Here is a 46049-nt window from a genome sequence, read left to right as displayed (position 1 = left end):
ATCGAGCGGCTTTTGCGTCGGCAGCGTCTTCTGGATGGCGGTGGCCCATTGCAGTTCTTCCGGCGTCCAGGTCTCACCGCCCACGCTCGTCAGGTTGCGCTGCATCACCGCCGCCAGCGTGTTGCTCGCCAGCATCGAATAGACGCCGCCAGTCGCCTCGAACTCGACCGTGGTGCCAGTCGCGATCGCGGCGCCCTCGGCCGCTTTCTGCACCCGCGCCATCACCGATTTGACGATCGCCGGATCGGTGTTGCGGACGTAATAATAGCTTTCCGCGAAGTCGGGCACGACATTGGGTGCCTGGCCGCCATTGGTGACGATGTAATGGATGCGCGTCGACATCGGGATGTGCTCGCGCAGATAATTGACCGCGACATTCATCACCTCGACCCCGTCGAGCGCCGAGCGGCCCTTGTCGGGCGCGGCCGACGCATGCGCGGCAAGGCCATGGAAACGGAACTTGCCCGAGATATTCGCCTGGCTCTTGCCCACCGCAACGCCGTTCTGGTCACCGGGATGCCAGTGCAGCACCGCGTCGACATCGTTGAACAGCCCGGCACGGACCATATAGACCTTGCCCGAACCGCCCTCCTCCGCCGGTGTGCCATAGACGCGCAATTCGCCCTGAATCTTGTTGGCGACCATCCAGTCCTTGATCGCCAACGCCGCGGTGACCGATGCCGCCCCGAAGATATTGTGGCCGCATCCATGCCCCGCCGCCTTCCCGGCGATCGGCGCGCGCGCCGGCGTCGCTTCCTGCGCAAGACCGGGCAGCGCATCGAATTCGGCCAGCACGGCAATCACGGGCCCCGTGCCGTTCTTGAAGCTGGCGACGAACGCTGTCGGCATGCCGGCAACGCCCGGGGTGACGGTGAAGCCCGCCTTTTTGAGATCGGCCTGCAGCAACCCGGAGCTCTTCATTTCCTGAAAGCCGACTTCGGCATAATCCCAGATCTTCTTCGCGGTCGCCGCCAGCGCCGGGCCGCGCCCGTCGACATTGGCGAGGATCGCGCCACGCTGCGCATCTGGCAGACCCTGAGCATATGCGGTGCCGGAAAATACCAGGGCGGTCGCGGCGAGAAGCAGGCTGCGGGTCATCGTCTTTCCCTTGTTTATAAGCACCGTGAATTGAACTCTAGCGAACACCGACCGCCAATGCATCGGGGCGGCGTGTGTCGGCCGACCCGAGGAATCGGTCGCCATCGACCATGATCGACTGCACGCTGCCCATGGTGTTCGACGGCCGTACCTTGTGACCCTTCGCCTCGAGCAAGCCGACCAGATCAGGCGAAAAACCCTGTTCGAGTTCCAGCGGCGCATCGGCATCACCCTGGTTGATGCGCGGACGCTCCGCTGCCTCCGCCACGTTGAGATCGAAATCCATCACGTTGGACAACATCTGCACCATCGTCGCGATGATATAGCCGCCGCCCGGCGTGCCAGTGACCAGCCACGGCCTGTCATTCTGGAAGACGATGATCGGCGTGATGGTCGAGCCGACCCGCTTGCCCGCCACCGGCAGGGTGGCGCGGCGCTGGCCATCGGTCCCGCGGCCCCAGGCGAGATTGCCGAGCGAATTGTTGAGCAGGATGCCAGTGCCGGGCGCGACGACATGCGCGCCATAGGATGCCGACAAGGTATAGGTATTACTGACCGCCCCGCCCTGCGCATCGACGATCGAGAAGTGCGTCGTGTCCTTGCTTTCGAACGGATAGGGATTGCCCTCGGGCAGATCGGCACGGCCGAGCGACCGATCGGTGCGGATCAGCTTCGCGCGCTCGGCGGCATAGGCCTTGCTCGCCAGGCCCGAAGTCGGCGTCCGCCAGTCCGGCCCGCCGCCCACCAGACGGCGATCGGACGATACGATCTTCAACGTCTCGGCGAGCAAGTGGAGATTGGCGGTGCTGCCCCATTTGCCCTCACGCACCGGGAATGTCTCGAGGATATTCATCGCCTCGGCGACGCTCACCCCGGAGGCGGTCGGTGGCATATAGGCGATCTTGCGACCGCGATAGCTCGACCAGATCGGCGCCGAGACGATCGGGCGATACCCGGCAAGATCCTGAGCATCGATCACACCGCCGCCCGCCTTGATCCCGGCGGCAAGCGTCGCCGCGAGCGGCCCGGCATAAAAGCCGTCGCGGCCCTTGGCGGCGATGGTCTTGAGCGTCTTCGCCAGATCGGGCTGGCGCCATGTCTCGCCCGGCGCATAGGCGCTGCCATCGCGCTTGAAATAGACCGCAAGCGCGGCGGGGTCGTCGGCCATGGCCTTTTTCTGGTTTGCATTGGCCTGCGCTTCGTCATCACTCAGCGTGACGCCTTTGGTCGCCATCGCAATCGCCGGCGCGATCAGCGTGCCCCAGGGCAAGGTGCCGAAACGCTGATGCGCTTCCCATAATCCGGCGACGGTGCCGGGAATGGCGACGCCCTTCATCGAATAGCCCTTGGCCGGATCGAACTTGCCATTGGCACCAAGCAGCAGGTCGGGTGTGGTGTTGCGCGAGGCCTGGCCATAATAATCGATCGCCAGGTCAACCGCCGGCTTCCCGCCCTTGGCCGGCATGTGGACGAGCATATAGCCGCCGCCACCGACATTGCCCGCACGCGGCAGCACCACCGCCAGCGCAAAGCCGACCGCAACCGCCGCATCGACCGCATTGCCGCCCTTGCGCAGGATGTCGGCACCGACCCGCGCGGCAATTGCGTTCTGGCTCACCACCATGCCGCCCCGGCCGATCGCCTGTTTGTGGATCTGGTCATAGGCGACGATGTCGCCGCCGGTCGCGGCGCGCGGCGTCGTCGGATCTTCCTGCGCCGACGCCATAACCGGTGCACCGGCCAGCGAAAGCAGGGCGGCGAATGCCGCGGCGCGGCCGATGCGGGACATCAGAACGACGCCCGCACGCTGGCGTACCAGTAGCGCCCATAGGGATTGTACATCGAACCGAGATAGCCGTTCGACGACAAGGGCGGCTGTTCGTTGGTCAGGTTCCTGACACCGAACCGGAGCCGGTAATTGCCCTCGCGGTCACTGCCGACCGACACCTGGGCATAGGCGTTGAAGGTCATCTGATCCTCGATCAGCCAGGCATTTCCGGCGGAATCGATCAGCCCGGTGTCATCGACGTCGCTGGTATATTGCGTGTAGCCGCCAAGCTCGAACTGCTTGTAGCTCCACGTCGCCGTGCCGGTGACCTTCCAGCGCGGCTTGCCGTTCTGGCGGATCAGGTCGCCGCCGCCAGAGATCGTGGTGCCGGCGTTGATGGTTCCCGACGCGCGCGCATCGAGCAAGGTCTGGATATTGGGCGACGGGCTGAGATAGAATTTGCTGAGATGCGCGGCATTGGCGGTGAAGTTGAACCGGCCGATGCCGAAATCGGGCAGCCGCCAGGTCAGGCCGAGATCGAAGCCCGCCGCTTCTTGTGGCAGCAAATTGACATATTTATCCCTGACGAAGAGCACGCGACCAGCCGGCGCAAGTCCCGTCCCGGCAAACAGCGTGGTGTCGTCGGCGGTCGGTGCGGCGCGGATGACGTTGGGATCCGAACTGCCCTTCGCGCGCAGCAGATAATCGTTGATCAGCGCGTTACCTTCACCGAACAGCCCGACAATTCCCTTCTGGCTGACATGCCAATAATCGGCCGTGAAAGTGATCTTGCCGATCGCGCTATCGAGAAAATAGGGCTGCAGCACGATCCCCGCCGACCATGTATTCGACGTCTCCGGCTTGAGATCCGGATTACCCGAACGCTGCGCCGAAGTCGCGAAGGCCTGGGTGCAGGCAGCGAAATTGGCGATGTGCAGCGGATTCGAGGTTACGCCATCCGGCAGCAGCGCCGGCTGGCGCAGTCCCGCCTCACACCGAACATAGTCGGTACGCGTGTTGGAGCGCGTGACCACGGTCGCATTGATCTGTTCCAGGTTTGGCGCCTTGAACCCTTGCGCATAGGAACCGCGCAAGCGCAGGCCGCGGACGACATCCCAGGCACCGGCGATCTTGGGCTTTGCCACGCTGCCGACATCGTCATAATGTTCGAACCGCCCTGCGATCTGCAATTCGATCTTGCGGACCAGCGGAATGTTCATCTCGGGACTGATCACCGGCACCGCGAGCTCGACATAAGCGGCGGCCACCGTGCGACGCCCGCTGGTGTCGGGCGACGGGCTGGTACCAATCAGGTCAGAGCCGTTGACTGCGCCATTCACCGCATCAGTGAAGGTGATCGTGCCATCGACCCGCGCATCGCGGTCGTCGCGCTGTGTTTCGCGGCGAATCTCGCCGCCGATCGCAAGGCCGACATCACCGGCGGGCAGCTTGAACAAGGATGCATTGGAACCCTTGAGGTCGATCATCGCCAGCGTTGACGTGCTGACGCGCTGAGTCTTGACCTTGATCGCATCGATCGCCGCGCGATTGCTCGGCGTAGCATCGGCGCCGCTCGGGTCGAGCAGATTGCCGCCGTTGAACGGGTTATAGGCATCGGGCGTCGACAGCGCGAGCTGGCGCTGCAGCAATGTCTGGCTGATACCGTCGGACGTGTCGCGGACGCGTGCCCGCGAATAGAGCGCGGCGCTCTCCCATTGGAAGCCGAGGAAATTCCAGCGCAGCCCGCCGAGCAGGCGGTACTGCGTGTTTTTCACATCGACGATGTTGGGGCCGACATCCGCGAAATTATAACTGCTGAGAATGACGGGCAATCCGCCGGCCGGCGCGTTGATGCCGGGGAGGCGATTGGGGTTGGCCTGGCCATTGGCGAACGTCACCGGACCAAAAGGATTCCAGTAACTCGATGCCGGGATCACCAGCGGGCCCGAGCTCAACGTGCCGGTCGAGGCCTGCACGCTTCTTGTCGTCGCCGTATAATAACCGGCCTCGCCGAAAAATTCGAGGCCGTCGGTCAGTTCATAATGACCGGTCAGGAAGACGTTCACGCGCTTCAGCGAAGGCATCACGCTGGTGTTAAAGGCATGGGGCGCGTCGAAGCGGAGATTACGGTCCCCCGTCGCAGTATTAGTGCCATCGTCGATGCAGATGCCGCCGGGCAGGCCAGTGGTCGCATTGGTGGCGCAGCCGGTATTGGCGAGCGGCTGGATGTGGAACTGACCCGATGCGTTGGTCAGATTTGTCGTGCCCTGCCTGACCACGACATTGCCGAGCGTCTGGAATGAGCCCCACGGCGTGATCGTGCTGCGTCCGTCAAGCGAGGCCGCGGCGGAGAAGCGGGTATTGGCGAACAGCGGCTGGATATTGGCCGAAGCGGTATAATCCTGGTCGCGTGCCTCCAGCGCGGTGCGGCGATTATAGCTCGCGAACAATGTGATATTGCCGCGATCGCCAAGATTCTTGCCCGTCAACAGGTTGAGGTTGCTCTCGGCCAGATTGGTGCCCTCGGCCCAGCCGGTCTGGCCCTCGATCTGGACACCGGAAAAGTCGGTCTTGAGTACGGTATTGACCACGCCGGCCACCGCGTCCGAACCGTAGATCGCCGCCGCGCCGTCACGCAGCACCTCGAGCCGTTCGAGCCCGAACACCGGGATCGCGTTGGTATTGTAGGTCTGCACCGGGACCAGATTGTCGTCCGCGCGGCTGGTCGGATGAGCGACGACGCGGCGGCCGTTAAGCAAGGTCAGCGTATTGCCGACGCCCAGATTGCGCAGATTGACCGAACCGACATCACCGCGCGCCGAATTGGAACTGTTGGGCAGATAGCTCGAATTGAAGCTGACATCGCCCATTTGCGGGATCGAACGAAACAATTCGTCGCCTGACGCAGCCCCCGTTGCCCGGATCTGCTGCTCATCGACCACCGTGACGGGCAGCGCCTCGGTCACTTTGCTGCCTTTGATCTGAGTGCCGACGACGACGATATCGCCCTGTTCCTGCTGGTCGTTGCCGTCCACGGCATTTTCGGCCTCGGCGGTGCTGGATGTAGCAGCCCCGACCTGGCCGTCAGTGGTTGGCGGCGCGGATTGGGTAAGCCCCGCCGGGCGGACCTTTGCCCCGGCCTTGACCAATGCGATCACCCGCACGCTGCGCGCGCCGGTGAAGCGATAGGTATAGCCGGTCTTCGCCAGCAATGTGTCGAGTAGCTGCCGAGCGGTATAATTGCCGGACACGCGTGCGACGCGGATTCCAGCAATGCCGGGATCAGTGAAGATCAGTTGCATGCCGGTCTGGCGCGCCACCTGGAACAAGGCCGTGTCGAGCGGACCGGCCGGCAAGTCGATGCTGTGAGACACATCCGCGGCGGCTTGCGCGGCAGCCGGCATGGCGATCATGATTGCGCTCGTGGCGAATAACAGATGGCGTGTGTTCATCGGCGGGCCCCCTTCGCTCTTTGCCCGGCCCTCCCCAGAGCCGATAATTGAATGACGCCAAAATGGATCAATGCGAACCAGGGCTCTAAATTTTTTATCGGCGGGCCGGATCGGGTTCGCTTTTGCCCCCGCTCTGCGTCATGGCTAAGGGCATAAGGCACCGAAGGAACAGGGAAAGTGCGCGGGGCAACGAATAGCGGCACGGGCTTGGCCACGGGCGAGGGCTTCGATGCCTATCGCGCGGCGCTGCGCGCATTCGTGTCACGCCGCGTCGCCAATCCCACCGAAGTCGAAGATCTGGTACAGGAAGCGTGCGCGCGGCTGATCGCCCGGGCGCAGACGCAAACGCTCGATGAGCCGCAAGCCTATCTCTTCCGCATCGCCGCCAATCTGATCGCCGATCGCCATCGCCGCACCATCTCGACCGCGCCGCTGCTCGACGAGCATGACATGCCCGTCCGGGCGGCACAGGAGGATGGGCGGCGCGTCGCCGATCTGCAGGCCGCGCTGGAAGCCGCGCTCGACGAGCTTGGATCGCGGTGCCGCACTGTGTTCGTGATGCGCCGGTTCGACGAACGCAGTACCGGCGAGATCGCGCGCGACCTCGGGATCAGCTCGCGCATGGTGCAGAAGCACCTGAACCATGCCGTCGCGCATCTCTATGCCCGGCTCGGCCATCTGATGGAGCGTGGCCAATGAGCGACCGCGATCTGGGTGGCCGCGCCGAGGCGGTGTTCGATGCGCTCCTCACCGGGCGCGGCGACGATCTGCATCCCGCGGACCGGCAGGAAGCCGCCGCATTCTGGGATTGGCTGGGCGACTTCGAGCGTCCGGTCGAGGCACTGCCCGTACCATCTATGTGGCGGACATGGCCAGCGCGGGCCGCAGCACTTGCGGCAGTGATGCTTGCCCTCATCGGTGGCGTCACCTGGTTCGTTTATCCTGCAGCTGAGCGCGATTTCGCGCAGCATTATGCGACGGGCCATGCCGAGCGCCGGCTGATCCGGCTGGCCGATGGCTCGACCGTCACGCTCGCCGCCGACAGCCGCGTCGCCATCGACTATACACCGGCCGAGCGCCGGTTGCGGCTGACCAGCGGCGAAGCCTTGTTCAAGGTCGCGCACAACACCGCGCGGCCATTCATCGTCGAGACGCCGCATGGCGAAGTCAAAGCGGTCGGCACGGCGTTCGACGTCGCGGTGGCTGCACGCGAGGCCGAAGTCACAGTGGTCGAAGGCGTGATCCGCATCGCGCTGCGCGACGGTGCGCGAGGCCTGCGCGCGAGCGAGCCGATCGAGAAGCTCGCGCGCAAGGGCGAGCGGCTGGCATTCGGGATCACTGCGCGCGACGGCGGCAGCGTCGGCTTCATCCGCCAGGCGACCGATCTCGACGCCGACAGCGCCACCGCCTGGACACGCGGCCAGCTTGTCTTTCGCGGGGAGCCGCTGCGCGACGTCATTGCCAAGATCAATCTCTATGCGCGCGACCGGGTGGTGCTGACCGATCCCAAGGCGGGGTCGATGCCGGTCTTCGGCGTGGTCGACCAGGGCGACACCGCTGCGATCCGCGACCTGATCGCCGATCCGGATGCGATCGCGATCGAGCCGCTGGCGAGTCCGGTTGCGTCTGCACCAAAAACTGCGGAACATTGAGCAGATACTGGTCGGTGTGAAATCACCCGTTCTCGTTCGGGCTGAGCCTGTCGAAGCCCTGGTCTTTTGTTCGGAAGAAGAACGGCCTTTCGACAAGCTCAGGGCGAACGGAAGGGAACAGATCAGCTCAGGAGCGGGAACGCTTCCTGTGGCGCCGAAATCACGGCTCGCGCCGCGTGACCTCGGGCGCGCCTTCCCAGCCGCCACCCAGAGCCTTGAAGAGGCTGATCTGCGCATCGGCGACCGCTGCATCCGACTGGGCACGTGCAGCGCGCGCATTCGCCCGGTCGCGTTCGGCATCGATCAGCAACAGAAAGCTGTCAGCGCCATAATCAAAGCGCAATTTCGACAGCTTGGCCGCCTCGCCGCTCGCCTGTTCGGCGCGGACCAGCGCGGCATTGGTGTCGAGCGCGCCGGCATAACGCGCGAGTGCTTGTTCCACTTCCTTCAACGCCGTCAGCACCGTGCCGTCGAAGCTCGCAAGTGATCCGTCCGACACAGCCTCGGCCTGACGCAGGCGCGCACGCGCGATCGTCTGGTTGGGGAAATTCCACGAGATCAGCGGCCCGAGCGAATAGGAGAAGCCCGATCCCTTGAACACATTGCCCGGCTTGGTTGCGCCAAAGCCGATGCTGCCGAGCAGTTGGATCGAGGGATAGAGATCAGCGGTCGCGACCCCGACCCGTGCGGTATCGGCGGCCAGCGTGCGTTCCGCCGCGCGGACGTCCGGACGGCGTGCGAGCAAGGCATTGCCATCACCTACCGGCAGGATCGCACGGACGCGCGGCGGCGTGGTGCAGCGATCGGCATCGGCATCGATCTCGGCTGGCGGACGACCGGTGAGCGTTGCCAGCGCGTAGAGCGACGCGCGGCGTTCCGCCTCGAAGCCGGGGATCTGCGCCTGGGTCTGGGCGAGCAGCACATCGGCGCGCTCGACATCGCGGCGCGTGCCGCGCCCGGCATCGAACAGACGTTTGGTGAGGTCGAGCGTCTGCTGCTGCAGCCCGACGGTTTCCTGCGCCACGGCGCGTTGCGCGGCATTCCCGCACGCGGTGGCATAGGCACGCGCCGTTTCCGCCGCGATCGACACACGCGCGGCATCGAGTTGCGCCGCCGCCGCATCGCGGTCCCCGCGCGCTGCCTGAATCGCGCGGGTCACGCCGCCGAACAGGTCGATCTCGTACGAGGCATCGAAGCCAACCGAGTAGTAATCGGTTTCGAACGCCTTCCGCGTCGGGCTTTGCCCTGCCGCCGTGCGGCTGCGCGTGGCGGAAGCGCTGAGATCGGTCGAGGGCAACCGCGCGCCCTGCTGTTCCGACAGGGCCGCGCGCGCGCGCGCCAGATTGGCGGCGGCGGCGCGAATATCGGTGTTGTGGGCGAGCGCGTCAGTGATCAGCCGATCGAGGACCGGGTCGTCGTAAAGCTTCCACCAGTCGTCGGGCAGCGCGGTCGCAGCGATCGCACCGCTCCGCTCCGTTTCGCTGAATCCGCCTGCCGCCTTGGCCGATGTGGCAGGACGCTCGTAATTGGGCCCTACCGTGCAGGCCGACAGCGCCAGGATCGACGCAAGCGCCGGGATCAACGCGAGCGCCTTCATGCCGCGCTTCCTTCCGGTGCCGGCACCGGTTCCGCCTCGGGCTTCGGCTTGCGCCGCACCTTGCTGCTGACCCAGTCACCGAATTTGCGGCTGATGACATAGAAGCTCGGCGTGAAGAGCAGGCCAAAGCTGGTCACCCCGATCATGCCGAAGAACACCGCGACGCCCAGGGCCTGACGCATCTCGGCGCCCGGCCCGGTGCCGATCACCAGCGGCAATACGCCGAGGATGAACGCAATCGAGGTCATCACGATCGGGCGCAGGCGCTGCTCGGCGGCATGTTCGGCGGCGCGGTGCATCTCCATTCCCGCTTCCTCGTTCTGGCGCGCGAATTCGACGATCAGGATCGCATTCTTCGCCGCCAGCCCGATCAGCACGACCAGCCCGATCTGGGTGAGGATATTATTGTCGCCGCCGAAGATGTTCACCCCGACGATCGCGGCGAGCAGGCACATCGGCACGATCAGGATCACCGCGAGCGGTAGCACCAGGCTTTCGTAATTCGCCGCAAGTAGCAGGAACACGAACAGCACGGCGAGCCCGAACACCAAGGCGCCGGTATTGCCGGCCTGTTGCTGTTCATAGGCGAGCTCGGTCCATTCGAACGACATGCCCTTGGGCAGGGTCTGCGACGCCAGCGTCGCCATGGTCGTGAGCGACTGGCCGGAGGAGAAGCCCGGCACGGTATCGCCCTGCAGTTCCGCCGATGGGTAGAGATTGTAGCGCACCACGCGGTACGGCCCGCTGTCGTTCTTCAGCGTCAGCACCGCATCGAGCGGCACCATCGTGCCCGCCGCCGAACGCGCCTTGAGATGCCCGACATCGGAGATCTGGTCGCGGTACGGTGCATCGGCCTGCGCCGTCACGCGGAAGGTCCGGCCGATAAAGTTGAAATCATTGATATAGGTCGAGCCGAGATAGGTGCCGAGCGTGCGGAACACACTGTCGACCGGCACGCCAAGCTGCTCCGCCCGCTCGCGATCGATATCGGCATAGAGCCGCGGCGTGCGCGTGTTGAAGGTGGTGAAGGCACTGGTGATGCCCTGGGCCTGATTGGCCTTCATCATCATCGCGAACGCTGCGCCCTCCAGCGCTTTATAGCCCTGGTTGTTGCGATCTTCGATCAGCATCTTCCAGCCGCCGCCGGTACCGATCCCGCGCACCGGCGGCGGCGGGATGACCAGGATGTTGCTGCCAGTAATCGGGCCGAATGCCTTGCGCAGCTCACCGGCGATCAGGTTCGCATTCTTGCGGTCGGCATGCGGTTTCAAGGGGACGAACATCGCGCCGGCATTAGGCGCAGTCGAGAAGGTCGCGCCGTCCAGGCCGGCAAATTCGACCGTCGCCTGCGTCGCCGGATTGGCGCGGGCGATCGCCCCGGCCTTGTTCATGATCTCGGTCGTGCGTTGCAGCGACGATCCCGGCGGCAATTGGATCACCGCAATCAGATAGCCCTGGTCCTGCGCCGGGATGAAGCCGGTCGGCGTCGCGGTGAAGCGCCAGCCGGCCAGCCCGATCAGGCAAGCATAAACGATGCCGACCAGCAGCAGCGAGCGCACCGCGCGGGCAGTGAATTTACCGAATTTCTCGCCCAGCTTGTTGAACCCGCGATTGAAGCCACGCGAGAAGCGCGCCGGATAGCCGAGCCAGCCCGCGCGTGGCTCATTCTCATGTTTGGGCTTCAGGATCATCGCAGCCAGCGCCGGCGACAGCGTCAAGGACACGAATGCGGAGATCACCGCCGCGGAAACGATGGTCAGCGCGAACTGCTGATAGAATTGCCCGGAAATGCCGGGGATGAAGCTGGTCGGGATGAACACGCCGCACAGCACCAGCGCGATCGCGATCAGCGCGCCGGACACTTCGTCCATCGTCTCATGCGCGGCCTCACGCGGGGAGAGTCCCTTCTCCTCCATTAATCGCTCGACATTCTCGACCACGACGATCGCGTCGTCGACGACGATGCCGACCGCCAGCACCATGCCGAACAAGGAGAGATTGTTGAGTGAGAAGCCGAACAGCGCGAGCATCGCCAGCGACCCGACCAGTGCAACCGGCACCGCGATCAGCGGGATGATCGTCGCGCGCCAGCTTTGCAGAAATAGCAGCACGACCAGCGCAACGAGGATAATCGCCTCGATCAGTGTGTGATACACCGCCTCGATCGACGCCTCGATATATTCAGTCGGATTATAGGGAATCGAGTAGCTCATCCCCACCGGGAAGGATTTGCTTGCCTCGGCGATTTCCGCCTTGACCGCATCCGCCGTGGTCAGCGCGTTCGATCCCGGCAGCTGAGTGATGCCGAGCGCGGTGGTCGCCTTGCCGCTCAGCTGCGCGTTGATGCCGTAATCCTGCGCGCCGAGCTCAAGCCGCGCGACATCGCGCAGCCGCGTGAGGCGCCCCTGGTCGTCGCGCTTGACGATGATCTCGCCGAACTGGTCGGTGGTCGTCAGCCGGCCTTCGGTCTGGATACCGAGCTGAAACGCGGTACCGCCCTGGTTGAACGGCGGCTGGCCGACCGATCCGACCGCGACCTGCGCGTTCTGTGCGCGGATCGACGCGACGATCTCATCCACGGTCAGGTTGCGCGACGAGGCGCGATCGGGGTCGATCCATACCCGCATATTATAGTCGCGCCCGCCGAACGAGCGCACACCGCCGACACCCTGGATGCGCGACAGCCGGTCGATCAGCTGGCTGGTCGCATAGTTGGAGATATATTGCTGCGACAGCGATCCGTCGGGTGAGGTCAGCGCGATCACCATCAGGATGTCGGGCGAATTCTTGCGCACCGTCACGCCGATCTGGCGCACCTCCTCGGGCAGGCGCGGCTCCGCGGTCGAGACGCGATTCTGCACCAACACCTGCGCCTGGTCGACATTGACGCCCTGCTTGAACGTCACGGTAATCGCGATTGCGCCATCGCCGGTCGAGGAGGAAGACATGTAGATCATGTTCTCCACGCCATTGATCGACTCCTCGAGCGGCGCGGCGACGGTCTCGGCCAGCGTCTCGGCGGTGGCGCCGGGATAGGTCGCGCTGACCACCACGGTCGGCGGCGCGATCTCGGGATATTGCGCGACCGGCAGACCGGGATAGGCGACGATTCCGAACACCACGATCAGGATCGACATGACCGCGGCGAAGATCGGCCGCTCGATGAAGAAATGGGGGAATTTCACGGGATCAACGCGCCGTGGCTTCGGACGGCGGCGGCGCCGTGTCCGGCTGCGAGGTCGGCGATGTGTTGGCGGCGCGCGGCTGCATCTTGATCAGATGTACCTTGACCGGGGCGCCCGGCTGCAGCGTGGTCAGCCCCTCGATCACTACCTGGTCAGTGGCGGCCAGCCCCTTCTTGATCACGCGGAGTCCTTCGACCTGCGGTCCGGTCTCGACCGGGCGCGGCGTCGCCTTGCCGTCCTTGCCGACGACATAGACCAGCTTGCGCGTCTGATCGGTGCTGACCGCTTCATCCGGTACCAGCATCGCCTTGTAGGTGCCCGACCCGAGCAGCCGCGCCCGGCCGAACATGCCGGGGGTCAGGAAGCCGTCGGGGTTGGCGATCACTGCGTGGGCACGGATCGTGCCGGAATTCTGGTCGATCGCATTGTCGAGAAAATCCATCCGGCCGCGCCAGCGATAGCCGCTTTCGTCGGCCAGCTGCACCTCAACCGGATTGGGCGTATTGCGCGACGAGCCGCGCTCGCCGGTACGGTCCTGGCGCAGATATTTGAGATAGAAGCTTTCCGCGCCTTCGAACGAGAACCAGATCGGGCTAACCGACACGACGCGCGTCAGGATCGTTTGCCCCTCGGTCGCGAAATTGCCGCTCGACACGCGCCGGTCCGACACGCGGCCCGAAATCGGCGAGCGCACCGTAGTGAAACTCAAATTGAGCTGCGCGTTGCTGACCGATGCCTGTGCCGCAGCGAGATCGGCGCCCGAGGTGCGCACCGCCGCCTGCTTGGTTTCGAACTCCTCCTTCGATATCGCCTGCACATCGAGCAGCTTCTGCGCCCGCGCCAGTTCCGATCGCGCATTGGCAAGCGATGCCGCCGCCTTGGCCGACGCTCCCTGTGCCTGGCCGAGCGCGGCACGATAGGGGCGCGGGTCGATGGTGAACAATGCCTGGCCCTGGCCGACATTCTGGCCGTCGGTAAACAGCACCCGGTCGATCGTGCCCGATACGCGCGGCCGCAATTCGACGTCCTGGATCGCCTCGAACCGGCCGACATATTCGTCCCAATCGACGACATCGCGTTGTAGCGGCACCGCGACGGTCACTTGCGCCACCGGGGGTCCGGGCGGCGGCTTCGCGCCTGAACAGGCGGATACCAGCAACAGTGCAAGGCTGCCTGCCATGCCGCGCAACCAGCTCTGGTTAATCATCGCTGCTCGTTCCCCCTGCCCAGTCGTTCAGGTTTCGGCTCCCGGGAATGACGGCCGGCGTCCGCGCGCCCTTGCCCGATCTCATTCCGCCGCGGATGGTGCGGCCCCTGAGAATGCTTTGCAAGTGGCGGATAGAACCAAAACGATAAGTACTGGAAACAAATCAGAATTATTTGCTGCAATGCAGCAATGCCGAATGTCGGCGCGACGATTGGCGCGGCGCGACGACGGCTTTATACCGGCGGCTTATCATGGGGGTCGGGGCGGAATGAGCGATATACCGGGAGGCAGTGCCGGCCCGTGGAAATCGGCGGCAGCGTTTGCAGCGGCATTCGGCGGCTATGCGCGCTGGCGGATCTGGCTGGCGGCGGGGCTGGTCGGGTCCGGCGCGCTGCTCGACGGGGTCAGCGTGCTGCTGCTGATCCCGATCCTCAGCGTCGTCGTCTCGCCGGGCAGCGGTGATCCGTGGCGCCTATGGATCGGCGACGCGCTGACCGTGCTCGGCGCCACCACGCCAGTCGCGCAACTTGCCGTGTTGCTGGCCGCGTTCATCTGCGTCGCGCTGATCCGGGCCGGCACACTCTACATGCGCGACCTGACGCTCGGCAAGCTGCAGACCGGCTTTGTCGAACAGCAGCGCAATCAGGTGTTGCGCACGCTCGCCGTCGCACCGTGGAGTCGGATCGTGACTCTGCGCCATGCCCGCATCACCAATCTGCTCGGCACCGAGATGCAGCGGATCGGCTCGAGCGCCCAGTTCATGATCCAGGGCGTGGTCGCGATCGTACTGCTGATCGTCCAGGGCGCACTCGCCTTTACGCTCGCGCCAGGCTTCGCGGCGGGGGCGATCATCCTGCTGGTGATCGGCGGCGGCGTGATCCTGATATCGCACGGCCGGTCGCGCGACCTGGGCAGCGATGTGGTGCGCCAAAGCCAGGCATTGATGGGCAGCGCGAGCGGTTTTCTCGGCGGGCTGAAGGCAGCGGCAGCACAAAATGGCCAGGGCCGCTTCGTCACAGAATTCGAAACGATCCAGACTCAGTTGCGCCAGCGCCAGCTGACCTTTCAGCAGCGCCAGGCGCGCAGTCGTGCCGGGTTCGCGATCGGCTCCTCACTGGCGGGCGCCGCCGTGGTGCTTGCCGGGGTTGCGCTGCACATCCAGCCGGCCGTACTGATTGCGCTGGTGCTGATCTTCGCGCGGATGAGCGGCCCCGCACAGCAGATCCAGGCCGCGGCGCAGAACTTCTTCTTCGGCCTGCCGAGCTTTGAGGCGATCCGCCAGCTGGAGGTCGATCTCGGCCGCGATGACGCGTCCGCCCCGCCGCCGATCACCCCGCCCGCCGGCGACATCGAGTTGCGCGGCGTTGCCTTCCTCCATCCCGGCGGCGGCGGCGTGAAGCAGGCGAGCCTGACGATCGCGCCGGGCAGCTTTGTCGGCATCAGCGGCCCGTCCGGTGCGGGCAAGACGACGCTGATCGATATGATGATCGGGCTGCTCGTGCCGCAATCGGGTGAGATGCTGGTCGGCGGAGAGGTTCTTGATGCTGCACGCCGCGCAGGCTGGCGCGACAGTGTTGCCTATGTCCCGCAGGATGGCTTCCTGTTCCATGACAGCGTGCGCCGCAATCTCAGCTGGGGTGACCCGGCAATCGGCGAGGAGGCAATGGCTCGTGCGCTGGAGCTGGCCGGCGCGCAGGGCCTGGTCGCGCGGCTCGAGCAGGGGCTGGACACGGTGATCGGCGAGCGCGGCACGATGCTGTCGGGCGGCGAGCGGCAGCGTCTCGCTCTGGCCCGCGCCCTGCTGCGTGCCCCACGCCTCCTGGTCCTCGACGAGGCTGCCAATGCGATCGATGCTGACGGCGAGGCAGCGCTGCTCGCGCGGCTCGCAGCACTCGATCCGCAGCCGACGATCCTGATGATCTCGCACCGCGCCGAAAGCATGGCACTGTGCGATCGGGTGGTGCGGGTGGAACTGGGAGACGTCACCGCATAGGCGCCCCGTTACAATCTGTTATTCGTTGCCGCCTTCATGCCAGCGCAGGAAGCTACCCATCTGAATGCCGCGCAAGAGCATGGGGCCGTGCTCGGCGCTGCTTTTCATCGCCGTCGCGGCATCGTCGGGAAAGGTATCGAGCAGGGTCTTCAATCGGGGAACATCGATGACCCGGGATGCGAGCGATGAGCGTCCGATCCGCTCGATCGAAGCCGCCATCGCATCACGACGCCGTTTGGCGACATGGTGCCATTCGGGACATTGCCGCCCCTGGCGATGCTCGATCAACACGTCACGCGGCACACGATCGGCAAGGACGCGACGGGCCAGCCAGCGCGTCTCGCCCTTGTGAAAGAATTGGTCGTCGGGCACGCCGAGCGTGAATTCAGCGAGGCGTCGATCGGACATCGGGTCGCGCTGCTCGAAGGAAAAAAAGTGCCGGATTCCCGCCATGACATCGCGCGACTCCTGAGTCTGAAGTAAACTCATCCGCCATGTACGGGCATCGCCCGTCATCTGGAAAGGTAACTCCTGATCAAGCGCCCACGCATATCGAAGAGAATTGAGGCTATCGAGAAAATCGCGCGAAACAGCACAGTGACGCAGAATCGCAGGTGCGCCGCCATCTCGGCGCCTCCAGCGCCAGAGACGCAAGTGCCTGGGTTCCATCACTGGCGCGAAGTCCTTACGCAAGACATCGAATAGTGATCGCTTCTGGCTCCGCCGCGTATCAAATGCGACGCGAGCAGCCGCAATCAGTCTGCCACGACGCAGATGATCGGCATAAGGCGGCTTGCCGGCCCACGATAATGTCATGTTGCCCATCCCGCCATTGAGCAGGACACGCGCGCCAGTTCGCTCGACAGCATCGAGCAATGGTCGGAACCACGCTGGGTTGAAGGCACCGGTGCGCGGCATGCACAAGATCGGCGCCTCCAGTTCCGGAGCGCGATCGCGCGGCGTTTCTACGTCGTCATCAATCGTCGTCCAATCGATATTGGGATGACAATCAACCAATTGTCGAGCCAGCGCCGCTTCATCCAGCGTGTTGTAAGGATGCGCAGCGCCTGGCACCCGCGTAAAGGCATGGATCCGCCGATCACCGAGCAATCGCGCGGCGGTGCCGACCACGCCGGTGGAATCGAATCCGCCCGACAGCATCGCGGTTACGCCCCCCTCCGGCGGAAGGCGGCTCGCGACGGCACGATCGAGCAATTCACGCGCGGCTTCGACATAGTCCTGGTCGTGAGAATATCCAATCGTCGGGATAGATTGCGGCACCCAGTAGCGATTGGCCCGCACGGATCCGCGCTCTATAACAATGGTGCCGCCGGGAGGGACGCGCTTGATATGGCTATAAAGAGTCCGCTCAACGTCGCCTTGCGTTTGAGTTAGGAAATTGCCCAGCGCGATATCGTCGAGGTCTCGCGGCACTTGCGGCAAGGCAAGCATTTTCCGCAAGGTGGTCGCGAATACGGCCATATTGCCATCAGCAAAATAATATAGCGAGCGCATGCCGAGCGCATCGCGTGCCAAGGTTAGCCGACGCGAACGCTCGTCCCAAAGTGCAAAGGCGAACTCGCCATATAACCGGGCTGCCGCATCGTCTCGCCACCGTTCACAGGCCGCGCCGAGAATCTCGAGATCATCCGGGCGGCGCAAGGGATCGATGCCCAACGCGGCGATACAATTATCGCGCTCGTCGAGCCTGGCATCCGCGACGAGCAACGCTCCCGATGCCAGTTCACCCATCTGCGGTAGTAAATGCGACGCAGCCTTAAGCGCGGGCCGCTCGGCAATCGCTCCCGCACCGCCGTGCCATAAGGTAGCCTTGAGCTGACCAACAAGTCCTCGACCCAGCCTCTCGAAAGTACCGCCGTCAATCTGCCCGCCATCGAACCGAACAATGCCGGCAAATTCACCCATCTTCGTTCAACACCCCGAACGATGTCCGCAGTCAGCTGAAAGCATTGTTTGACAAATAGTTGTCACCCCCGGGTCCGGGAGTAATGAACTCCGTTCCGTCTTTGACATCGGTGGGCATAATCAAGGCAGGCGTCTGCCACCCCTTACGCATGTCTGTCTCGCCTGCGATCGTCTTGTCGGCGTTCAATAGATTCAAATTCCGCTGTTCCATCACGTTCCCCTCACCTTGGCCGTCTACCTATGCGAGGCATCACGAACCGGCAATGGCAAAAACCAAATGACGCAGCAGTCCAGAACGGCATTCTTGTCTCGTTTGCGTACAATTCAAGTACGACAGACGGGCATAATGGGAAATTTCTTCCAAGTAGGTTGATGATAAAAATCCAAAATGGATCAAAAAATCGTCGATTGTTGCAGTGCAGCAGCAAAAATCACGCTTGACTGATCATCGACCAGCGCGCGTATATGAAGTGACCAGCGCCGTTTGCGGAATCGATCAGGCGAATATCCCTGCATTGCTACCGCGAACGTCAACGTTCCTGTTTCTTATTGATTTAATTGCGCGTCTTTCATTGCATTCTGAATCATCGATTCAGAGGAAGGCGGAGCTTACTTTCTAAAGGAGGGGTATATGTCGGATTATTTCTTGGGGGAAATCCGTATGTTCCCATGGGACTGGGCCCCGAAGAACTGGGCCTTGTGCAATGGCGCCATCATCAGCATCGCGCAGAATCAGGCATTGTTCTCGCTGCTCGGCACAACCTATGGCGGCAACGGTGTTCAGACCTTCGCTCTGCCCGACCTGCGCGGGCGCGTCGTCCTCGGCATGGGCCAGCTTCCCGGTGGGTCCTTTTATCCGGAAGGGGCATCGGGCGGAGTCGAGAATGTCACGCTCGTCACCAGCCAGCTTCCGGCGCATAATCACTTGCTCAAGGCATCGAGCAGCAATGCGAACGTCAACCCAGCTGCGAGCAATTATCTCGCCAATGCGCAGACTGCCGTCACCGGCGGCGCGAACGAGATGATCTACGCGTCGACCACCACCAATTCGGTGGCGCTCGCCGGTACGAGCATTTCGAACGCCGGCGGTGGTCAGCCGCATAACAACATACAGCCTTATCTGACGGTCAATTATTGTATCTCGATGTCGGGCATCTACCCCTCGCGCAATTGACCCTGTCGGACAACGCTCCCTCCTGGAGGATGTAAAAAATGGCGACTCCTTATCTTGGCGAAATCCGCTTGTTCGGCGGTAATTTTGCACCTGCCAACTGGCATCTCTGCAATGGTGCGCTACTTGCGATCTCAAACTATGACGCACTTTTCGCGCTGATCGGCACGACATATGGCGGCGACGGCCAGACGACATTCGCTGTGCCCGATCTGCGGGGCCGTTTCCCGGTCAACCAGGGGACAGGCCCCGGATTGTCCTCCTATGTCATCGGCCAGGCATCCGGCAGTGAGATGGTGACCCTTCTCGAGACGCAGATTCCGTCGCATTCGCACAGCCTGATCGCTCAGGCGACGGCAGCAACGACATCCCAGCCCTCGAACGCGTTGCTGGCTCAGCCAGAACTAGGCGAGCTGCTCTACCTCGATCCGACCGGGATAACGCCCAATGACGTCACCCTGGCGCTCGATACCGTGCAACCGGTAGGCAACACCCTGCCGCACGACAATATAATGCCTACCCTAGCGGCGACGTACATCATCGCGCTGGCGGGCATTTTTCCCAGCCGCAACTGACGGCGAACAGGGAGCTTTATCATGGACGGTTATCTTGGCGAAATTCGCGCTTTCGGTTTCACTTTCGTCCCGCGCGGCTGGTTGCAATGCAACGGTAACATATTGCCGATCCAGCAATATGCCGCGCTGTTTTCGATCCTGGGTACCAACTATGGCGGCAACGGTACGACCACCTTCGCATTGCCGAATTATTCCGGGCGCGGCCCGGTCAGCCAGGGGCAAGGCCCTGGCCTGTCCAACTATGTTGTCGGGGAATCGATCGGCAGCGAGTACATCACGCTGAATCAGACGACGATGCCGGCACATAGTCACATCGTTCACAACAAGGTGCTTCCCAGTGCGATCACTGGCCTGAGCAATGTGCCGACCAACGCCACCAGCCTCAGCCGCCTTTCCTCGCCAGCCGGCACGCCTTCCGCACCGTATCTCAAACCACCGCTGACCCAGCCGGTGATCATGCACCCGCTTTCTGTCGGCATCACCGGCAGTTCCAACCCGCATGAGAATCGGCAGCCCTATCTGCCGCTGATGGTCTGTATCTGCATCGAAGGGGTTTTCCCGACGCGGAACTGATGCGTTGACACTGCCAGCCTTTACGCTGCGCCCGGAGACGGCGGAGGACGAACCGTTCCTCCGCCGTCTCTATGTCGCGATCCGCTGGGCCGAGGTCGTGGCGATGGGGATTCCGGACGAAGCCCAGCGCCCGTTTCTCGAGCAACAATTCTCAATGCAGCGCAGCCATTACCAGACGCATTATCACGACGCCGAATTCAGCGTGATCGAAGCGGACGGCGCCCCCGTGGGGCGTCTCTATCTGTTTTGCGGCACGCGCGATCACCGTATCGTCGACATCTCATTGCTGCCCGAAACATCGGGTAAGGGCATTGGTGGCACCTTGCTCGACCGGATCATGGCGGAGGCGGCAGCGCTCGGGCGCGGCGTGTCGATCCATGTCGAGGGCTTCAACCCGGCGCGCCGGCTGTACGACCGCAAGGGTTTCCGCGAGATCGAGCGGCGCGGACCGTACTGGTTGATGGAATGGTTCCCCGATGGCGCAACGCCGTCCGGGCAAGAGGCTCAGTTGAACACCGCTTCATAGTGGAAGCAGCCGCCACCGCTATCGCGCCCGCACGGTGTCAGCATGATCTCGGTCACGCCGAGCACCGGATGCTTCAGCGCAAGGATCTGCTGATCGAACAGGATGCTGGTACTGGCTCCCTTGAACAACAAGGTGAAGGGCTCGCGCGCATCATGCTGCGTGCCGTGCGGCAGATCGCCGACTTCGACCAGAGTCAGCACGTCCTCATATTCGTGTAGCCGCACGGCAAATGCGCTGCCGATATGCGGTTCGAACATCGCACGGGTCACCAATTCGGTCATTGAACCCCCTCTTCCTTCCGGCCGCGCCCCGCCACGCCGATGCGTCGCCCGATCCATAACGGCACGCGCAGCAGAGGATAGAGAAGATGCAACAGCGACGGCAAGGGTATCGCCAGCACATCGTCCAGCGCGGTCATATGCGTGACGATGTTGACGCCCAGGTCGCGCCAGTCGCGGGATAGCAGAAAGCGCGCGCGGATCAGCCGCGCCTGCCCGAAGCGTCGATTGGCGATCTCCTGCTCCGCCCCCGGCCCGACCATGATGTCGAGCGCGACGGCGACCAGTTTGCGCACGCGGCGATTGGCGTGGAGCTCTTCGGCAAGCACCGGCGGCAGTGACATTTCAAGCAGTGTTTCGGCAAGCAGCAGCGCCTGTGCGGCACAGTCTCCCACCCCGAGCGCGATCGCGGCACGATAGAGCCCGTCGATCTCGTCCGGTGACCCCTGGCCTGCCAGCGCCGCGACATCGGCGAGCCATTTCAACCGGATCCAGCCATGCGCCGCGCCGTGCACGCACAAATAGGCGAACAGGCCGTCCGGCCCCAGCGTGCGGACGCTCGGACCGCCCTCGCCCAACACCACCACCTGGGTCGCCGCGGTCGCATCCAATCCGGAAAGCATGCGGGGATTGTCGGTCAGGCCCCAATGCAGTTCCAACTGCACGCGGCGCTTGCCGTCGATCAACGCAATATCGCGGCTATGGCGCATGACATCGCCGAGCTGGCGCTCGCTCAGCTCGCGCGCAGGCAGCCAGAGCTGGTAGCCATCGCCGCGAACCAGCGCGAGCGCGGCGGCAAGATCCGCCGGGCGGACCAGCAAGTCGATATCCTTGGCGTGCTTCAATGCCTGCGAGCCATAGGCGAGCTGCGCCAGCGGCGCGCCCTTGACCAGCAACGACGGGATGCCAGCGGCATCGAGCTTTGCCTGAAGCCGTGCCGATTCTGCCGCAAGGATCCTGTTCTGCACGGCGATCTGCCCGACGCGCGTCGTCAATGTGCGCGCGAGGCCCTCCGGCAGCGTCACGCCCGCCGACGAAAGGGCGGCATAAACCAGACCCAGCACGCGGTGACGCGCGATGAGCTTGTCGAAGAGAGCCCAGTCGATGCCAAAAGCTGCGGCGCGCACGGCGGCATCGCGCGCGGGGGTCGCCGGCCAGCGGCAGCATGCCGCGACCAGCCGCATTTCGGGCGAGAGAATGGGCCCGTGCTGCGATCCTGTCCTGCCCCTCATGACACTGCCCTATCGTGCGAGAGAGCACGATACAAACCCCCGAATTGCCATACCGACAGTTAGTTGCGACACTCCGGTAAAATCGCGGGGAGCGCGCGGGGATGGTCTATATACTTGGCGGCTGGCAGAGCGATTTCTCGCAGGTATGGAGCCGTCAGGGCATGGACATTGCCCAGGCTTTTGCCGAGGGAATCAATCAGGGCCTCTCCGCAACCGACCTCGATGCGGCGGAGGTCGAGACCGGCCATGTCGGCAACTTCACCGCCGAGCTATTCGCCGGCCAGGGCCAGTTGGGCGGCTTTTTCGGCCTGGTCGATCCGGCATTCGACGGCATGCCCGCCGCGCGGCACGAAGCGGCCTGCGCCTCGGGCAGCGTTGCCCTGCTCGCCGCGACCGCCGAGATCGAGGCAGGGCGCTACGACCTGGCCTGCGTTATCGGGATCGAGCAGATGCGTAATGTGCCGGGCAATCTCGCCGCAGAGCATCTCGGTGCCGCCGCCTGGGCAGGCCATGAGTATCATGATGCCGAGTTCGTCTGGCCGCGCGCTTTTTCCGATCTCGCCGAGGAGTATGATCAGCGCTACGGGCTCAGCTACGAACATCTGATGCGCATCGCCGAGATCAACTTCGGCAACGCCAAGCGTAACCCCAATGCCCAAACGCGCGGTCATCGCTTCACCCCTGAAAGCTTCACTGCCGATGACGACGCCAATCCGGTGATCGAGGGGCGGACGCGCAAGATGGATTGCGGACAGGTGACCGACGGCACGGCGGTGGTATTCCTCGCCTCGCCAGAGCGCGCTGCCGATTATGCCTGCAAACGCGGCGTAGCGCTGGACAGCCTCGCGCGGATCAGCGGCTGGGGCCACCGTACCGCGCCGATCGGCTATGCGCAGAAGATCGCGGCAAGCCGGGACCAAGCCTTTGTCTTTCCGCAGGTGCGCCGCGCGATCGAGGATGCCCGTGCCCGCGCCGGGGTCACTGCCCTGGCCCAGCTCGATGCGGTCGAGACGCACGATTGTTTCACCGCGACCGAATATATGGCGATCGACCATCTCGGCCTGACCCCGCCCGGTCAGTCCTGGCAGGCAATAGAGGATGGGTCGATCGATCGCGGCGGACGCCTACCGGTCAATCCGTCGGGCGGACTGATCGGCCTTGGCCATCCGGTCGGCGCAACCGGGGTGCGGATGCTGCTCGACGCCTACAAACAGGTCACCGACCGTGCGGGCGACTATCAGGTCGACGGCGCTGAGCGCCTGCAGACGCTCAACATCGGCGGATCGACCACCACGACGGTCAGCTTCATCGTCGAGCGCGCAGCAGCATGAGCGTCGCGGCGCTGCTTGCCACCAATGCGGCGCTTCTCGCCCTGCTGTTCGTCATGCTGTGGCTGATCTGCCTGAAGACGCGCGATGTGACACCGATCGACAGCGTCTGGGCGCTCGGTATGGTGTTCCTCGCCAGTACGACCTTCGTTCAGACCGGCGGCGACCCGACCCGCAAGACCTTGCTGATCGGGCTCTGCGCGGTCTGGGGCGTCAGGCTTGGCGGATATCTGTTGTGGCGCTGGCGCGCCCACGGCCCCGACCGCCGCTACCAGACCATGTTTGCCAAGGTCGAGGCCGCCAAGGGCTGGGGATTTGCCAGGGCGTCGCTGCTGTTGGTCTTCGCGACCCAGGCACCGTTGCTGTTCATCGTCTGCCTGCCAGTCCAGCTCGGCCAGATCGACCCTGCCCCACCGCTTGGCCTGGTGGGGGTGATCGGTGCGGGGCTCGCCATGATCGGCATCGCGTTCGAAAGCATCGGCGACTGGCAACTGCTCCGCTTCCGCCGGGATCCTGCCAATGCCGGGCAAGTGATGAGCCGCGGACTGTGGCGCTATACCCGGCATCCCAATTACTTCGGCGATGCCTGTACCTGGTGGGGGCTGTACCTGATTGCTGCTGAGACCGGCACTGGGCTGTACGCACTGCCCGGCCCGATCCTGCTCACCTGGACGCTGATGCGCTGGTCGGGCGCACCGACCATCGAGGGTCGGCTCAAGCGCAAGAAGCCGGGTTATGAGGACTATATGCGGCGCACCTCCGGCTTCATCCCGTGGTGGCCGAAACAGGCTTGAACCATTCATTCACCATCTTTGTCGGAAATTAAATTGATCACCGTTCATTTTTTAATTGAGCGATGATCAATTGCCCAATATCATGCGCGCCATTAACGTCGGCTTCGCGATTGGCCGATAGGAAAGCCGAGAGGAGACACCATGTCCGCCCCTGATCTTTCACTGCTCGGCAAACGCCGCTTCGCCCCGTTGTTCGTCGTTCAGTTCCTGGGTGCGTTCAACGACAATCTGCTGAAATTCGCCTTGCTCTTCCTCGCCAATTTCGGGCTCTACGCCGCCAATCCGGGCAAGGCGGAAATGCTGGCGACGATCGCGACGGGCCTGTTCATCCTGCCCTATTTCCTGTTCTCCTCGATTGCCGGGCAGATGGCCGACACACTGGACAAGGCCATCCTCGTGCGCGTGGTAAAGGCGGCAGAGGTCGGCATCATGATCATGGCGATCGGCGGCTTCTGGTTTGAATCCGTGCCGATCCTGCTCACCTGCCTGTTCCTGATGGGCGTGCATTCGACGATCTTCGGGCCGGTCAAATATTCGATCCTGCCGCAGCATCTGAGCGAGCGCGAAATCATGGGCGGCACCGGCCTGATCGAGGCGGGGACGTTCCTGGCGATCCTCAGCGGTCAGTTGCTCGGCGGCAGGATCCCGCCCTGGGAGGCGGGGCTGGTGGCGACCGGCGTTGCATTGCTCGGCCTGTTCGCCAGCCTGTTCGTACCGCGTGCACCATCGCTGCAACCGCGCCAGCCGATCGACTGGAATATCGCGCGCGGCACCTGGCACATATTGAAGGCAGCGCACGGCGGGCGCGGCGTATGGCTGGCGATCCTCGGGATCAGCTGGTTCTTCGCGGTCGGCGCCATCATCCTGTCCGAGCTCGCATCGCTGGTAACCGGCACGCTGGGCGGCGGGCGTGACCTGATAACGCTGCTGCTGCTGGTCTTCTCGTTCGGCGTCGCCCTGGGCTCGATGGCGGTCAACCGGATGCTCGCGGGTGAAGTGTCGGCGCGTTATGTGCCGGCATCCGCGCTGGTGCTGGCGGGCTCGCTGGTCGTGATGTGGATCGCGACGCGGACCTTCACCATCGGCAGTGCGGGCCCGTCGGTCGGGGCGTTCATGGCCACATCGGGAAGCTGGCTGATCCTCGCCTCGGTCGCGGGTATCGCCGTCTCGGGTGGCGTGTTCATCGTGCCGCTTTATGCCATCCTGCAGACGCGCAGCGCACCCGAACAGCGATCGCAGATCATCGCGGCCAACAACATCGTCAATTCGGTCATCACTGTGCTGCTGGTCGCGGTGGTGCTCGGATTGCTCGCGGCAGGCACGAGCGTGCCGGGCGTGATCGGCGCGATGGGTTTTGCGACGCTGGCGATCGCGTTGATCTCCTGCTGGCTGCTGCCCGAAACGGTGTTCAAGGCACTGGTGCGCTGGACGCTCACCTTGCTCTACCGCGTCGAAGTCACCGGCCAGAAGAACATGCCGCAGCCGGGCGAGCCGGCGGTGGTGGTGGTCAACCATGTCTCCTTCCTCGACGGGCTGCTGCTCGCTGCGTTTCTGCCGGGCAAGCCGACCTTCGCGATCCATTCGCGCATCGCCAAGGCCTGGTGGGTCAGGCCGTTCCTCAGCATGTTCAACGCCTTTCCGGTCGACCCGACCAACCCGATGGCGGCGAAGGCGATGGTCAAGGCAGTCAAGCAGGGGCGCACCCTGGTGATCTTTCCCGAAGGACGCATCACAGTCACCGGCGCGCTGATGAAGGTGTTCGATGGCCCCGGCATGGTCGCCGACAAGGCCGATGCGCCAATCGTCCCCGTCCGCATCGACGGCGCGCAATTCACGCCCTTTTCCTATCTCGACGGCAAGGTGCGGCGGCGCACCTTCCCCAAGATCAGCCTGACGATCCTGCCGCAGCGCCGTTTCGCCCTCGCCAGCGGCAGCGCGCGCGAGCGGCGCGCAGCAGCGGGGCGGATGCTGTACGACGTGATGAGCGAAATGATCTTCGCCACGTCGGATATCGACCGCACCCTGTTCCAGGCGCTGCTCGACGCGAAGGACATTCACGGCGGCAAGGCGCAGGTGGTCGAGGACATCAAACGCTCCCCCCTCGCCTATTCGCGGCTGATCACCGGATCGCTCGCGCTGGGCCACCCGCTCGCCAAGGGCACGCGGCAGGGCGAAGCGGTCGGCGTGCTGCTGCCCAATGTCGCCGGCGTGGTCGCAACCTTCTTCGCGCTACAGGCCAAAGGCCGCGTGCCGGCGATGCTCAACTACACCGCCGGGCTGACCAATCTGAAGGCAGCCTGCGCCGCAGCGGAGGTCCGTACCATTGTCACCGCACACGCCTTTGTCGATCAGGCCAAGCTGGGTGACGTCGTCGCCGGGCTTGCCGAGGCTGGGATCGCAATCCGCTATCTCGAGGATATCGCGGCGACGATCGGGCCAATGGAGAAGCTGCGCGCGCTGTTCCTCACCCGCTTTGCCGGGCGGCTTCACCGCCGCCTTGGCGTGTCGAGCGACGCGCCGGCGGTGATCCTGTTCACCAGCGGTTCCGAAGGGCTGCCCAAGGGCGTGGTGCTGACACATCGCAACCTGCTGGCCAATTGCCAGCAGCTCTCGGCACGGATCGATTTCAATGAAAGCGATGTGGTGCTGAACGCGCTGCCGGTGTTCCACAGCTTCGGCCTGACCGGCGGCACCTTGCTGCCGATCCTGTCGGGGGTGAAGACGGTGCTGTATCCCAGCCCGCTGCATTACCGCATCGTCCCGGCGCTCGCTTATGACGCCAACGCGACGATCCTGTTCGGGACCGATACCTTCCTCAGCGGCTATGCGCGGATGGCGCATGGCTATGACTTCTACTCGCTGCGCTACATCTTCGCCGGCGCCGAACGCGTGCGCGACGAAACGCGCAAGACCTATGCCGAGAAGTTCGGCCTGCGCATCCTGGAAGGCTATGGCGCAACCGAGGCCGCGCCGGTGATTGCGGTCAACACGCCGATGCATTTCCGCGCCGGCACGGTCGGGCGGCTGCTGCCCGGCATGTCCAGCAAGCTCGATCCGGTACCGGGGATCGAGAAAGGCGGGCGGCTGTCGATCCGTGGGCCGAACGTGATGGCGGGCTATCTGAAGGCCGACAAGCCGGGCGTGCTGCAACCACCCGAGGACGGCTGGCACGATACCGGCGATATCGTCACGATCGACGATGCCGGCTTCATCACGATCCGCGGCCGCGCCAAGCGCTTTGCCAAGATCGGCGGCGAGATGGTCTCGCTGCCCGCGGTCGAGGGCTATGCCGGCGCGCTCTGGCCCGACGCCGAGCATGCCGTCGTCACCCGGCCCGATGCGCGCAAGGGTGAGCAGCTGGTGCTGTTCACCACCCGCCAGGACGCAAGTGCAGGCGCGCTGCAGGCCTGGGCCCGGGCCAATGGCGTGACCGAACTGATGGTGCCGAAGGATGTCCGCATCGTCGAGGCGCTGCCGGTGCTGGGCACGGGCAAGATCGATTATGTGACGATGGGGACGATGGTGGAGGCATGATCGGCGGTCCGGTCGTCGCGGAAAAGGCGACCGGACCCTGCTGTTCCATGCTGTTTTCGTCGTGAATTTTTTCCATGCTGTTAAGTTGGATTTTCGGCGCGATTTCTTGCCATAATCTCAACGCGATAATGACCACCCATGCTGTTATTCAATAACAGCATGGAAACAGCAATTAACAGCATGCGGACCCTGCTGTTCGCGACGAAACAGCAGGCGCTCTGGGGTTCGTTTCATGATGAGAAAGAGCTGGCCGGGGATGTCCGGCGCGTGGAGATGATACTGGCATCATAACCGACCGAGTTGAATCGCCGGCGGCTTGGCAGGCGGCCCCGCAGGGAGCAGAAGCGGCGGATGATCGCATCGCTCCTTCTGCTCGCCGCCCAGGCCGCCGCCCCCGCCGTTCAGGCTCCTCCAGCACCGCCGGCCAGCGCCGCGCCGGCGCCCGCACCGACCAGCAAATGGCCGACCGCCGTGGCCGATTTCCACATCCGAGATTTCCGTTTCGCATCGGGCGAGACGCTGCCCGATCTGAAGCTGCATTACACCATGCTCGGCAAGCCGCACCGCGATGCACGGGGGCAGATCGATAATGCGGTGATGGTGCTTCACGGCACCGGCGGGACCGGGCAGCAATTCCTGTCGCCGCAATTCGCCGACCAATTATATGGCCCAGGTCAGCCGCTCGACATCACGCGCTACTGGATCATCCTGCCAGACAATATCGGGCATGGAAAATCATCCAAGCCGTCCGACGGGCTGCACATGCGGTTCCCACGCTATGATTATGACGACATGGTCGCGGCGCAATATCGCCTGCTGAGTGAGGGGCTCGGCATCCGGCGCATGCGGCTGATCATGGGGACCTCGATGGGTTGCATGCACAGCCTGGTTTGGGGCGAGACGCATCCCGACTTCGCCCGTGCGCTGATGCCGCTGGCGTGCGAACCGGTCGAGCTGGCCGGGCTCAACCGCATGTGGCGGCAATTGCTGATCGACGGGATAAAGGCCGACCCGGCCTGGGCCGCGGGCGATTATACCGCGCAGCCAGTGCAGGGCCTGCGCACCGCCGCGACCTTGCTGTTCATTGCCGGCGCCGCGCCGGTCAATCTGCAGAAACTCTATCCCGACCGCGACAGGGCCGCGGCCTATGCGCAGGAGCGCGTCGCGAAGTCGATCGCGGGGATCGACGCCAATGACCTGATCTACCAGGTCGATGCCTCACGCAGCTATAATCCCTGGCCGAAGCTGGAAGCGATCACTGCGCCGCTGACCTGGATCAATTCGGCGGATGATTTCATCAACCCGCGCAACCTCGATTATCCGGTGCGCGCGGTCGCCCGGATGAAGGATGCGCAGTTCCGCCTGATCCCGGAGACCGACGACACGCATGGGCATGGCACCCATACCTGGGCGGTCAATTGGCGGGGCGATCTGGCGGCGCTGCTGGCGCGGACCGAGGCGCCGAAGAAGTAGCGATAGGCGGCACATCATAGGCCGAGACATGGTTGAGCGTGATCAGCCACTCGCCGCCGATCTTGCGGAACAGCCGCGTATTCACGCCCTCCGCCGCATGGACCGGGCGTTCGAGATGATAGCGGCCGACCAGCATCGCGGCGTCGGGCGCGAGCAGTTCCACCTTCATGTCGTAGAAATGCAGCGTGCCGCGCGTCGCCGGTGACGCGCCATAATCGCGGACATAATGGTCGAGCGTCCCCTGCCACCCATCCTGAAACTTGCCGCCCGAGACGAACACCACATCGGGATTTTTGAACCCGGTCATATAGCCGCGGAAATCGCCACGGTTCCACGCCGCCTCCATCCGCGCGATCACCGCGAGGATCGCGGCGCGGTCCTCCACCGGTTCGGCGGCGCAGGGCGTGACGAGGATCAGCGCAAGCGCGGCGAGGGCAAATCTGAGGATGGGCATGACGCGATTAGGCACGGTGCGGTGCGGTTGATCAAGTGCGGCCGGAGATCAGCGTTTGCGCAGGTCGATCATGACCATTTCGGGGTCGGGCGCGTCCTCCATATAGAGCGGCTTGCTCACCCGCTTGAAGCGCTGCTCGAAGACCTTGTCATAGGCCGCGTCGCCGCCACCCTTGTTAAGCCGCAACTCGCGCGTGACAATCGCGCTGGTCAGCAGGTTCCAGCTCATCTCGAACCCGTCATGGGAATAGGTGCGGCTGTAGAGCGTGGCGTCGAGCCCGATCAGCCGCATGCGCTGCCCCCGCCCCGAGGCCGGATCGATGCGGAAACGGTAGATCGCCGACACTGCCGTGGTGCCGCCGGTCAATTCCTCGACCTTGAGCACGCCCTTGGCGATCGACAGCGAGGCCGGGCCGAGCGCCACCGGTTCGAGCTTGAGCTCGCCGATCGGCCGAAAGGGCGGCTTCACGCCGGCCGGCTGCGCGATCAGCACCGTTACGCCGCGGGCGTCCGGGCTGCTCACGGAATAGGCGGTGTCGATCAGTCCGTCGCCGTTCAGATCGCCATCGGCGCGATCCTCGATCTCCTGGCCGAGTTCGAGCGAATCGTTGAGCTGCGCGTCGGTGAGGCGCGAGGCAGCCAAGCGCTGCGCATCGGCCGCCCCCGACGACAACAGGGCAATGGTGATGGCCAGCATCCGCATCATGTCTCTCCCCCTCACCTGCGACGGGCCGCCGCCCGCGCTCAGTTCATATTGGCATACACCTTCACCAGATCAGTCAGATAGTCGCGTCCGGTGAATAGCGAACGGACTTCCAACCGCTCGTTCAGGCCGTGCGCGCCATTGCCGTCGGGATCGCCCCACATGCCCGGCACGCCGTAAGTCGGGATGCCGACCGCCTCCAGGAAGATGCCGTCGGTCGCGCCGGTCGACATCACCGGCACCAGCGGCACGCCGGGGAAATATTTCTTCACCAGCGTCTCCGCCGGCCCCATGAGGCGCGGGTCAAGCGACGGCGGCACCGCGGTCGGGCGGATCGGCGGCACCGGGGTGATCGTCACCTTCGCATCGCCGATCGCCGCGGCCAGCGCGGCCTGAGTCTGCGCCAGCGTCTGGCCGGGGAACATGCGGCAATTGACGTTGGCGCCGGCGCGCTGCGGCAGCGCGTTATTGGCATGGCCGCCGTCGAGCAGCGTCGCGACACAGGTCGTGCGCAGCATCGAATGATAGGTGCGGTCGGTCGACACGATCGCCTCCGCCGCCTTGTCCTGCGGGTTGGCGGCGATCGCAACCATCGCCGCGCCGATCTTGTCAGTCCGTGCCGCGCCCGCCTTGGCGAAAAAGGCTTTGGTCGTGTCAGTCATCAGCACCGGGAATTCATAATCGCGCACCCTGGCGAGCGCGTCGCTCAGTTCGTAGATCGCATTGTCGCGGATCGGGATCGAGCTGTGCCCACCGGCATTGGTCGCCTCGAGCCGGAAATTCTGCACCGCCTTTTCACCGACCTGCATGGTCTGGACGATCACCTTGCCCTTGCCGTCGGTATCCCCGCCGCCGCCTTCGTTGAGCGCGAATTCGGCGGCGATCAGATCGACCTTGTTCTGCGCCAGCCACTGCGCGCCGTTGAACGCATAAGTGGTTTCCTCACCGCAGGTCAGCGCCAGCTTGATCGTGCGTTTAGGACGGTATCCGTCCTTCTTGAATCGGATCATCAGATCCGCCCACACCGCCGCCATCGACTTGTCGTCAGCGGCGCCGCGCGCATAATAATAGCCGCCCTCCTCGATCAGCTTGAACGGATCGCGCGTCCAGTCCTCGCGCTTCGCCTCGACCACGTCGATATGGGCCAGCAGCAGCATTGGCTTCAGCGTCTTCGACGTGCCCGGCAGGACCGCGACGATGCCGCCTTCCTTGGGATGATCGGGCACGGCGAACGTCGTGATGTCGGCATCGGTATAGCCCGCCGCCTTCAAGCGCGTGGCGACCTGTGCCGCCGCCTGAGTGCAGCTGCCGACCGACAGCGTCGTGTTGGTCTCGACCATCTCCTTGTAAAGATCGAGAAAGGCCTGCTGGTCGGGCTTCAGCGCAAGCGGCGCGGTCGATGTCGGCACTTGCGCCGGGGCGATCCCCGGCACGGCAATGCCGACGCATAATGCCGCAACCTGTACCGCCGCCAACCAGCTTTTCATGTGCCACCCCTTGTGAGTCTGTCGAAACCGGAGACGATCATAATTGCGCGCCAATGGAAAGGTGCGGACACGGAAAATTACACGGCCGGGCAATTGTCGCGGACGCGGATGTGCGCGACAAGACGGGCATCGCCTATCCCCCGCCAGAAGGAATTTTCGATGCGCACTCTGCCCGTTTTCGCCGCCGTCCTGATGATCGGCGCCGGCGCCCTGACTGCCGGGATCGGCCTGGCGCAGGACGCCGCGCCGGGTGGCGAGATCATGGCAGCGGTCGGGGCATCGACGCGCCCGCCCGAGAATATGGCCCGCGACAAATACCGCCATCCGGCCGAGACCCTGGCCTTTTTCGGCGTGAAGCCGACTGACACGGTGGTCGAGATCTGGCCGGGTGGCGGATGGTACACCGAGATCCTTGCCCCCTATCTCGCGAAGAAAGGCACGCTTTATGTCGCCGCCGCCAGCGAGAAGGGTCAGGCCGCGGTCAAGGCGAAGCAGGCGGAAAATCCCGGCCTTTATCGCACCGTCAAATATGCGATCTTCCCCGAAGGCGCGGGACCGAAGGTGCCGGCGGGTACGGCGGATGTCGTGGTGACGTTCCGCAACGTGCATAACTGGCGCTTCAGCGACGGCGACAAGACCCAGGCGGCGTTCGATCAGATGTTCGCGATGCTCAAGCCCGGCGGCACGCTCGGCGTCGAGGAACACCGGCTGCCCGAGGACCAGACCGGAGTCGAGGAAGGCAAGAGCGGTTATATGAAGCAATCCACGGTGGTCGCCTATGCGATCAAAGCCGGCTTCAGGCCGGCCGGCGAAAGCGGCGTGAACGCCAACCCGAAGGACACGCATGATTATCCCAAGGGGGTGTGGACTCTGCCCCCGACCTATCAGGAGGGCGATACCGACCGGGCGCGCTATGCCGCGATCGGCGAGAGCGACCGCATGACGCTGAAGTTCGTGAAGCCGAAATAAGGGCGGCGCAGCCCCAAGGCCCGTCATCAGGTAAACGGCGAGGTCACCACGAAACATTCCGGGACCTATGGCACTCTGGCTTTCAGGTGCTACATTCCCGGAATGTACCGCGTTTTTCGCAGTCTCGGCGGCTGGATCCTGGCGTTGTCGCTCGCGCCCTGCATTCCCGCGCACGCGCAATATGCCCAGGGCGCGCCGGACCCCAGGCCCACGCCGCCGCTCGGCATCCCGGTTGGCCCGGTCGGCTCGATTTCTGGCGATCGGCAGGTGTGCCTGTACGACAAGCCGACCCGCAAGATGATTTGCCGCACCTATGATCAATGGCGGATCATCGGCCAGCAGCAATCGGCCAAACGGAATTTCCAGAAGCGCTGATCGAGGGGTGCGGACGACCAAAGGGCGCAACAGGGGGTGACCGATGCTGCCGAGGTCGGGCAGAACGAGCCAATGGCATGGCCGATCGACCGCATCATAAGCGAGCTTCAGGAACGCCATGATCGTGATCCGGGCGCAGCAACCCTGTTCCCCGACCAGTCGGACATCGAACGCTGGACGGGATCCGATACCCAGAAAGAGTATGCGCTCTACAATGACATCGCGACCGCGCTGGCCCGGGGCTTCCACGCAGGAGAGCTGTCGTTCGAGTTTTGTGACGGCGTGGCCAATGGCCTGTTCACGACGGCGACGGCATCGCGGCCGCTCAATCCCGACCTTCCATGGCCCGATCTCTTCTTCAGGGTCTTTCAGGCGTTCGACGCGGGCGAATATCATATCCCCGAGGATAGAACGGACGACCCCGTGACCGAGCACACCAAGCCGGCCATCGCCGCGATCGTGGCGTCGTTCGGGGAATAAGCAGGGCCTGGGACCAGGAATCGGACCTCGACCCAAAAAATGCAACGCGCGGCGTCTCCCTGCGTTGGAAGTGCCGCAACTGCGCGTCCGCATCGATAAAGGGACCGCCTGTCCGGGGGGATATCCGGGAGAGTATCGATGACCGACCATGCAAAGCCCGACCAGCCGCTCGCACCGGCAATGGAGCTGGCGACCAAGGGCCGAAAGCCCTTTCCGCATGACAGCGACGACTATCACCGCGCGCGCACCGCCTTGCTTGCCGAGGAAATCGAGCTGCGCCGCCAGATCCAGCGGGTCGCGGCGCAGCGTCGTGCGCTGCCACCGGGCGGCGAGGCGCGGGATTATCGCTTCCTCGACGAGGACGGGAAGGAGGTCGGGCTGAACGACATGTTCGGCCGGCACGATACTTTGTTCACCTATTACTGGATGTACGGCCCCGAGCGCGAGCGGCCCTGCCCGATGTGCACCTCGTTCATCGGCTCGCTCGACATCCCCGCGCGCGATATCGAGCAACGCATCGCGATGGCGATCATCGGCAGCTCGCCGGTCGCGCGGCAACAGGCGGTCGCGCTCGAGCGCGGCTGGCGCAACTTGCGTTTCTATCAGACCATCGGCGACGATTTCGCGCGCGATTATGGCGGGATCGACGCCAGTGGCGATGAAGGGGCGATCGTCACTGTCTGGCAACGGCGCGGCGACAAGGTCAATCTGTTCTGGGCGGCCGAAGGCGGCTTCGACACCGCCGATCCGGGGTTCGACCCGCATCTCGCGCCCGACCCCACACCGCTGTGGACCATCCTCGACTGGACGCCGGGCGGGCGCGGGACCGACTGGTATCCGAGCCTCGAATACCCGGCGGCCGATTCGCCCGGCGGCGCGCGCTGAGCGACGCCATCCCCGCTCCGCCAAGGACTTAACGGCCTGCTCTGGACAAGCCGCGAGCGCGAAATCTATTTGTGAACAGGCATGTCGATGCGCGTTCACAGCGGGGAGAAGGTCATGAATTTGGTCAAGGCAGGTGCGGTCGGTTTCTTCTTCCTGATGGCCGGCGGCGGGACCGCCCATGCCCAGAAGGCCTGCCTGCTCGAGGGCGTGATCATGTCCGAGACGATCAAGGATTGCAGCGAGACCCCGCTGAAAGTTCCCGACGCGATGTATGCCGAGCAATGCCAGTCGAACGGGCCGATGAAGGCCACCGTGCTGAAGGCCTGCCCGCCCCGGGCACAGGCGAAATGCGTCGGCCCTTATGGCCAGCAGGTCAGCACCTATTATTATGCGCGCAGCCCCAAATCGCTCGCCGACACCAAGTCGAGCTGCCTCGCGCAGCGCGGCAAATGGGTGGTGCAGCCGTAACGGCGGGCCCGCGCTGATCGAGAGATTCACCGGGCATCGCAGGAGAGCCCCCTTCCGTTCGTTTCGAGCGCAGTCGAGAAACTGTGCGCAACCTTTGAGGCCTGTTTCTCGACTTCGCTCGAAACGAACGGAGAGAGACGGAGAGACGGAGAGAGAGTGGGTCAACTCGCCAGGAAATTGCGCTAGGACAGGCCGGCAACGGCAAGGCGAAGATTGATGAATGACACGGCGCAGGGATCGGCGGTCCGGACCGCATTGATCGGCTATGGCTTTTCGGGCCGGACCTTTCACGCGCCGCTGATCCGCTCGATCGCGGGGCTCGACCTGGCGCTGGTCGCGTCGAGCGATGCGGATAAGGTGCATGCCGACCTGCCCGGCGTGAGTGTCGTGGCCGACCCGCTTCAGGCCGTCACCGATCCGCAGATCGAGCTGGTCGTCATTGCCGCCCCGAACAGCCGCCATGCGCCGCTGGCGCGCGCCGCGCTGGCGGCGGGCAAGCATGTCGTGGTGGACAAGCCCTTCACGCTCGACCTGGACGAGGCGCGCGACCTCATCGCGCTGGCGGACGAACAGGGCCGGCTGTTGTCGGTGTTCCATAACCGGCGCTGGGACAGCGACTATCTCGGCGTGAAGCAGCTGATCGAGGCGGGCACGCTGGGTGAGGTCGTGCATTTCGAATCGCATTTCGACCGCTTTCGCCCGGAGGTGCGCGACCGCTGGCGCGAACAGGCGCTGCCGGGCAGCGGCGTGTGGTTCGACCTCGGCCCGCATCTGGTCGATCAGGCCTTGCAGCTGTTCGGCCTGCCCGAGAGCCTGCAGGCGAACCTTGCCGTGCAGCGCGGCGGCGGACAGGTCGATGACTGGGCGCATGTCGTGCTCGACTATGGCGCGCGGCGCGTCGTGCTCCATGCCGGCATGGTGGTGGCCGGCGGCACCGCACGCTTCACCGTGCATGGCACCGAGGCGAGCGTGGTCAAGGCGCGGGCCGATCGGCAGGAACAGCAATTGCTCGCCGGCATCGCCCCGGGCGCGCCGGGCTGGGGCGAGGATGGCGATGACCTCCGGCTCTATCAGGGCGATGAGGTGCGCAGCCTCCCCACCCCGGCGGGCGACCAGCGCAACTATTACCGCGCGATCCATCAGGCGCTGCGCGGCGGCGGCGCCAACCCAGTGCCGCCGATCCAGGCACTGGCGGTGATGGCGGTAATCGAAGCGGCGGCGCAGGCCGCGGCCGGGGGTGCGCGGACGACGTTGCCGCTGACCGAGGCGGAACGGGCGGCCTGGAGCTGACACGCGCGCGCGTCGGTGGTCGGGTGCCGCGCAACGTTTCGCTCTCATCCGGACAGCTTCACGGCGATGCCGGCCCCGCGCTTATTCCCGCGCATGATAGCGCAGCATCTCGCGATATTCGGGCAATGCCAGGTCGCCGACACGGTCCATTGCCTTGAGGATATCCGCAGCGGATTTATGATCCTCCTCAGGCGGCGGGGTAGGCCGTGCCCAGCGTCCGGGGCGACGCGCGCGCAACCATTGCAGTGCGGCGCCGGCATCGGGGCGCACTTCACGCTTGTAGCGCACGATCACCGGATCTTCGGTGCCGGCCGGGCGATAGATGCGCACCGCCTCCTCCTCGTAGCCGATCGCGCGCTCGTACAGCGCGTGCTCGACACGGTCGTCGGCAACGTCTTTCCCAAGCTTCGTCGCCTCGGCGAACTCAGGGTATGCGGCGCGCCAGCGAAAGATGGTGCTGCGCGACACGCCGAACGCCTCGGCAAGTTCGCGATCGGTCAGGCCCTGGGCATAAAGCTCCTGCGCCTGACGGATATAATCGGTTTTGAAAGTTGACGGTCTGGTTTCCATGCTTGCCGGGATAACGCGGGTTGCACGGGGGTTGAATCAGCGGCGCGATAAAAGGCGCGGGGGGAGATATGGGACACTGGTTGTGCCATATCTTTGGCGCGGGGCGAGCGCGGCGTTCGATGGGCTTGCCGGATGCAAGCGGCGGGCCGCCCTCCGCGAACCGCCTATTAATATCGTTATATATCAATGGCTTGTATTGCCCCATCGCGTCGGCGAAATCGGCTCACCAACGCGATAAATATCGTGTTCCCATAACGCCCCATAACGCGCCAGTCCGAGAGGCTCGCGATAGCTATCCGTTAACCAGGACAGTCTAGACCCGCGGAAACATTTGGCGGGGAACGGGTCTTGGCGACGCAATATTCGCAGTCTTTCGACCGGGCTCCGGCAGTGGCGCCGGCCGGGTCGCTCGCCGATCCCGCGCGCGCGATTCTCGGGCCCGGGCGCGATGCCCTGCTCTTCTGGGGCGCACCGCTGGTCGCTTTCCTGCTCGTCCAGGCATGGTTGCGCGGTTGGGATCAGCTGGCCCCGAAAGCGGCCGCCGGACCGATGGTGATCGGGATGTTCGGCGTCATTTCGATATTGACCTGGGCGCATCTGATCGCCGTCGTGCCGCGCGCCTATCTGAACCCCCAGGTGTTCAACGCCTATCGGCTGCGGCTCACCATCGTCCCGGTGGTACTGATCGCGCTGCTGCTGCTGTCGCCCACGGCGCTCGCCTTTGCCGCCGTGCTCGCGGTGTTCTGGGACGTGCATCATTCGGCGATGCAGAATTTCGGCTTTGCGCGCCTCTACGATATGAAGGCAGGCAATTCGCCGCAGCAATTGCGCACGACCGATCTCAGGCTCAACTGGGCGCTCTATGTCGGCCCGATCGCGGCGGGCGCGGCACTCGCGACCCATACCGACCATTTCCTCAAGTTCGACGGGACGATCTTCCAGACGCTGACCACGCTGCCCGGCGTGCTTGCCGCCGAACATCGCGGCATCCGCCTTGTCGCGGTGGCGCTTTACGTGGTGGTGATCGGCTGGACGGCGATCGACTATCTCCGCGCAATGCGCGCCGGATACCGGCTGCCGGCACACAAGCTGGCGACGATGGTGATCACCGGTGTGGTGTCGATCCTCGCCTGGGGCTTCTCGCCCCCGCTGGTGGCGCTGGCGGCGATCAATCTCTACCACGCCATCCAGTATTTCGCGCTCGTCTGGGCGAAAGAAGGCGATCAGATGGCCGGCAGGCTGGGGCGCGGCAGCAGGAAGCAGGCGGCCCTGTTCTTCTTCGCCGGCAGCATGGTGTTCGGATTGGGCTATGCCGCCGCGACGACGGGCAGCGCCAAAATATTCGTCGCGCCGTTCATCGCCTGCTCGCTGCTCCATTTCTGGTACGACAGCTTCGTGTGGTCAGTCCGCAAACGCCAGGTTTAGAGCTTGGCTTTGGGCTACGGTTGTGAGCGGGGTGGCGGTGGCAGGTCGTGCCAGACAATCCATCTATTAATATCATTATAAATCAATAGATTAAATGGTAATTGGCGAGCCGGTAAAATTGCCTCACCGGCGAACTAAATATCGTGTCCCATAACATGATCGCAAACAGCGCATATCCGGCCTGTTCGCCCGCACCGTTCCGGCATATCGGTCGGCGCGGGAGAGTGTGACGATGGTGCGGATCGACCGACGGCGGGTTTTGGCGGCGGGGGGTGCGGGGCTGCTCGCGGCGAGCCCGATCGCACGGGCGATGGCGATCGACGCCGATGTGCGCACCGGCACGCTCGCGGACATCGAGCATATCGTGATCCTGATGCAGGAAAATCGCGGCTTCGATCATTATTTCGGGTCGGCCGCCGGTGTCCGGGGATTTGGCGATCGCTTCCCGATCCCGTCGGCGGCGGGAACCGGCCGGCAAACGATCTGGACGCAATTCGGGGCGCCGGACCGGCCGGCGGGACTCGCGCCATTCCATCTCGATACGGTCGCCGCCTTCGCGCTGATGCGCGCCGAAGGGACGCCGCATAACTGGCCCGACGCACAGGCGGCATGGGACGAAGGGCGGATGAGCGCCTGGCCCAAGGCGAAGACGCCGGGGTCGATGGGCTATTACCGCGCCGCCGACCTGCCCTTTCAATATGCGCTCGCTAACGCCTTCACGCTGTGCGACGCCTATCATTGCTCGGTCCAGACCGGGACCAACACCAACCGGCTGTTCCTGTGGAGCGGGACCAATGACCCGACGGGCCGGAACGGCGGACCGTCGATCGCCAATTCGCACGATCAGCTGGCGAAGAATGGCGGCGCACCCGAGGGCTATCGCTGGACCAGCTATGTCGAGCGGCTGCAGGCGGCGGGAATCGACTGGCGCATCTATGAGGATATGGCGGACAATTTCACCGACAATCCGCTGGTCGGGTTCCGCCGCTTCCGCGATGCCGATGCGGCCGGGCCGGGCGGCGCGGATCATGAGCTGATCGCGCGCGGCCTGTCCACGCAGAAGCTCGACCGGTTGCGCCAGGACGTGGTGGCCGGCACGCTGCCGCAGATTTCCTATATCATCGCCGATGCCGCCGGATCGGAACACCCCTCCGCCTCCAGCCCGGCACAGGGCGCGGACTATACCGCGCGCGTGCTCGATGCGCTGACCGCCAATCCCAAAGTGTGGAGCCGCACCGCGCTGCTGGTGATGTTCGACGAGAATGACGGCTATTTCGACCATATGCCGCCACCCGCGCCACCGTCGCGCGATCCCGCCGCCGCCGATGGCCTGGCCGGCGGATCGACCGTATCGACCGAAGGCGAGTATCATATTGTCCGCTCCGCCGCCGATGCCCCGTTCGAGCGCCCGGAATATATGGGGCGGCCATACGGGCTAGGCCCGCGCGTGCCGATGTATGTGATCTCGCCGTGGAGCCGGGGCGGCTGGGTCAATAGCGAGACATTCGATCACACCTCCGTGATCCGCCTGCTGGAATTGCGCTTTGGGGTGCAGGAGCCGAACATCTCGCCATGGCGGCGCAGCGTGTGCGGCGACCTGACCTCGGCGTTCGATTTCAGGCATCCGAACGATGCGCGCAACTGGCCCGCTTTGCCCGCGACCGCGGCGCAGGCCGCGCGCGCCGCTGCTTTGCCCAAGCGGACGATAGCAGTACCACCCGGCCAGCCCGACATGCCGGTCCAGGCGACCGGTGCGCGCCGCTCACGCGCCCTGCCCTATGCGCTCGATGCGCAAGCGCATGTTTCTACGGGCGGTGTTCGCCTCGACTTCATCAATAGCGGCCGGGCCGGGGCGGTCTTCCATGTCTATGACCGACTGCAACCGAAACGCGCGCCGCGGCGCTACACGGTCGGCGCATCGGCCCGGCTGAGCGGCCTGTGGCAGGAGTGGCTGGATGACGCATATGATCTGTGGGTATTGGGGCCGAACGGATTTCATCGCCATTTCATCGGAACATTGAGCAACACCGCGCTGCAGATAGCGCTGCAGCCGAAGCCGATGCGGCGCGCGATCGTGCTAACGCTCGACAATCCCGGGCCGGCGGCGCGGCGGATGGACATTCGCCCGATGGCCTATGGCAAGGTGCTCGATGCCCGGACGATCACGCTGCGCCCCGGCCAGTCAGCCACTGAGCTCTGGCGCGTATCGGCGACATCCGGCTGGTATGATCTGGCGGTCGAGATCGCGACGGAGCCGGCCTATTTCCGGCGCTTCGCCGGGCGGCTGGAAACCGGGCGGGATTCGATTTCCGACCCGGCAATGGGCGGCACGGCGATCAGGGCGTATTCGCGATAGCGATTCGCCAACAGGATGCTGCTCATGAGGGGGGGTGGGCAGGTTGCGCCAGATATGCCGCCAATTAGGAGGCAGTTGCCTCGCCCGGCGAAATAGAACGCAGATGCACCCGGCAGGATTCGACCCTCTAGCCTCTGCCTTCGGAGGGCAGCGCTCCGTCACCCCAACACGCCCCGCTCCGCCCAATGCGCATGCGTCCCGCTGCAAATCTTGTGCGGCAACGCGATCCGGCACACCGGCCCATCGGCAAACCGCTTGCAGTCGATCAGGATACACTCCGACGTCCCGCGCAATTCGTCGGTGACGAAGCTCACCAGATAGCCGTCATCCTCATCCACCGCGCCCGTCCGTGGCGCGAACGGGGCTTCGCTGGCGTAGCGGCCTTCGGGGAGGGTGACTTCCCATGACTCGCCGGTGTCGAGGTCGTGCTTGACGAAGCCGTTGAACAGGAACCAGCCGGGCTTCGAGGTGCTGCTATAGATATAGCGGTGGCGTCGGCCGGCGACGCGCTGGTTGATCATGCCGAATTCGAGCACGCGGTCGTCGAGCCGCTCTTCCCTTGTGGTGCCGTCGGCCAGGTTGAAGCGCCAGCGGTGCAGTTTCGAGCGGAAGCTGTGTTCGTCGACAAAGGCCATGAGGTGGCCATAACCATCGGCGTTCTCGAGCGGTGCGGGGGTGGGATTTTCCTGGAAATAGCCGTCCATCACCACCTCGTCGCCCTCCTCATAGGCGTTGAGGAAATGGAGGATGTAGGTCGGCGCGGCCTCGAACCAGCGGATCTCCTCCGGGCTCCCGTGGCGCGGGATCAGCGCGAAGCGGGCGGGCACGCCCTCGTGCAGGCGGGCGGCGTGGATGTCGCGCTTGAGCAGTTCGGCGTCCCAGAACACCGGCAGGTCGTTGACGATCGACCAATGCTCGCTGAACGTCATGTCATGCGGCAGGCGCGGGCCGGGCAGCGGGACCGGGATATAATGGACCAGCCGCGCATCGCGATCGACCACGCCGTAATGCATGAACGGCGCGTGCTTCGAGTAATTGAAGAACATCAGCTCGCCGGTGCGCTCATCGACCTTGGGATGCGCCGACACGCCGTCGAGCGGGACCCAGGGCGCGACGCCGAGCGGCTCCAGCGTTTCGGGGTCGAGCATATAGCCCTCGCCGCACTGGTAGAAGGTCGAGATCGCCTTTCCGGCATGGACGATGATGTCGGTGCTGGATGAATCCTTGAGTGCGCCATGCGCGCCGAAGCCGGGGCGTTTCGAGGTGCCGGCGCGGTCGGCGAGGCCACCCCAGAGCGAGCCGCCCTCCTCCTGCTCGGCCTGGAAGCAGCGGGTGCGGACCCAGCGGTTGCGATAGCTGGCCGTGCCGGCGCGGAAATCGATCTGGTGGATCATGCCGTCGCCGTCGAACGGATGATAGCGGCCAAGCGGCTGGTGCAGCTGGTTCTCGGTATTGCGCAGATAGATGCCGTCGAGATCGGTGGGGATCTGCCCCTCGATCACCTGCAGGTCGGTGGCGGTGACCTCCTCATGCTGCGGGGTCCAGGCGCCGTTGAGATAGGGATGGTTGCTTGGCTGCAGCGTCGCGATGACGGGGTCGTGGCGGGTGATCTGCATGTGGCTTTGCCTTCGCGGCTTATGGTGCGGGGATGGTAAGCCGGGGTATGGGGCGGCGTCCAGCTTTTGGAGATGAGTCCCTCTCCCCCGTTCGGGCTGAGCCTGTCGAAGCCCCGTCTCCCCCAATGCCGCGGCGAGTTTGCGGCGCGCCCTTCGACAGGCTCAGGGCGAACGGTGTGGGGGGTGGGGATAAGACATGCGCGGGCATTGAGGGCTGCCCATAAGCGGCTATGAAGGCGGCATGACACGTCCCCGCCGCAGCCTGCTGTACATGCCCGCCTCCAACCTTCGCGCGATCGAGAAGGCGCGCGACCTGCCGTGCGATGCGGTCGTGCTCGACCTGGAGGATGCGGTCGCGCCCGAGGCCAAGGCGGCGGCGCGCGACATCGCCCTTGCGGTGGTCAGGGACGGCGGGTTCGGCACGCGCGAGCTGATCATTCGCGCCAATGGACTGGACACGCCCTGGGGGCGCGACGATCTGGCCGCGCTGGCATCGGTGGGACCGGATGCGATCCTGGTGCCCAAGGTCAATGACGCGGCCGAGGTCGCCGCTTATGACGCGCTGATCGCGGCGGCGCCGGAGCATACCCGGCTCTGGGCGATGATCGAGACGACGCGCGCGATGTTCCGGCTGGAGGAGATCGCCGCACAGGCGCGCACCACGCGGCTGAGTTGCTGGGTGATGGGCACCAATGATCTCGCCAAGGAAATGCGCGCGACGCTGGATGTCGAGCGGGTGCCGTTTCTGGGCTTCCTGGCGCAATCCGTGGCGGCGGCGCGGGCATACGGCCTGACCATTCTCGACGGCGTGTTCAACGGAATCGACGATGCGGCGGGGCTGGAGGCGCAGTGCCGGCAAGGGCGAGCATTCGGGTTCGACGGCAAGACCTTGATCCATCCGAAGCAGATCGAGACATGCAACCGGATCTTCACGCCGAGCGACGCGGAACTTGCCGCGGCGCGGGCCGTGGTGGCGGCGTTCGCACTGCCGGAGAATGCCGACAAGGGCGCGATCAGGGTCGATGGACGGATGGTGGAACGGTTGCACCTTGCCGAGGCGGAGGCGGTGATTGCGTTGCGGGAAATGGTGGGCGCTTAGATCCTCCCCGGCACGGGGAGGAGTGAAAACGCCCCCTCCTCATCGCTTACCCCTTGCCCCCCTGCCCTTGCATCGGCCATGCCGGTTCCATGACGTTTCAGGTGGACATGGGCACCGACGGCGCGGGGAAAAGCGTGCCGATCGATCTCGAGGAATTGCTCGCGACGCGGTTGCTCGTGCAGGGCAATTCCGGGTCGGGCAAGTCGCACCTGCTGCGCCGCCTGCTCGAACGCAGCGCCGGCCATGTGCAGCAGATCATCATCGATCCCGAGGGCGACTTCACCACGCTGGCCGGACCCTATGGCCATACCGCGATCGAGGCGGTGGCCTATTCGGTGACTGAAGTGACACGCTTCGCCGCGCGCTGCCGCGAGCACCGCGCCTCGGTGGTGCTGAGCCTCGAAGGGCTGGAGATGGAGGGGCAGATGCGCTGCTGCGCCGCCTTCCTGTCGGGCCTGTTCGATGCGCCGCGCGAATATTGGTACCCGGCGCTGGTGGTGGTGGACGAAGCGCAGATCTTCGCGCCCGCGGCCGGCGCCGAAGTATCGGAGGAAATCCGCCGTGCCTCGCTGTCGGCGATGACCAACCTGATGTGCCGCGGGCGCAAGCGCGGGCTGGCCGGGATCATCGCGACGCAGCGGCTCGCCAAGCTGTCGAAGAATGTCGCAGCGGAGGCCTCGAACTTCCTGATGGGGCGTACCTTTCTCGATATCGACATGGCGCGCGCCGCCGATCTGCTCGGCATGGAGCGGCGCCAGGCCGAGGCGATCCGCGACCTGCAGCGCGGGACCTTTCTCGCGCTCGGGCCAGCCGTGTCGCGCCGTCCGGTCGAGATCCGCATCGGCGCGGTCGAGACATCGGCGCGCAGCGGCAGTCCGATCCTGACCCCACTGCCCGATGCGCCGGCAGCGGACATGAAACAGTTCCTGCTCGAAGGGCTGGAGGACATGCCGCCGCCACCGCCACCTCCCCCACCGCGCCCCGCGCCGGCCGAGGAGCTGATCGAGCAGATCGCGCATCCGGTCGAAGCAGAGCCGGCGGCAATGAAGCCGGCCGAAGACCCGGTATTCATCGAACAGGTGGTGCGCGACGTGATGCGCGCGATCGTTGCCGATCCCGATGCGGCGTCGCGCACCGCGGCGGTGCTGTTCCAGGATTTCCAGGTGCGGTGCCGCATGGCCGGCGTATACCGCGCGCCGCTCGACACCTCGGCCTTTGCGCGCCGTCTCGCCGCCGCGCGCGCGGGGATTTTCGAGGGGCTGGACGAGGAATGGGCGGAGGTGATCCGCGCCGCTTACGATCTGCCCGACGACATGCTCGGCGCCTATCTGCTCGTCGCGCGCGCGGCGAAGGAGGGCGAGCCCTGCCCGACCGACGAGGATGTCGCGCGCACCTATGGCACCAGCTCGCTTGGCCGCGCACGGCGGGTGATGAGTTATATGGAGGGGCGCAACATCCTGGTCACGCGCACCGACCTGTCGGGGCGGCGCTCGATCACCATTCCGGGGCTGGGCTGGACCACGGCAGCGGCGGACGCGGCCTGATCGCCTGGAGTTTGATCCAGCTTCGCTGGATGGCGGCACCGGCCCGCTCGATCAAACTCTATCCCTCCATCGCCAGACCGCCTTTGGCGAGACGCGAGGGCTCCATGCCGAACATGGCGCGAAATGCCGCGCTGAAATGCGCCGATGAGGCGAAGCCGCCGTCCATCGCCGCGGCGGTCAGGGTTTCGCCGCGCGCCATGGTGCCGATCGCGGTGCGCATCGCGGCCCACAGCCGGTAGCGACGCAGCGGCACGCCGGTCGCGGCCTTAAACACATGGCGCAGGCGCGATTCGGACAAGCCGGTCCGTGCCGCGAGCAGATCCAGCGAGGGGCGCTCGCCGGCCTGCGCATGGAGCATCGCCAGTGCGGTCTCGACCCGCGGGTCGATCGGGCGCGATGCCCCGGCAAGCAGCGAATCCAGCGCGGCGCGCGTCGTCGGCCAGTCGGCCCTGTTATCGGCCAGCGCGGTCATCACGCCGATCAGGGCATCCTCTTCGCCCAGGTCGAATGCGGCATGCGGCGCCGGCGCCCGGGCCGAAGCGCGCAGCCGGGCAAGGTCGTCGCTGAAGGGATCGACATACAGGAACGCCATACGCCCCTGCGTGTCGGTGAAATGGTGCAGCCGGCCGGGCGGAATGACGACGCTGCGGCAGCGGCGATAATGCCCCGACGTCTCCGCCGGCGGGTCGGCGACGCCGAATGCGCCGTCAAGGGCAAGCGCGATCACTGCGACGGCATTGCGATGCGCGGAGAGATTGAGCGCCGGCCCCACATACAGCGCCCGCGCACCCCAGGCGAAGATGCGCGCCGCCGGCGGTTGGGGGGCAGCCGCATCATGAAAGCGTGATCGGGCCGGATTTGCCATGATCGCATCATGCAACATGAATGGACACGGCGCACCATGGTCAAGGCGATTACCCTGCTCGGCGCGGTTGGCGCATTGCCGGCAACGGCCGGTCCCAGTTCC

Annotated in this window: 38 protein-coding genes (1 of these 38 cut by a window edge); 23 read left to right on the top strand and 15 right to left on the bottom strand. The window is 64.8% G+C overall.

Annotation, left to right across the window (positions count from 1 at the left end):
- From ACRECS_RS08995 to ACRECS_RS08985, 3 genes are all read right to left on the bottom strand, one after another.
- Positions 1-1098: amidohydrolase (locus ACRECS_RS08995; protein WP_431582621.1), on the bottom strand; the 1098-nt coding region annotated here is incomplete at its 3' end.
- Positions 1099-1135: 37 nt separating this feature from the next.
- Positions 1136-2887, bottom strand: a complete 1752-nt coding sequence (ggt, locus tag ACRECS_RS08990; RefSeq protein WP_431582620.1) for a gamma-glutamyltransferase — start codon at positions 2885-2887, stop codon at positions 1136-1138.
- Positions 2887-6318 carry a TonB-dependent receptor gene (locus ACRECS_RS08985; RefSeq protein ID WP_431582619.1) on the bottom strand — a complete coding sequence of 1144 codons (3432 nt, stop codon included), beginning with the start codon at positions 6316-6318 and terminating at the stop codon, positions 2887-2889. The genes ggt and ACRECS_RS08985 overlap by 1 nt, the downstream gene beginning before the upstream one ends.
- 177 nt (positions 6319-6495) lie before the next feature.
- On the opposite strand from ACRECS_RS08985, the gene ACRECS_RS08980 reads away from it, so the two are divergent.
- Together ACRECS_RS08980 and ACRECS_RS08975 are read left to right on the top strand one after the other, a co-directional pair.
- On the top strand, positions 6496-7017 hold the full coding sequence (locus tag ACRECS_RS08980; protein WP_431582618.1) for an RNA polymerase sigma factor: 522 nt from the start codon (positions 6496-6498) through the stop codon (positions 7015-7017).
- Positions 7014-7970, top strand: a complete 957-nt coding sequence (locus ACRECS_RS08975) for a FecR family protein (RefSeq protein WP_431582617.1) — start codon at positions 7014-7016, stop codon at positions 7968-7970. Before ACRECS_RS08980 ends, ACRECS_RS08975 begins: the two co-directional genes overlap by 4 nt.
- Positions 7971-8130: 160 nt before the next feature.
- On the opposite strand, the gene ACRECS_RS08970 is transcribed toward ACRECS_RS08975, so the two are convergent.
- From ACRECS_RS08970 to ACRECS_RS08960, 3 genes are read right to left on the bottom strand one after another with little or no spacing between them, the layout of a single operon-like run.
- On the bottom strand, positions 8131-9567 hold the full coding sequence (locus tag ACRECS_RS08970; RefSeq protein ID WP_431582616.1) for an efflux transporter outer membrane subunit: 1437 nt from the start codon (positions 9565-9567) through the stop codon (positions 8131-8133).
- Entirely contained in the window at positions 9564-12752 is a 3189-nt protein-coding gene (locus tag ACRECS_RS08965) for an efflux RND transporter permease subunit (protein ID WP_431582615.1), read from the bottom strand. The genes ACRECS_RS08970 and ACRECS_RS08965 overlap by 4 nt, the downstream gene beginning before the upstream one ends.
- 4 nt (positions 12753-12756) lie before the next feature.
- A complete protein-coding gene (locus ACRECS_RS08960) occupies positions 12757-13959 on the bottom strand; it encodes an efflux RND transporter periplasmic adaptor subunit (RefSeq protein WP_431582614.1) in 1203 nt (400 codons plus the stop codon).
- Positions 13960-14227: 268 nt separating this feature from the next.
- On the opposite strand from ACRECS_RS08960, the gene ACRECS_RS08955 reads away from it, so the two are divergent.
- On the top strand, positions 14228-15952 hold the full coding sequence (locus ACRECS_RS08955; protein WP_431582613.1) for an ATP-binding cassette domain-containing protein: 1725 nt from the start codon (positions 14228-14230) through the stop codon (positions 15950-15952).
- A gap of 18 nt (positions 15953-15970) precedes the next feature.
- On the opposite strand, the gene ACRECS_RS08950 is transcribed toward ACRECS_RS08955, so the two are convergent.
- Complete coding sequence (locus ACRECS_RS08950) at positions 15971-17878, bottom strand: asparagine synthetase B family protein (RefSeq protein ID WP_431582612.1); 1908 nt, start codon at positions 17876-17878, stop codon at positions 15971-15973.
- A 631-nt stretch (positions 17879-18509) separates the two neighbouring features.
- Between ACRECS_RS08950 and ACRECS_RS08945 the strand changes: the two genes are divergently transcribed.
- From ACRECS_RS08945 to ACRECS_RS08930, 4 genes are read left to right on the top strand one after another with little or no spacing between them, the layout of a single operon-like run.
- The gene (locus tag ACRECS_RS08945; protein ID WP_431582611.1) at positions 18510-19052 is read left to right on the top strand and encodes a phage tail protein; all 543 of its coding nucleotides are present in this window, start codon (positions 18510-18512) and stop codon (positions 19050-19052) included.
- Positions 19053-19090: 38 nt separating this feature from the next.
- The gene (locus ACRECS_RS08940; RefSeq protein ID WP_431582610.1) at positions 19091-19624 is read left to right on the top strand and encodes a phage tail protein; all 534 of its coding nucleotides are present in this window, start codon (positions 19091-19093) and stop codon (positions 19622-19624) included.
- A gap of 21 nt (positions 19625-19645) precedes the next feature.
- On the top strand, positions 19646-20197 hold the full coding sequence (locus tag ACRECS_RS08935) for a phage tail protein (RefSeq protein WP_431582609.1): 552 nt from the start codon (positions 19646-19648) through the stop codon (positions 20195-20197).
- A 4-nt stretch (positions 20198-20201) separates the two neighbouring features.
- Positions 20202-20723 carry an N-acetyltransferase family protein gene (locus tag ACRECS_RS08930; protein WP_431582608.1) on the top strand — a complete coding sequence of 174 codons (522 nt, stop codon included), beginning with the start codon at positions 20202-20204 and terminating at the stop codon, positions 20721-20723.
- On the opposite strand, the gene ACRECS_RS08925 is transcribed toward ACRECS_RS08930, so the two are convergent.
- Positions 20702-21004: a DUF6916 family protein gene (locus ACRECS_RS08925; RefSeq protein ID WP_431582607.1), complete on the bottom strand. Its 303-nt coding sequence runs from the start codon at positions 21002-21004 to the stop codon at positions 20702-20704. The two genes, ACRECS_RS08930 and ACRECS_RS08925, sit on opposite strands and share 22 nt — an antisense overlap.
- Positions 21001-22233, bottom strand: a complete 1233-nt coding sequence (locus ACRECS_RS08920) for a nucleotidyltransferase domain-containing protein (RefSeq protein WP_431582606.1) — start codon at positions 22231-22233, stop codon at positions 21001-21003. Before ACRECS_RS08920 ends, ACRECS_RS08925 begins: the two co-directional genes overlap by 4 nt.
- Positions 22234-22334: 101 nt before the next feature.
- Between ACRECS_RS08920 and ACRECS_RS08915 the strand changes: the two genes are divergently transcribed.
- The 5 genes from ACRECS_RS08915 (at position 22335) to ACRECS_RS08895 (ending at position 29362) form a co-directional block, all read left to right on the top strand.
- Complete coding sequence (locus ACRECS_RS08915) at positions 22335-23564, top strand: acetyl-CoA acetyltransferase (RefSeq protein ID WP_431582605.1); 1230 nt, start codon at positions 22335-22337, stop codon at positions 23562-23564.
- The gene (locus ACRECS_RS08910) at positions 23561-24355 is read left to right on the top strand and encodes a DUF1295 domain-containing protein (RefSeq protein WP_431582604.1); all 795 of its coding nucleotides are present in this window, start codon (positions 23561-23563) and stop codon (positions 24353-24355) included. Before ACRECS_RS08915 ends, ACRECS_RS08910 begins: the two co-directional genes overlap by 4 nt.
- Before the next feature lie 141 nt (positions 24356-24496).
- Positions 24497-27889: an acyl-[ACP]--phospholipid O-acyltransferase gene (locus ACRECS_RS08905; protein ID WP_431582603.1), complete on the top strand. Its 3393-nt coding sequence runs from the start codon at positions 24497-24499 to the stop codon at positions 27887-27889.
- A gap of 138 nt (positions 27890-28027) precedes the next feature.
- Positions 28028-28180 carry a hypothetical protein gene (locus ACRECS_RS08900; protein WP_431582602.1) on the top strand — a complete coding sequence of 51 codons (153 nt, stop codon included), beginning with the start codon at positions 28028-28030 and terminating at the stop codon, positions 28178-28180.
- Between the two features lie 60 nt (positions 28181-28240).
- Positions 28241-29362, top strand: a complete 1122-nt coding sequence (locus ACRECS_RS08895; RefSeq protein ID WP_431582601.1) for an alpha/beta fold hydrolase — start codon at positions 28241-28243, stop codon at positions 29360-29362.
- Here ACRECS_RS08895 and ACRECS_RS08890 read toward each other — a convergent pair.
- From ACRECS_RS08890 to ACRECS_RS08880, 3 genes are read right to left on the bottom strand one after another with little or no spacing between them, the layout of a single operon-like run.
- The gene (locus ACRECS_RS08890) at positions 29304-29816 is read right to left on the bottom strand and encodes a YybH family protein (RefSeq protein ID WP_431582600.1); all 513 of its coding nucleotides are present in this window, start codon (positions 29814-29816) and stop codon (positions 29304-29306) included. The genes ACRECS_RS08895 and ACRECS_RS08890 overlap by 59 nt on opposite strands.
- Positions 29817-29864: 48 nt before the next feature.
- Entirely contained in the window at positions 29865-30521 is a 657-nt protein-coding gene (locus ACRECS_RS08885) for a hypothetical protein (RefSeq protein ID WP_431582599.1), read from the bottom strand.
- 38 nt (positions 30522-30559) lie between these two features.
- Positions 30560-32005, bottom strand: a complete 1446-nt coding sequence (locus ACRECS_RS08880) for a M20/M25/M40 family metallo-hydrolase (RefSeq protein WP_431582598.1) — start codon at positions 32003-32005, stop codon at positions 30560-30562.
- A 159-nt stretch (positions 32006-32164) separates the two neighbouring features.
- Between ACRECS_RS08880 and ACRECS_RS08875 the strand changes: the two genes are divergently transcribed.
- From ACRECS_RS08875 to ACRECS_RS08850, 6 genes are all read left to right on the top strand, one after another.
- A complete protein-coding gene (locus tag ACRECS_RS08875; protein WP_431582597.1) occupies positions 32165-32974 on the top strand; it encodes a class I SAM-dependent methyltransferase in 810 nt (269 codons plus the stop codon).
- Positions 32975-33076: 102 nt separating this feature from the next.
- On the top strand, positions 33077-33349 hold the full coding sequence (locus ACRECS_RS08870; protein WP_431582596.1) for a hypothetical protein: 273 nt from the start codon (positions 33077-33079) through the stop codon (positions 33347-33349).
- A 36-nt stretch (positions 33350-33385) separates the two neighbouring features.
- On the top strand, positions 33386-33829 hold the full coding sequence (locus ACRECS_RS08865; RefSeq protein ID WP_431582595.1) for a hypothetical protein: 444 nt from the start codon (positions 33386-33388) through the stop codon (positions 33827-33829).
- Positions 33830-33967: 138 nt separating this feature from the next.
- On the top strand, positions 33968-34714 hold the full coding sequence (locus ACRECS_RS08860; RefSeq protein WP_431582594.1) for a DUF899 family protein: 747 nt from the start codon (positions 33968-33970) through the stop codon (positions 34712-34714).
- A gap of 114 nt (positions 34715-34828) precedes the next feature.
- The gene (locus tag ACRECS_RS08855) at positions 34829-35182 is read left to right on the top strand and encodes a hypothetical protein (protein ID WP_431582593.1); all 354 of its coding nucleotides are present in this window, start codon (positions 34829-34831) and stop codon (positions 35180-35182) included.
- Positions 35183-35398: 216 nt separating this feature from the next.
- A complete protein-coding gene (locus tag ACRECS_RS08850; RefSeq protein WP_431582592.1) occupies positions 35399-36472 on the top strand; it encodes an oxidoreductase in 1074 nt (357 codons plus the stop codon).
- A gap of 81 nt (positions 36473-36553) precedes the next feature.
- On the opposite strand, the gene ACRECS_RS08845 is transcribed toward ACRECS_RS08850, so the two are convergent.
- Positions 36554-37042 carry a helix-turn-helix domain-containing protein gene (locus ACRECS_RS08845; RefSeq protein ID WP_431582591.1) on the bottom strand — a complete coding sequence of 163 codons (489 nt, stop codon included), beginning with the start codon at positions 37040-37042 and terminating at the stop codon, positions 36554-36556.
- A gap of 348 nt (positions 37043-37390) precedes the next feature.
- On the opposite strand from ACRECS_RS08845, the gene ACRECS_RS08840 reads away from it, so the two are divergent.
- Positions 37391-38467 (top strand): hypothetical protein, encoded by a 1077-nt coding sequence (locus ACRECS_RS08840; protein WP_431582590.1) that lies wholly within the window; start codon positions 37391-37393, stop codon positions 38465-38467.
- Positions 38468-38699: 232 nt separating this feature from the next.
- Entirely contained in the window at positions 38700-40823 is a 2124-nt protein-coding gene (locus ACRECS_RS08835; protein ID WP_431582589.1) for a phosphocholine-specific phospholipase C, read from the top strand.
- Positions 40824-40981: 158 nt separating this feature from the next.
- Here the strand turns inward: ACRECS_RS08835 and ACRECS_RS08830 are convergent, their stop codons facing one another.
- On the bottom strand, positions 40982-42439 hold the full coding sequence (locus tag ACRECS_RS08830; protein WP_431582588.1) for a carotenoid oxygenase family protein: 1458 nt from the start codon (positions 42437-42439) through the stop codon (positions 40982-40984).
- A 241-nt stretch (positions 42440-42680) separates the two neighbouring features.
- Here ACRECS_RS08830 and ACRECS_RS08825 point away from each other — a divergent pair, with 241 nt between their 5' ends.
- Complete coding sequence (locus ACRECS_RS08825; protein WP_431582587.1) at positions 42681-43538, top strand: HpcH/HpaI aldolase/citrate lyase family protein; 858 nt, start codon at positions 42681-42683, stop codon at positions 43536-43538.
- Positions 43539-43627: 89 nt separating this feature from the next.
- Positions 43628-45082 carry a helicase HerA domain-containing protein gene (locus ACRECS_RS08820; RefSeq protein ID WP_431582586.1) on the top strand — a complete coding sequence of 485 codons (1455 nt, stop codon included), beginning with the start codon at positions 43628-43630 and terminating at the stop codon, positions 45080-45082.
- Between the two features lie 58 nt (positions 45083-45140).
- Here the strand turns inward: ACRECS_RS08820 and ACRECS_RS08815 are convergent, their stop codons facing one another.
- Positions 45141-45947, bottom strand: coding sequence for a helix-turn-helix domain-containing protein (locus tag ACRECS_RS08815; RefSeq protein WP_431582585.1), 807 nt, complete (start codon positions 45945-45947; stop codon positions 45141-45143).
- A 9-nt stretch (positions 45948-45956) separates the two neighbouring features.
- On the opposite strand from ACRECS_RS08815, the gene ACRECS_RS08810 reads away from it, so the two are divergent.
- A protein-coding gene (locus tag ACRECS_RS08810; RefSeq protein ID WP_431582584.1) for a nuclear transport factor 2 family protein crosses the window boundary here: on the top strand, positions 45957-46049 show its 5' end (the start). 396 nt of this gene lie beyond the right edge of the window; the window shows 93 of its 489 coding nt (coding positions 1-93); its start codon is at positions 45957-45959; its stop codon lies off the right edge, out of view.

The sequence above is a fragment of the Sphingomonas sp. genome (assembly GCF_050725575.1).
Classification (GTDB): Bacteria; Pseudomonadota; Alphaproteobacteria; order Sphingomonadales; family Sphingomonadaceae; genus Sphingomonas.
The sequence above is the reverse complement of the archived record's forward strand: the minus strand, read 5'-3'. Positions and strand labels throughout refer to the sequence as shown.

Excerpts from the sequence above, each read along its gene's own strand:
- ggt (WP_431582620.1), bottom strand. The coding sequence starts at position 2,887 with ATGTCCCGCATCGGCCGCGCCGCGGCATTCGCCGCCCTGCTTTCGCTG.
- ACRECS_RS08985 (WP_431582619.1), bottom strand. The coding sequence starts at position 6,318 with ATGAACACACGCCATCTGTTATTCGCCACGAGCGCAATCATGATCGCC.
- ACRECS_RS08975 (WP_431582617.1), top strand. The coding sequence starts at position 7,014 with ATGAGCGACCGCGATCTGGGTGGCCGCGCCGAGGCGGTGTTCGATGCG.
- ACRECS_RS08970 (WP_431582616.1), bottom strand. The coding sequence starts at position 9,567 with ATGAAGGCGCTCGCGTTGATCCCGGCGCTTGCGTCGATCCTGGCGCTG.
- ACRECS_RS08960 (WP_431582614.1), bottom strand. The coding sequence starts at position 13,959 with ATGATTAACCAGAGCTGGTTGCGCGGCATGGCAGGCAGCCTTGCACTG.
- ACRECS_RS08955 (WP_431582613.1), top strand. The coding sequence starts at position 14,228 with ATGAGCGATATACCGGGAGGCAGTGCCGGCCCGTGGAAATCGGCGGCA.
- ACRECS_RS08950 (WP_431582612.1), bottom strand. The coding sequence starts at position 17,878 with ATGGGTGAATTTGCCGGCATTGTTCGGTTCGATGGCGGGCAGATTGAC.
- ACRECS_RS08945 (WP_431582611.1), top strand. The coding sequence starts at position 18,510 with ATGTCGGATTATTTCTTGGGGGAAATCCGTATGTTCCCATGGGACTGG.
- ACRECS_RS08940 (WP_431582610.1), top strand. The coding sequence starts at position 19,091 with ATGGCGACTCCTTATCTTGGCGAAATCCGCTTGTTCGGCGGTAATTTT.
- ACRECS_RS08935 (WP_431582609.1), top strand. The coding sequence starts at position 19,646 with ATGGACGGTTATCTTGGCGAAATTCGCGCTTTCGGTTTCACTTTCGTC.
- ACRECS_RS08925 (WP_431582607.1), bottom strand. The coding sequence starts at position 21,004 with ATGACCGAATTGGTGACCCGTGCGATGTTCGAACCGCATATCGGCAGC.
- ACRECS_RS08920 (WP_431582606.1), bottom strand. The coding sequence starts at position 22,233 with ATGAGGGGCAGGACAGGATCGCAGCACGGGCCCATTCTCTCGCCCGAA.
- ACRECS_RS08915 (WP_431582605.1), top strand. The coding sequence starts at position 22,335 with ATGGTCTATATACTTGGCGGCTGGCAGAGCGATTTCTCGCAGGTATGG.
- ACRECS_RS08910 (WP_431582604.1), top strand. The coding sequence starts at position 23,561 with ATGAGCGTCGCGGCGCTGCTTGCCACCAATGCGGCGCTTCTCGCCCTG.
- ACRECS_RS08905 (WP_431582603.1), top strand. The coding sequence starts at position 24,497 with ATGTCCGCCCCTGATCTTTCACTGCTCGGCAAACGCCGCTTCGCCCCG.
- ACRECS_RS08900 (WP_431582602.1), top strand. The coding sequence starts at position 28,028 with ATGCTGTTATTCAATAACAGCATGGAAACAGCAATTAACAGCATGCGG.
- ACRECS_RS08895 (WP_431582601.1), top strand. The coding sequence starts at position 28,241 with ATGATCGCATCGCTCCTTCTGCTCGCCGCCCAGGCCGCCGCCCCCGCC.
- ACRECS_RS08890 (WP_431582600.1), bottom strand. The coding sequence starts at position 29,816 with ATGCCCATCCTCAGATTTGCCCTCGCCGCGCTTGCGCTGATCCTCGTC.
- ACRECS_RS08885 (WP_431582599.1), bottom strand. The coding sequence starts at position 30,521 with ATGATGCGGATGCTGGCCATCACCATTGCCCTGTTGTCGTCGGGGGCG.
- ACRECS_RS08880 (WP_431582598.1), bottom strand. The coding sequence starts at position 32,005 with ATGAAAAGCTGGTTGGCGGCGGTACAGGTTGCGGCATTATGCGTCGGC.
- ACRECS_RS08875 (WP_431582597.1), top strand. The coding sequence starts at position 32,165 with ATGCGCACTCTGCCCGTTTTCGCCGCCGTCCTGATGATCGGCGCCGGC.
- ACRECS_RS08870 (WP_431582596.1), top strand. The coding sequence starts at position 33,077 with ATGTACCGCGTTTTTCGCAGTCTCGGCGGCTGGATCCTGGCGTTGTCG.
- ACRECS_RS08860 (WP_431582594.1), top strand. The coding sequence starts at position 33,968 with ATGACCGACCATGCAAAGCCCGACCAGCCGCTCGCACCGGCAATGGAG.
- ACRECS_RS08855 (WP_431582593.1), top strand. The coding sequence starts at position 34,829 with ATGAATTTGGTCAAGGCAGGTGCGGTCGGTTTCTTCTTCCTGATGGCC.
- ACRECS_RS08850 (WP_431582592.1), top strand. The coding sequence starts at position 35,399 with ATGAATGACACGGCGCAGGGATCGGCGGTCCGGACCGCATTGATCGGC.
- ACRECS_RS08845 (WP_431582591.1), bottom strand. The coding sequence starts at position 37,042 with ATGGAAACCAGACCGTCAACTTTCAAAACCGATTATATCCGTCAGGCG.
- ACRECS_RS08835 (WP_431582589.1), top strand. The coding sequence starts at position 38,700 with ATGGTGCGGATCGACCGACGGCGGGTTTTGGCGGCGGGGGGTGCGGGG.
- ACRECS_RS08830 (WP_431582588.1), bottom strand. The coding sequence starts at position 42,439 with ATGCAGATCACCCGCCACGACCCCGTCATCGCGACGCTGCAGCCAAGC.
- ACRECS_RS08825 (WP_431582587.1), top strand. The coding sequence starts at position 42,681 with ATGACACGTCCCCGCCGCAGCCTGCTGTACATGCCCGCCTCCAACCTT.
- ACRECS_RS08820 (WP_431582586.1), top strand. The coding sequence starts at position 43,628 with ATGACGTTTCAGGTGGACATGGGCACCGACGGCGCGGGGAAAAGCGTG.
- ACRECS_RS08815 (WP_431582585.1), bottom strand. The coding sequence starts at position 45,947 with ATGGCAAATCCGGCCCGATCACGCTTTCATGATGCGGCTGCCCCCCAA.